The organism is Actinoplanes sp. NPDC021490, assembly GCF_055562135.1.
Map to the genome: position 1 here is coordinate 1 of NZ_JBVHFW010000028.1, position 57671 is coordinate 57671.

Annotated in this window: 28 protein-coding genes and 2 pseudogenes (1 of these 30 running past the window's edge); 12 read left to right on the plus strand and 18 right to left on the minus strand. The window is 71.8% G+C overall.

Annotation, left to right across the window (positions count from 1 at the left end; genetic code table 11):
* Positions 1 to 146 precede the first annotated feature (146 nt).
* The gene (locus tag ACZ3I4_RS46065) at positions 147 to 452 is read left to right on the plus strand and encodes a hypothetical protein (RefSeq protein WP_465388513.1); all 306 of its coding nucleotides are present in this window, start codon (positions 147 to 149) and stop codon (positions 450 to 452) included.
* 97 nt (positions 453 to 549) lie between these two features.
* On the opposite strand, the gene ACZ3I4_RS46070 is transcribed toward ACZ3I4_RS46065, so the two are convergent.
* Entirely contained in the window at positions 550 to 735 is a 186-nt protein-coding gene (locus ACZ3I4_RS46070; RefSeq protein ID WP_465388514.1) for a Flp family type IVb pilin, read from the minus strand.
* Between the two features lie 281 nt (positions 736 to 1016).
* Here ACZ3I4_RS46070 and ACZ3I4_RS46075 point away from each other — a divergent pair, with 281 nt between their 5' ends.
* The 7 genes from ACZ3I4_RS46075 (at position 1017) to ACZ3I4_RS46105 (ending at position 8263) form a co-directional block, all read left to right on the plus strand.
* The gene (locus ACZ3I4_RS46075; protein WP_465388515.1) at positions 1017 to 3620 is read left to right on the plus strand and encodes a putative bifunctional diguanylate cyclase/phosphodiesterase; all 2604 of its coding nucleotides are present in this window, start codon (positions 1017 to 1019) and stop codon (positions 3618 to 3620) included.
* Positions 3621 to 3738: 118 nt separating this feature from the next.
* A complete protein-coding gene (locus tag ACZ3I4_RS46080) occupies positions 3739 to 4107 on the plus strand; it encodes a YciI family protein (RefSeq protein ID WP_465388516.1) in 369 nt (122 codons plus the stop codon).
* Positions 4098 to 5276, plus strand: coding sequence for an RNA polymerase sigma factor (locus ACZ3I4_RS46085; RefSeq protein WP_465388517.1), 1179 nt, complete (start codon positions 4098 to 4100; stop codon positions 5274 to 5276). The genes ACZ3I4_RS46080 and ACZ3I4_RS46085 overlap by 10 nt, the downstream gene beginning before the upstream one ends.
* An 81-nt stretch (positions 5277 to 5357) precedes the next feature.
* Positions 5358 to 6269 carry an ABC transporter ATP-binding protein gene (locus ACZ3I4_RS46090; protein ID WP_465388518.1) on the plus strand — a complete coding sequence of 304 codons (912 nt, stop codon included), beginning with the start codon at positions 5358 to 5360 and terminating at the stop codon, positions 6267 to 6269.
* Positions 6270 to 6307: 38 nt separating this feature from the next.
* Positions 6308 to 7048, plus strand: a complete 741-nt coding sequence (locus tag ACZ3I4_RS46095; RefSeq protein WP_465384088.1) for an ABC transporter permease — start codon at positions 6308 to 6310, stop codon at positions 7046 to 7048.
* 145 nt (positions 7049 to 7193) lie between these two features.
* The gene (locus ACZ3I4_RS46100) at positions 7194 to 7397 is read left to right on the plus strand and encodes a DUF5988 family protein (protein ID WP_465388519.1); all 204 of its coding nucleotides are present in this window, start codon (positions 7194 to 7196) and stop codon (positions 7395 to 7397) included.
* 191 nt (positions 7398 to 7588) lie between these two features.
* On the plus strand, positions 7589 to 8263 hold the full coding sequence (locus ACZ3I4_RS46105) for a 4'-phosphopantetheinyl transferase family protein (RefSeq protein WP_465388520.1): 675 nt from the start codon (positions 7589 to 7591) through the stop codon (positions 8261 to 8263).
* Between the two features lie 68 nt (positions 8264 to 8331).
* Here the strand turns inward: ACZ3I4_RS46105 and ACZ3I4_RS46110 are convergent, their stop codons facing one another.
* The 3 genes from ACZ3I4_RS46110 to ACZ3I4_RS46120 all read right to left on the minus strand — a co-directional run bounded on the left by ACZ3I4_RS46110 (position 8332) and on the right by ACZ3I4_RS46120 (position 13281).
* On the minus strand, positions 8332 to 11094 hold the full coding sequence (locus ACZ3I4_RS46110; protein ID WP_465388521.1) for a helix-turn-helix transcriptional regulator: 2763 nt from the start codon (positions 11092 to 11094) through the stop codon (positions 8332 to 8334).
* A gap of 117 nt (positions 11095 to 11211) precedes the next feature.
* The gene (locus ACZ3I4_RS46115; RefSeq protein ID WP_465388522.1) at positions 11212 to 12918 is read right to left on the minus strand and encodes a 2-isopropylmalate synthase; all 1707 of its coding nucleotides are present in this window, start codon (positions 12916 to 12918) and stop codon (positions 11212 to 11214) included.
* A gap of 24 nt (positions 12919 to 12942) precedes the next feature.
* A complete protein-coding gene (locus ACZ3I4_RS46120) occupies positions 12943 to 13281 on the minus strand; it encodes a hydroxyisourate hydrolase (protein ID WP_465388523.1) in 339 nt (112 codons plus the stop codon).
* A gap of 232 nt (positions 13282 to 13513) precedes the next feature.
* Here ACZ3I4_RS46120 and ACZ3I4_RS46125 point away from each other — a divergent pair, with 232 nt between their 5' ends.
* Complete coding sequence (locus tag ACZ3I4_RS46125) at positions 13514 to 13666, plus strand: hypothetical protein (RefSeq protein ID WP_465388524.1); 153 nt, start codon at positions 13514 to 13516, stop codon at positions 13664 to 13666.
* 72 nt (positions 13667 to 13738) lie between these two features.
* On the opposite strand, the gene ACZ3I4_RS46130 is transcribed toward ACZ3I4_RS46125, so the two are convergent.
* The 3 genes from ACZ3I4_RS46130 to ACZ3I4_RS46140 form a co-directional block, all read right to left on the minus strand.
* The gene (locus tag ACZ3I4_RS46130; RefSeq protein WP_465388525.1) at positions 13739 to 16828 is read right to left on the minus strand and encodes an AfsR/SARP family transcriptional regulator; all 3090 of its coding nucleotides are present in this window, start codon (positions 16826 to 16828) and stop codon (positions 13739 to 13741) included.
* A 343-nt stretch (positions 16829 to 17171) separates the two neighbouring features.
* Positions 17172 to 17999, minus strand: coding sequence for a metallophosphoesterase family protein (locus tag ACZ3I4_RS46135; protein WP_465388526.1), 828 nt, complete (start codon positions 17997 to 17999; stop codon positions 17172 to 17174).
* A 5-nt stretch (positions 18000 to 18004) separates the two neighbouring features.
* Positions 18005 to 18340 carry a hypothetical protein gene (locus tag ACZ3I4_RS46140; RefSeq protein ID WP_465388527.1) on the minus strand — a complete coding sequence of 112 codons (336 nt, stop codon included), beginning with the start codon at positions 18338 to 18340 and terminating at the stop codon, positions 18005 to 18007.
* A 226-nt stretch (positions 18341 to 18566) separates the two neighbouring features.
* Between ACZ3I4_RS46140 and ACZ3I4_RS46145 the strand changes: the two genes are divergently transcribed.
* From ACZ3I4_RS46145 to ACZ3I4_RS46155, 3 genes are all read left to right on the plus strand, one after another.
* A complete protein-coding gene (locus tag ACZ3I4_RS46145; RefSeq protein ID WP_465388528.1) occupies positions 18567 to 19484 on the plus strand; it encodes an ABC transporter ATP-binding protein in 918 nt (305 codons plus the stop codon).
* A 109-nt stretch (positions 19485 to 19593) separates the two neighbouring features.
* On the plus strand, positions 19594 to 20877 hold the full coding sequence (locus ACZ3I4_RS46150) for a sensor histidine kinase (RefSeq protein WP_465388529.1): 1284 nt from the start codon (positions 19594 to 19596) through the stop codon (positions 20875 to 20877).
* Complete coding sequence (locus ACZ3I4_RS46155) at positions 20874 to 21497, plus strand: response regulator (protein WP_465388530.1); 624 nt, start codon at positions 20874 to 20876, stop codon at positions 21495 to 21497. The genes ACZ3I4_RS46150 and ACZ3I4_RS46155 overlap by 4 nt, the downstream gene beginning before the upstream one ends.
* Positions 21498 to 21675: 178 nt before the next feature.
* Here the strand turns inward: ACZ3I4_RS46155 and ACZ3I4_RS46160 are convergent, their stop codons facing one another.
* The 11 genes and pseudogenes from ACZ3I4_RS46160 to ACZ3I4_RS46210 all read right to left on the minus strand — a co-directional run.
* Positions 21676 to 21915 carry a DUF4265 domain-containing protein gene (locus tag ACZ3I4_RS46160; protein ID WP_465388531.1) on the minus strand — a complete coding sequence of 80 codons (240 nt, stop codon included), beginning with the start codon at positions 21913 to 21915 and terminating at the stop codon, positions 21676 to 21678.
* A gap of 1808 nt (positions 21916 to 23723) precedes the next feature.
* Positions 23724 to 26753 (minus strand): amino acid adenylation domain-containing protein, encoded by a 3030-nt coding sequence (locus ACZ3I4_RS46165; RefSeq protein WP_465388532.1) that lies wholly within the window; start codon positions 26751 to 26753, stop codon positions 23724 to 23726.
* 1 nt (position 26754) lies between these two features.
* Positions 26755 to 28611: an asparagine synthase (glutamine-hydrolyzing) gene (gene asnB / locus ACZ3I4_RS46170; protein WP_465388533.1), complete on the minus strand. Its 1857-nt coding sequence runs from the start codon at positions 28609 to 28611 to the stop codon at positions 26755 to 26757.
* A gap of 153 nt (positions 28612 to 28764) precedes the next feature.
* Positions 28765 to 29547, minus strand: coding sequence for a thioesterase II family protein (locus ACZ3I4_RS46175; protein ID WP_465388534.1), 783 nt, complete (start codon positions 29545 to 29547; stop codon positions 28765 to 28767).
* 11 nt (positions 29548 to 29558) lie between these two features.
* Positions 29559 to 33035, minus strand: a pseudogene (locus ACZ3I4_RS46180) (type I polyketide synthase); the annotation flags it as partial.
* Positions 33032 to 34096, minus strand: a complete 1065-nt coding sequence (locus tag ACZ3I4_RS46185) for an HAD-IIIC family phosphatase (RefSeq protein WP_465388535.1) — start codon at positions 34094 to 34096, stop codon at positions 33032 to 33034. The gene ACZ3I4_RS46185 and the pseudogene ACZ3I4_RS46180, both read right to left, overlap by 4 nt.
* Positions 34097 to 34113: 17 nt before the next feature.
* Positions 34114 to 35217 carry an acyl-CoA dehydrogenase family protein gene (locus ACZ3I4_RS46190; RefSeq protein WP_465388536.1) on the minus strand — a complete coding sequence of 368 codons (1104 nt, stop codon included), beginning with the start codon at positions 35215 to 35217 and terminating at the stop codon, positions 34114 to 34116.
* A gap of 2 nt (positions 35218 to 35219) precedes the next feature.
* Positions 35220 to 35474, minus strand: coding sequence for a phosphopantetheine-binding protein (locus tag ACZ3I4_RS46195; RefSeq protein WP_465388537.1), 255 nt, complete (start codon positions 35472 to 35474; stop codon positions 35220 to 35222).
* Positions 35475 to 35488: 14 nt separating this feature from the next.
* The gene (locus ACZ3I4_RS46200; protein ID WP_465388538.1) at positions 35489 to 36337 is read right to left on the minus strand and encodes a 3-hydroxyacyl-CoA dehydrogenase family protein; all 849 of its coding nucleotides are present in this window, start codon (positions 36335 to 36337) and stop codon (positions 35489 to 35491) included.
* Positions 36330 to 46136 (minus strand): annotated as a pseudogene (locus ACZ3I4_RS46205) (SDR family oxidoreductase); the annotation flags it as partial. The pseudogene ACZ3I4_RS46205 and the gene ACZ3I4_RS46200, both read right to left, overlap by 8 nt.
* A gap of 70 nt (positions 46137 to 46206) precedes the next feature.
* On the minus strand, positions 46207 to 57671 hold the 3' portion of the coding sequence (locus ACZ3I4_RS46210; protein WP_465388539.1) for a type I polyketide synthase. 2014 nt of this gene lie beyond the right edge of the window; 11465 of the gene's 13479 nt are visible here — the last part of the coding sequence; its start codon lies beyond the right edge, outside the window — the gene reads right to left on this strand; it ends in the stop codon at positions 46207 to 46209.

The following is a 57671-nucleotide window of genomic DNA, read 5'->3' on the forward strand; positions in this document are numbered from 1 at the left end:
CGCCGAAGATCCACCAAGTTCTATCGCGGATGCCATGTGGATAACGAGTCAGACTCGCCGCCAAGGGCCACCCAGCATCTCAACGTGGATAACTCTGGACTGTGGACAACCCAAATGATCACGCGGCTCGGTCGTAGGGTCGCCGCATGGATCTGCTGCGAGTCGAGGCCGTGCGATGGGTCGACACGGCGTGGCCCGGGTGGCTCGAGGTTCGGTTTCCGGAGGTGGACGGGTCGGTGGCGGTGATCGTCGACAAAGCGCCGGTGCTGTCGGCCGACAGCCGCCTCGGGCCGGCCACCGCATTTCCCGTGCCGCTGGCCATTGCCTGCGAGGTCCTCGGCCTCGACCAGAGCCCCGGGCGGGCAACGACTGTGCGGCTTGCCTTCGGCCTAGAGGATGCGGAGGGCAGGAACACGTTCCAGGTGTCGGAGGACGCCGTCATCAGGCTGTGAATGCCACAAAGCCGGCCGCCCACAGGGCGACCGGCGAGTGAGTGAGGAGGTGGAGCCGTTGCCGGCCGATGCGAGAGAGCAGGCGAGCGAGACGGGCCTAGGTGACGACCAGCTTGTTGCCGACGGTCTTGAACAGCTCGCTGAGCTTGTCACCGAAGATGGTGGCCCCGGCGATCAGCGCGATGGCGATGAGCGTGACGAGCAGGCCGTACTCGACTGCGGTCGCGCCCTCGTCGTCCTTGGGCGTCAACCGGGCCTGGATGTATGCGGCGATGTAAAGCATGGCGTCCCCCGGTGTTCACAAGCGTTCCTGTGCCCCTTTCATCGGGAGGCAGGCCCGGCATTTGAGCGGCGACGGGGTGCCGTTCGGGTGCTCCCGGCGGATCCTCTCGGGGGATGGGACCCGCGGGACCAAAGTGACAGGATGGCCGTAACCGCCGCGGCACTTCGTCGTTGGGCGGGTACGGACCCTCACCCTATGGAAGTACCTGGACGACATTGATGGCAGGCGGATCCCCTCTCCGCCCGGTCCGAGAGTTCGCCGCTCGGCCGGTTGTGCTCGCCGTGTTCGCCCTCGTGGCCACGGCCGTGCTGATCTCTGCGCTCATTCTGCTGGAACCGCGGGCCGTGGCCGGTTTCCTCACCGCGTTCTCGGCCGGGACGGCCGCGGTGATGGTGCGGGCCGCCGTCACCGGGCGGGCCGCCGGGCCGCGGCTCCGGGTGCTGGCGCTGGCCGCCGGCATCGGCCTGATCGCGGCGGCCGGCGCGGCCAGTGGCGTCGCCACGCTCGTGGCGCCCGAATTCCTCGTCGGGGATGTCCCGCTGCCGACCGAGATCCCGCTGGTCACGCTGTTCCTCGCGACCGGGGCCTTCCTGCCCGCGATCCTGCGCCCGCAGCAGCGCCGCGACTCGCTGGCCAAGTTGCGCATCGGGCTCGACGTGCTCGGCGTGACGGCCTGTCTGCTGTTCGCGTCGTGGATGCTGCTCTTCAACGACGACGGCGGAAGCCGCGGCGCCTCGATCACCGCGCTGATCTTCGGGGGCAGCGCCGCCGCCACGGTCGCGGTCAACGGCGTCCACGCGCTGCGGCAGCGCGCCGCCCTGCAGTGGTGCGGCCCGGCCGCGGCCCTGTCGCTGATCGGTGTGACCGCGCTGGTCATCGGCATGGACTTTCCGAACGAGGCGAACGCCGGGATCGCCGCCGTGGTCGCCGGGGCCGCCATCAACGTCGCCGCGGGCCTGCTCTGGTACGGGTCGGTGCGGCTGTCCCCCGACGAGAGCCCGATGCCGCCGCCCGGCAGCGAGCCCTCGGCCGGTTTCCCGCTGCTCGCGCTGCCGGTGCTCGGGTCGGCCCTGGTCACCGTCTATCACCTGCTCGGCGGGGGCGGGCTGGACGCGACGTCGATCGCGCTCGGCTCGGTGGCGATCACGGCCGTGGCCGCCCGGGAGTGGGTGTCGTCGGTCGCGCTGCGCCGTCAGGCCGGGCACCTCACCGACCAGGGCAACCGGCTGCGCAGCCTGATGTTCGGCTCGGCCGACGTGGCGATGGTGCTCGACTCGAACCTGGCCGTGCGCTGGCAGTCGACGGCCTCGGCCCGCCAGTTCGGCCTGTCCGACCAGGAGGTGCTGGGCCGGGCGGTGTCCGCACTCGTGCACCCCGAGCAGGTCGAGGCCGTGCACGCCTACCTGCTGGCCCGCATGTCCGGTCCGGATCACGACACCGAGCAGAGCTTTCCCGTACGCCTGCGTGACGGTTTCGGCCGCTGGCGCGAGACGGAGTGGACCACGAGCGGCGCCGACCCCGCCGAGGCCGGGCACACGCTGGTCGTGCACGTCCGCGACGTCACCAACATGCGCGACCTCGAGGAGACGCTGCAGCAGTCCACCCACCTGGACCGGCAGACCGGACTGGCCAACCGCGAGGGCCTGGTGCGGGCGGCCGAGCTGATCCCCGACGCCGGCGCGATGATCGTCGTCGAGCTGAGCGGGCTGACCGCGATCGGCGACGTGCGCGGCCGCGACCTGGCCGAGCTGGTGCTGGTCGAGGCGGCGCGGCGGCTGCGCACCCAGGTGGCCGGGGCCGACATCCCGGCCCGGATCGGCGAGACACGGTTCGCCGTGCTGACCCACAGCGGCGCCGTACGGGCTCACCTGCTGGCCGGGCAGCTCATCAACGCGCTGTCGGCGCCGTACGTGACCGCCGGCACCGTCTCGCACCTGTCCGCGTGGGGTGGCCTGGCCGACGTCAGCGAGGAAAACGACTCCGACGAGGTGATCCGCCGGGCGGCGCTCGCGCTGCGGTCCGTACGGGCGGGGCCGCCGGGCGCGGTCGAGTGGTACGAGCCCGAGATGGAAACCCGCCTGTTGCGCCGCTCGACGCTCGAGCAGGATCTGCCGGGCGCGGTCACCCGCCGCGAGATCGACGTGCGCTATCAGCCCGTCCTCGAGCTGGAGGGCCGGCGGCCGGTCGGGGTCGAGGCCCTGCCGACGTGGCGGCACCCCCAGCTCGGCGTGGTCCCGGCCGACGAGCTGCAGGCCGTGGCCGAGGATCTGGGCCTGCACAGCCACATCGAGCAGGCGGTGCTGCGGCGCTCCTGCCGGTTGCTGGCCCGGTGGCGGCGCAAGCACGAAACGCTGTGGCTGGCCGTCAACGTGCGGCCGCGCCAGCTCGTCGACCCGGCCTTCCAGGCGAGCCTGGACACCGCGCTGGAGGACAACGACCTGCCCCATGCGGCGCTGGTCATCGAGATCGCCGAGCAACACCTTTCCGACGTACGGGAGGACGGGCACCAGCCGCCGGTGGAGGACATCGCCGCCCAGCTCGGCCGGTTGCGCGCGGCCGGGGTGCGCACGGCGGTCGACAACTTCGGCACCGGGCCCACCTCGCTGAGCCGCCTGCGCGTCCTCCCGATCGACCTGCTGAAGATCGACCGCCAGGTGTTCGCCGACCCGGTCGAGACGTTCCGGCAGGCCGGCGCGGTGATGGACGTGGCCGTGACGCTCGGGCGGCGGCTCGGCATGGAGGTCATCGCGCACGGTCTCGAGGACGCGCTCGACCTGGACACCGCGCAGTCCGCGGGCTGCCGGCTCGGCCAGGGCGCCCTGCTGGCCCCTCCGATGCCGGCCGAGCACCTGGAAGCGCTGCTCGAACAGGCGCGCGTCCAGTAAGAATTTCCGGCATCTGTCGATCGGCGGGCGGCCGGCTCGTCATCACCCGGCCGCGGACGATGCCCGGTGATCACGACCCGCGTGATCACCGTCGTGGGCGGCCGAAGGAGGAGACGAGATGCGCTACACGCTGCTGTTTCACTATCAGGAGCCGACCGTGGAGGAGCTCGGGCCCGAGATGCTGGCCGAGGGGCAGCGGGCGATGTCGAGCTACGCGGCGACCCTGCACGCGGCCGGGGTGCTGCTCGGCGGCGAGGTGCTGCACACGTCCGAGCTTTCCACCACCGTACGGGTGCGGGACGGCGCGACGCAGGTGCAGGACGGGCCGTTCGCCGACACCAAGGAACAGCTCGGCGGCACGATCGTGATCGACGTGGCCGACCTGGACGCGGCGATCGAGTGGGCGCGGCAGGCCCCGCAGGCGCAGTGGGGCACGGTGGAGATCCGCCCGGGGGCCACTCACCTGGTGGACGGTAAGTGGAGTTGAGCCACGACGAGGCGCGCGCGGCGGCGGAACGGGCCGCGCGGGCCTCGTACGGGCGGCTCGTCGCTCTGCTCGCGGCGCCGGCCGGTGATCTGGCCCTGGCCGAGGACGCGCTGGCCGGGGCGTTCGAGGAGGCCCTGCGCCGGTGGCCCGCGACGGGTGTGCCCGCGAACCCGGAGGGATGGCTGCTCACCGTGGCCCGCAACCGCCGCCGTGACGTGTGGAAGTCCGCCGCCGCCCGCACCGCCGTCCCGCTCACCGAGGACAGCGCCCGCGTCGACCCGCTCGCCGAGCACGACCCGTACGCGATCGGCGACAAGCGGCTCGAGCTGCTGTTCGTCTGCGCGCACCCGGCGATCGACGAGGCCGCCCGTACGCCCCTGATGCTGCAGACCGTCCTCGGCTTCGAGGCCGCCGAGATCGCCCGCGCGTACGCCGTCCCGCCCGCCACGATGGCGCAACGGCTGGTCCGGGCCAAGAAGCGGATCAAGCAGGCGCGCATCCCGTTCGTGGTGCCGGACCGCCGGGCCATGCCGGAGCGGTTGCCGCCGGTGCTGGAGGCGGTCTACGGCTGCGCGGCGATCAACTGGCGCGGCGACACCGGCGAGGCGCAATATCTGGCCGTCACCCTCGCCGCCCTGCTCGGCGCCGAGGCCGAGGCCTGGGGTCTGGCCGCGCTCACCACGTTCACGCTGGCCCGGCGCCGCACCTCGTTCGTGCCGCTCGACCAGCAGGATCCGGCCGGGTGGGACGCGTCCCTGCTGGACGAGGGCGAGGCCTGCCTGCGGCGCGCGCGGCCCGCCGGTCCGCCCGGGCGCTTCCAGCTCGAGGCGGCAATCCAGGCCGTCCACTGTGACCGCCGCCGGACCGGCGTGACCGATTGGCCGGCGCTGCGCACCCTGTACGCGGCCCTGCTGGCGGTCGCGCCCAGCCTCGGCGCGCGGGTCGCGGCGGCCACGGTGGCCGGTCGGATCGACGGCCCGGAGGCGGGTCTGGCCGCGCTGCCGGCGGGCGCCGAGTCGTTCCAGCCGTACTGGGCGGCGCGCGCCGATCTGCTCGCCCGCGCGGGCCGGGACGCCTCGGAGTCGTACCGGAAGGCCGCCGAGCTCACGGCCGATCCGGACGTCGCGGCGTTCCTGCGCGGTCGAGCGGGCCATCAACCGATCGGTTGACCGCAGCGTCCGTCACGGTCGGTGAATCCCGTAACTACGCAGTCGATTCGGTGGTGGGGTGCCGGCGGTCAGACTTTGTACATGGCAATCATCGAGGTCAGCAACCTGGTCAAGCGTTACGGCGACCACACCGCGGTCAACGGAGTCAGCTTCAGCGTCGAGCCGGGCGAGATCTTCGGGATCCTGGGCCCGAACGGGGCCGGTAAGACCACCACCGTGGAGTGCATCGAGGGTCTGCGTAAGGCCGACGGCGGGTCGATCAGCGTGTGCGGCATCGACACGCAGCACGACAAGACCGGCGAGCTGCGGCAGGTCCTCGGCGCTCAGCTGCAAGAGTCGGAGCTGCCGGACAAGTTGAGGGTCGGCGAGGCGATGCAGCTGTACGCCTCCTTCTACCGCAACCCGGCCGACTGGCGTGAACTCCTCGACTCCCTCAACCTGACCGGGAAGATCAACGCCCAGTACCGCAAACTGTCCGGCGGGCAGAAACAGCGCCTGTCCATCGCGCTGGCCCTGATCGGCAACCCCAAAGTCGCCGTCCTGGACGAGGTCACCACCGGCCTGGACCCCCAAGCCCGCCGCGACGCCTGGGACCTCATCGAGTCGATCCGGGACCGGGGCGTGACGATCCTGCTGGTCACCCACTTCATGGAAGAAGCCGAACGGCTCTGCGACCGCCTCGCCGTCATCGACTCCGGCCGCGTCGTCGCCGTGGACACCCCCGCCGGGCTGGTGTCTCAGGTGGATGAGACGCAGCGGGTGCGGTTCCGGCCGTCCGCGCCGATCGACCACGCCGTGCTGCTGGCCCTGCCCGAGGTGTCCTCGGTCGAACGGGCCGGGCACCAGCTGGTCGTCACCGGCGCCGGGAACCTGCTGCTCGCCGTCACCACCGTGCTGGCCCGCCACCAGGTCACCGCCGGCGACCTGCGCGTCGAACAGACCACCCTCGACGACGCGTTCGTTGCTTTGACCGGCCGCCCCGTCCACGCCTGAACCTGCCTCCCCCCTTTCTTGAAGAATCGAGACTTGCCATGTCTGCTCTGACCAAGCTCACCGTCACCGAGACCAAACTGTTCCTGCGCGAGCCGATCGTGGTGTTCTTCGCCGTCGCGTTCGCCCCCCTCCTGCTGGTCATCCTCGGGTTGATCCCGACCATGCGGGAACCGGTCCCCGAGCTCGACGGGCTACGGATGATCGACGTGTACATCCCGATCGTGGTGTCCATGGGTATCGCCCTGTTCTCGCTGAGCGGCCTGTCGCAGCTGTTCGCCTCCTACCGGGAGAAAGGCATCCTGCGGCGGCTACGCACCACTCCGGTCAAGCCGGCCGTGATGATCGGCGCGCAGCTGCTGATGGCCACCATCATGAGCCTGATCACCATGCTGGTCATCCTCACCATCGGCAAACTGGCCTTCGACATTGATCTGCCCGGGGCGATCCCGGCCTACCTGATCACCTACCTGCTGGTGGCGCTGGCCATGTTCGCCATCGGCCTGCTCGTCGCCGCCCTCGCCCCGTCGTCGAAGAGCGCGTCGGCGGTCGGCTCGCTGGTGTTCTTCCCGCTGATCTTCTTCGCCGGACTGTGGCTGCCCCGGGAGAACATGAACGACACCCTGCGCACCATCAGCGACCTCACCCCCCTCGGCGCCGGCGTCCAGGCCCTGCAGGACGCCACCGCCGGATCCTGGCCCTCACTACTGCACCTGGCCGTCCTCGCCGGCTGGACCGTCATCGCCGGAGCCCTGGCCGCCCGCTACTTCCGGTGGAGCTGACCGATGACAACCGCGGCCGAGTCCGAGTTCATACCCCTATTGAATACGGGGACGACTGGAGGCGTAGGGGGTTCTGCCATGACAGCGAAGTCCGCATTCTGGAGTACGGAAAGCCAGAGTTCGATGGGGAGAAAGGATGGATCCGATGACCAGTCAGGACACCGTCGAGGTGAGTCTCGCAGGCGGACCGCTCGGCATTCCGCGCCGGCTTTTCGCCACGGCGGATCAGATCGCGTACGGCAAGATCAAGGTTCCCTACCTCGCCGGGTACGAGCACTTCGAGCGGGATCTGGCGGACAGCGGAACGGATCTGTTCTCCTGGACCACACGAACGAAGATCGCGGAGTAGCCCTCGAGCTTTCCCCCTACAGCCACCCCGGCCGTCCCGTAACCGCCTCCGGCAGAGCCCGTGTAATCACCGTCGCGCGTTCCTGCGCGCGGCGGTGGTTCATAGGATTCGGATATGCCTATAGTCGACGAGACCGCCCGGTCGCGATCGCTGGTGGGCTCCGGAAATCACATACCGGGGTGGGATAAGCGATGATCGAGCAGATTCTCCCGGCCGGCACGGTCGCGGTCGACACTTTCAGCGAACCGGCTGACGCGGTTCTTTTCCCGGAAGAAGAAGCGATCGTCCGTCAGGCGGTCGACAAGCGGCGGCGAGAGTTCACCACGGCCCGCTGGTGCGCCCGGCAGGCGATGGTCCGGCTCGGTCGTCCGGCCGCCCCGGTTCTGCCCGGCACCCGCGGCGAGCCGCAGTGGCCGACCGGCCTGGTCGGGAGCATCACCCACTGCGACGGCTACCGGGCCGCGGTCCTGGCCGAGTCCGAGGTGATCACGACGCTCGGGATCGACGCCGAGCCGAACCAGCCGCTCACCCCCGGTGTTCTGAAGGCGGTGTCCCTGCCCGAAGAGCGGGTGCGGCTCTCGACTCTGCGGCGCGAGCACCCCGAGGTCCACTGGGACCGGTTGTTGTTCAGCGCCAAGGAGTCCGTCTACAAGGCCTGGTTCCCGCTGACGTCGCGCTGGCTCGACTTCGAGGACGCCGACATCACGATCGACCCGCTGGCCGGCACGTTCGAGGCCCAGCTCCGGGTCACCGGGCCCCGGCTGCGGGGACGCAAGCTGACCGGTTTCTCCGGCCGGTGGCTGGCCCGCAACGGCCTGCTCGTCACGGCGATCGCGGTAGTGGCGCCGGTTCCGGCCACGGTCTGACGCGACAAAGCACCAGGCACAGGAAAAGGCCACGCCCTCGCAGGGCGTGGCCTTCCTTGTTCCACCGGTCAGGCGGTGCCCGAGAAATCCAGGCTCAGGTTGGCCGGCAGGTCGGCCCGCCGGGTCACGTTGAGCTTCTTGTAGGTCTTGGTCAGGTGCTGCTCGACCGTGCTGATCGTGATGAACAGCTTCTCGGAGATCTCCCGGTTCGTGTAGCCGGCCGCGGCCAGCGAGGCGACCCGCCGCTCGGCCTCGCTGAGGATGGCCAGGCCCTCGGCCGGGTTCATCGGCTGCGCCGCGGCCTCGCCCTCGTCCCAGCCGATCTCGCGGTTGAGCACCCGCAGCAACAGCAGGGCGCCGGCCTTCTCGGCGCTGGCCCGGGCCCGGCGGGCGATCATGCCGGCCCGGCGCGACTCGCCCAGCACCTGGAACGCCTCGGTCAGGTCGACCAGCGTACGGGCCAGCTCGTATTCGTCGCCGCCGTTGTGCAGGTCGGCCGCCTGGCGCAGGACCATCGGACGGTGCCGGGGCTGGCTGCACGCGGCGTACAGGCGAAGGCCCATCGCCCGCACCCGGGAGTCGCCCTTGCCGCATTTGGTCAGCTGCTCCTCGACGAGCTGCTGGGCCGGTTCGGGCGAGTTCATCCGCAGCAGGGTCTCGGCCGCGTCGATGCGCCACGGCACCAGGCCGGGCGCGTCCAGCCCCCACTGCGCGGCGAGCCGGCCGCAGAGCTGGAAGTCGCGCAGGGCCAGCGGCAGTTCGCCGATGGCCAGGCTGTAGCGGCCGCGGGCGTGCAGGTAGTGCAGCCCGTAGCGGGTCTCGAACATCTCCTCGGGCACCGGCTGGTCGAGGTGGTCGCGCACCTTGCCGAAGTCGCCGATCGCGGTGGCCGCCATGATCTGCACGGCCAGCGGACCGCCGACCGCCACACCCCAGCTACTCGGGGGCATGACCGCGAGCGCGTCGGCCGCGTGCCGCTGCGCCGCGGGCAGGTCGCCCAGGCGCATCGAGATCTCGGCGCGGATGGCGGCCAGGCGGGCCTGCCGGCTCGGGGCCTTGCGAACCCGAGCCTCCTCGATGAACGTGTCGCAATAGTGGGCGGCGCCGTCCGGCCGGTTCCCGTACGTGAGAGCCAGCAGGGCGCTCTCCACGGTGTCCAGGCTCATCTCGTCGAGCCGCGAGTTGTGCAGGATCCGCTCGGCCACCGCGATCGCCCGCTCCGACGGGCCGTGGGTCAGCACCCCGGCCAGCACGCTGGCCGCCTCCAGGCGCTGGCTGGCCGCCACCGTGGGCATGGCCGCCGGGGCCTGGGCGCCCGGCCGCAGCAGTGAGCGGAACGACGGGTAGGTGGCCAGCAGCAGCGGCCGGGTGATGACCAGCTCGGCCAGCGTCTCGGCGTCGGCGTCCCCGCTGTGCGCGCTGATGTGCTCGAACACCTCGCGGGCGTCGGCGAACTGGCCGTGCCAGAGCAGCGCCTTGGCCAGCACGAGGGCGTCGGCGCCGCGCAGGTGGCCGCCGCGCAGGGCGGCCGTCAGCTCGGGCAGGTATCCGGTCGGCGCGTTCGGGTTGATCCGCCACTCGGCCCGTACGAGGGTGGCGGTGATCCGGGACCGGCATGAGCTGTCGGTGCACGCGCCCAGGGCGAGCTTGAGATAGCGGACCGCGGCGGTGACCCGGCCCTCGCGCAGCGCCTGCCGGGCCGCGTCCTCCAGCACCGGCACCACCCAGGGGTCGCTGACCTCGCCCGCGCCGACCAGGTGCTCGGCGACCACGGTGCTGGGCGCGCCGCTGCGGTGAGCGAGCACGGCGGCCCGCTCGAACAGGTCGGCCCGGTCCAGGTCGTCGATGTCGGCCAGCACGGCCTCGCGGGCGGCCGGGTGCCGGAAGTCGCCGCCGGCGAGCAGACCGGCCGCGGTCAGCGTGCGTACGGCGTGGGCGACCTGGGCGCTGTCGGCCGGCGCCAGCTGCTCCAGCAGGGTCAGGTCGGTGCAGATGGCCAGGCCGCGGGCCACCTTGAGCAGGCGCGGGCCGGACCGGTGCAGGCACGAGACGATCGCGTGGGAGTAGTGCTCACCCGCGACCGGCTCGCTCGCCGTGGCGCCGTCGGCGCCCGACTCCCGGTAGTCCTCCAGGAGTCCGACCAGCAGCAACGGGTTGCCGCCGCTGAGGTGGTGCCAGGCCGGGCCGAGGCGGTCGGCCTCGCCGGTTCCCACGGCGGCCGCGGCCATCTCCCGTACGCCGTCGGCGCTGAGCGCGGACAGCGAGATCCGGGCGCCGTGCGGGGGCCGCCACAGCGACTCCATCTCGTACGTGCTGTCGTCGCTGCGCCCGCTCTCGGCCTGCGCGAACAGCGCCAGCATCGGCGCGAACCGCACCCGGCGGGCCAGGTAGGACAGGCAGACGATCGACGCCCGGTCGGCCCGGTCGATGTCGTCGACCGCGATGATCAGCGGATAGCGCTGGGACAGCTCGAGCAGGATGGTGCAGAGCGCGTGCACGATCTGCGGGTCGATCCGCTCCTCGCCGCTGTCGGCGCGCACGCCCTCGTAGAGCAGGTTCATCGCGCGCTGCCGCTCCTCGGCGACCAGCGGCGCGTCCAGCAGCAGCTGGCTTATCACGCCGAGCGGCAGGTCCCGCTCAGCGTCCGAGCCGACCGCGGTGATGGCCAGAGCGTCCCGCTCCACCGCCCGGTCGGCGTACGTGTTCAACAGTTCCGTCTTGCCCGAGGCGACCCCGCCGGTAATGACGGCGATCCGCCCCTTGCCGGCCACGGCCGCGGCGAGCAGGCCGTCCAGAGTGGCGACCGGTTCCTCACGTTCCACCAAACTCATGATCGTCCTCCCGTTACGATCGCGGACCCGGCCTGTCTGCAGATGACCGACCGTTACCAAGGACGCTACGGACGGACGCTGTCGTGCCCCTATTACCGCGCCATCCCCCGGGCTTCGTCAGACGACGCGAGCCAGGCGCGGGGCGATAGCGGGCGGTGCCGAGGGGCGGCCGGTGCGGCCCAGCGCCGAGCGCACGGCGGCCGAGGCGGCGGCGGTCAGGTCGTCCTCGACCCCCGCGCCCCACAGCGTCTCGCCGCCCACGCGCAGCTCGGCATAGACCGCCAGTCCACCGCTGTCGGCCAGGCCGGTGCCCGTACGGTGGACCACGCGCACGTCGATTCCCCAGCGGGCCAGCGCCTGCCCGATCCGGTCGAGCTCGTCGGTGCGCTGCCCGCCGACGGTGAACGCGGCCCCGTCGATGTGCAGATAGGCCGGCACCGGCTCGGCGAACGACAGCGGCACGGACATCAGCGGGCGGGAGACGTACTCCTCCTCGAACAGCGCGCACACCCGCTCGGGGCCGACCTCGCCGCCCTCACGGTCGGTGACCGACTGCACCAGGCCGGCGAACTCGGTCTGCAGGTCGCGCGGCGGGTGCAGACCGAGGCGGGTGCTCAGCACGTACGCGACCCCGCCCTTACCGGACTGGCTGTTGATCCGCACCACGCTCTCGTAGGTCCGGCCCACGTCCTGCGGATCGATCGGCAGGTACGGGATGTCCCAGGCGGCGTCGCCGACCGGGACCCCGGCCTCGGCCGCCAGCCGGGCCTGCTCGGCGAACCCCTTGTTGATGGCGTCCTGATGGGAACCCGAGAAGGCGGTGTAGACCAGGTCTCCCCCGTACGGGTGCCGGGGGTGCACGGGCAGGTCGGTGCAGTTCTCGACCGTACGGCGGACGCGGTTGAGATCGGAGAAGTCGATGCGCGGGTCGATGCCCTGGCTGAACAGGTTGAGTCCGAGGGTCACCAGGTCGACGTTGCCCGCGCGTTCGCCGTTGCCGAACAGGCAGCCCTCGATCCGCTCGGCGCCGGCCAGCACGGCCAGCTCGGCCGTGGCCACGCCGGTGCCCCGGTCGTCGTGCGGGTGCACCGACAGGCACAGATCCTCGCGGCGGCTCAGGTTGCGGTCCATCCACTCGATCCGGTCGGCGAAGACGTGCGGCATGGTCCGCTCGACCGTGGTCGGGAAGTTCAGGATGATCGGCCGGCCCGGTCCGGGCTGGTAGACGTCCATCACGGCCTCGCACACCTCGAGCGAGAAGTCCGGCTCGGTGTCGTTGAACAGCTCGGGCGAGTACTGATAGCCCAGGTCGCAGCCGGCCAGGCTCTCCTCGGCATACTTGAGGAACAGCTGGGTGCCGTGCACCGCGAGCTGCTTGCACCCGGCCCGGTCGACCCCGAGGACGACCCGCCGGAACTGCGGCGACGTCGCGTTGTAGAGGTGCACGTTCGCGCGCCGGGCCCCGATGAGGCTTTGCACCGTACGCCGGATCAGGTCGTCGCGCGCCTGCACGAGCACCGAGATGAGCACGTCGTCGGGGACGAGGTCCTTCTCGATCAGCAGCCGCAGGAAGTCGTGGTCGTCCCGGCTCGCGACCGGGAAACCCACCTCGATCTCCTTGTAGCCCATGTCGACGAGCAGCCGGAACATGGCCAGCTTGCGGGCCGGTCCCATGGGGTGGATCAGCGACTGGTTGCCGTCGCGCAGGTCGGTCGAGAGCCACCGGGGCGCGGCGGTGATGGTGCGGTCGGGCCATCGGCGGTCCCGCAACGGGACGTGGGCGGCCGGCCGGTATCGCGTCACAGCAGAGCTGAACGCATGCATGAGCGTCCTCCTTGAGGCGTGGCTTCAGCTGCGGGCCCCGAAGAACATCGAGTACGAGAAGGGCGCGAGCAGCACCTGAATCTGGCAGGCGTCGGTTTCGTCGTGCATGACGAAGGCGACGGTGATCTCGGGATAGGCCGAGCTCACCCCGAGGTTGGCGAAGTAGGAGCCGCTGTCGAAGACGATCCGGTACGCGCCCTGCTCCAGGTTGTCGTTGGACCAGTCGTGGATGTGGCCGTCCTCGTCGGTGGCCGCGCCCGCGATCGCCCGCCAGCCTTCGGCCGTCCGGCATTCCAGTCGCGCCGGGACTCCGGCCGCCGGACGGCCGTACACGACATCCAGCGCTTGCGCGGTCATGTTCATCGAAACTCGCTCACTGTTCGGCCCGCCAGCGCGAGCGCCTGCTTCCGGCGATCATGGGCCGCGGCGCTATCGCCGCGCATTCGATTGGTTATCGCCGCCGCCATCGCCGGCTATCCGCTGCGGGAAAGGGCTTCGATAGAGCATCAATGGGTCCCCTCCCTAACGTTGTCCCCAGAACCGCTGATGAAGCATTGACAAGCGGTCGATAAGCTGATCTAAACCGGGGGATACCATGCGCAGGACCGTAATCCAAATCGCCAAAGTCGCCGCCACCGCCGTGCTCACCGTGGTGCTCGCTCTGGGCGGCGCCACCGCAGCCCAGGCCGGCGGCGAGACGGCGCCGCCGCCGGACCTTCCCAACGGCCCGACCTGGCCCTGGGGCTGATCGGTAAACATAAGAAGGACGGCCGGGCAATGGCCCGGCCGTCCTTTTCTTTTTTCTTTTGGGACAGTTCTATTAGGGACAGGAGGTGTGATCGGCCGTGATCTTTTCGGCGATTCCCGCCACCACCGGATCTCCCGCCACCGCCGGATCAATGATCGGCTGGTCTGTGCCGCCGGCGGCCGCGTACGCCTCGCTGAGCGTGGCCAGCACCTTGGCCTCGAAAACCGGCGCCTGGATGGTGCGGAACAGGCCGAGCGCCCGGTGCAGGTGCACCACTGCCTGCGGCGCCTTGCCGGTGGCCAGCGCCAGCTCGCCGAGGCTGCGCTCGATCCTCGCCTCGATCATCGGCTCGCTGTTGCCGGCGGCCAGCACCCGGGCGTCGTTGAGGGCCACGGCCGCCTCGGCGTGATCCCCCGAACGGAGCCGGGTCACGCCGATCCCGTGCAGCGCGTACGCCTGCCCGATCGGATCGCCCAGCTCCTGCACCACCGCCAGCACCTCGCCGAACGACGACAGGGCGGCCGCCAGCTCCCCGGCCCCCAGATAGGTGTCGGCCAGCCGGTGCAGCACCTGGGCCTCGATCCGCCGGCTTCCGGCCTGCCGGCTCAGCTCGAGGGCCTGCGGCAACAGGCTTCTGGCGCTGTCCGGGTCGCCGCGTTCCAGCTCGATCTGGGCCATGTTGTGCAGGATGTAGGCCGCCGCGGCCAGGTCGCCGCTGGCCCGCAGCACGCCGAGGGCCCGGTCGTAGCGCCGGGCGGCCCCGTCCAGGTCACCGGCGATCCGGTCGAGATAGGCCAGATGCCGGCCGACCAGCGCGCCGCCCTGCTCCGAGCCGAGCTCCTGGAACAGTTGCTCGGACTGCTCGAGGCTGCGCCGCGCCTCGTCGAAGCGTTTCTCGACCAGGCCCAGCGAGCCGGTGGAGTAGAGCATGACCGCCTGGCCGCGCTTGTCCCCGCTGGACCGGCAGGCGGCCAGCGCGACGCGATGGGTGTCACGCCAGTCGTTGAGATAGATCCGCGACTCGAACAGGGTCACCGCGGTGAAGGCCAGATCCCAGCACATGTCGACCAGCCCGACCTTCGCGGCCTGGCGCACGGCGGCGACCAGGGTCTGCCGTTCGCGTTCGAGCCAGCTCATCGGGTCGCGGGTGATCCGCTCGGCCGCCTTGGGCGCGAGCTCCCATCGCTCGGCCTCGCTGTGCACCTGGGGGTTGTCCTCGCCGTGCAACCGGCTGTGCGCGTGCTCGGACAGAAAGAGCAGGGCGCCCAGCACGCGGGCCAGCGCGGCGTTGCGGTCGGTCGAGGTCTCCTCCACAGCCAGCCGTTCCCGGGCATAGACCCGGATCAGATCGTGGAACCGGTATTGCGTGGCGAAACCGGCCCCGGTGCCGGTGATCTCCACGAGCTGCGCGTCGACCAGTTCGTCCAGCAGGTCCTGGGCGTCGGTAAGCGGCTGGTCGAGCAGCGCGGCCCCGGCCCAGCCGGCGAAGACCGGGAAGTCGAGCAGGGCCAGACGGCGGAACAACTGACGGGCGTCGTCCTCCATGTTGTCGTACGTGTGGGAGATGCTGACCCGGATGCCGAGCGCCCCGTGCTTGAGCTCGTCGAGCCGGCGTGACTCGTTCTCCAGCCGGCTCGCGAGCTGCTCGACCGTCCAGTGCGGACGCGCCGACAACCGGGCCCCGGCGATGCGCAGCGCGAGCGGCAGCTGGCCGCACAGCTCGGCCAGCTCGGCCGCCGCGTCGGTCTCGGCCAGCACCCGGTCGTCGCCGGCGATGCGGGAGAGCAGCTCGAGCGACTGCTCGCGGCTGAAGACGTCGACCGCGACGTGCTCGACGCCGGGCAGGCCGGCCAGCCGTCGCCGGCTGGTGATCAGCACGGCCGCGCTGGGGTTGCCCGGCAGCAGCGGCAGCACCTGCGCCTCGCTGCCCGCGTTGTCCAGCACGATCAGGATGCGCCGGTCGGCCAGCAGCCCGCGATACATCTCGGCCCGCTCCTCCAGCCCTTCGGGCATGGCGTTGCCGGGCACACCCAGGGAGCGCAGGAAGCGCTCGAGGATCATGGCCGGGCCGGCCTGCCGCGACGCCCCGCCGTGCAGATCGGCGAAGAGCTGCCCGTCCGGATACCGCCACGAGTTGCGGTGCGAGACGTGCACGCTGAGCGTGGTCTTGCCGATGCCGGGCTTGCCCGCCAGCACGACCACCGGGACGGCCAGCCGGTTCGGATCGTCCGCGGCCGCGGCCAGCAGGGTCTCGACCTGGAGCACCTGCGCCGACCGGCCGGTGAAGTCGGCGATGTCGGTCGGCAGCATGCTCGGGCCGGTGCCGCCGCCGATCACCGGTTCCAGCGCGTGTTCGGCCGGGTCGGGCAGCGGCGATATCTCGGGCGCCGGCGCCGCCTCGACCTCGCGGGCCGCCGGGACGCTCAGGCCCGCGTCGGAGCTGAGGATCGAGCGTTCCAGGGCCTGCAGCCGTTCGCTCGGTTCCAGGCCCAGCTCGTCGATGAGCAGGCGCCGGGCCGAGCGGTAGCACTCCAGCGCCTCGGCCTGGCGGCCGGAGCGGTAGAGCGCGAGCATCAGCTGCCCGCGCAGGCGCTCGCGCAGCGGGTGGGTCGCGACCAGGCCGCTCAGCTCGGCAGTCAGGTCGCCGTGCCGGCCGAGGTCGAGCTCGTGGTCGATGCACTCCTCGGTGGCGGCCAGCCGGCGTTCGAGGAGCCGGTCGGCCGCCACCCGCAGGGGCTCGCTCTCCAGGCCCTCGAGCGGGGCGCCGCGCCACATGTTCAGCGCCTCGCGATAGAGGCGGACGGCCTCCTCCTTGCCGGGGGCCGCCCTCGCCCGGGTCAGCAACGACTCGTAGCGGTGCAGGTCGGTCTCGTCCTCGGGCACCTCGAGCGCGTAGCCCTGATGCCGCGTGGCGATGGTTTCGAGCCGGCCGTCGGCGGACAGCAGGCGGCGCAACGCCGACACGCAGATCTGCACCTGCGCGCGGGCGCTGCTGGGCAGGCGTTCGCCGTAGACGGCAGTCACCAGCCGGCCGACCGAGACGACCCGTCCCGGTTCCAGCGCGAGACAGGCCAGCACGATCTGCTGGCGATGGCCGCCCAGATCGAGACGACGCCCGTCCCCGGTGACCACCTCGAGCGGACCGAGTACGCGGAACTCCATCGTCCCGCCGCCTAGTTCGAGAAACCCGGGCGATGTCGCCCGAAAAGTGCAGCTACGTCCGCCATGTTTCGGCGACTTTTGGAATCACCATGAATCCCCCGATGCTGGTGATCAATCCACAATGCACTCGCCCCCATGTGTCCGTCATGAAGGTTACGAATGCATCCATGACCACCGCTACACAAGTGACGGACTAGCACCATTCGTCCAGTCGACAAATGTCCGTTCGACCGATTGCGCCAGACGCAATTAAGGTTCTATTCAGAATGGTGAAAACGGGCACGGCGAATCCGGGCTCATTCTCAGCATATCCACCCGTTTCACCTGGTTGGGCCGGTTCTGTTCACCAAACGAGGCGGGTCGGCAGGGACGGCGGCTCCGGCCGTTTGCCCCATTCCCGCGGATAGCCCAGCGAGACCTCTTCGAAACGGACACCGTCGTACTCGGTCGTACGCGGGATGTGCAGATGGCCGTAGACGGCGAGCCGCGCGTTGAAGCGGGTGTGCCAGTCGCCCGTGCGGACCGTGCCGCACCACTGCGCGAACTCGGGGAACCAGAGCACGTCGGTCGGCTGGCGGACCAGCGGCCAATGGCTGACCAGAATGGTCTCGGTGCCGGCGGGCAGGGCGCTCAGCCGCCGCTCGGACTCGGCGATCCGCGCCGCGCACCAGGCCTCACGATCCGGGTAAGGGTGCGGGAAGAGCATCCGTTCGTCGGCGCAGACCACCCCGGTGTCGTACGCGTACTCCAGGGAGTCCTTGGTGGAGTGGGTGCCCGGCGCCCGCCACGAGTAGTCGTAGAAGGTGAACAGCGGCGCGATCGTGACGTCCCCGTCCGCGCCGGGCCAGACCGGGAACGGGTCCTCCGGGGTGTGGATGCCGTTGTCCTGGCACATCCGCACCAGCGCCCGGTAGCGTTCCTCGCCGCGCAGCTGCACCGGGTCGTCCTTGTGCGTCCACAACTCGTGGTTGCCCGGCGCCCAGACGACCTCGGCGTAACGCCCGCGCAGCTGTTTGAGAACCTCCTCGATGTCCGAGAAGATCTCACCCACGTCCCCGGCGACGATCAGCCAGTCGTCGCCGGACTCCGGACGCAGCCGCTCGTCGATGAGCTGCCGGTTCTCGGCGTACGCGACGTGCAGGTCACTGACGGCGAACAGCGATCCGGCCACGGCGGTCAGAACGAGCTTGCGCCGGTACGCGCACGGCCGTTGACCGCGGCGACCAGGGCCACGACGGCCGACGCGGCCACGAAGACGATGCCGGCGGTCGCGTAGGAGCCGGCCGCCAGGACCGCCCCGAACGTGCCGATCGACAGGACCGACCCGAACGAGCCGACCGACAGCACCGACCCGAAGGACGTCACCGAGGCGATCGACAGGACCGAGCCATAGGACAGGACCGACAGGATCGAGCCCAGCGAACCCACCGAGAGGACCGAGTCCTTCGAGTAGATGCTGAGAATCGAACCGCTCGACTTGTACGACAGGATGTTCTTGTTCAAGCGAGGCATTCGCCCATGATTGCGCACTCCGGCCCCGCCGTACAGCGCCCGGCACCCCTATGCTGAACCCCTGACGAGCTGCTGAAACGTGAATGTCCACGTCGGAGGCCGATGGGCCCGGCGAGGTGGACGCTGGGATCAACCGATCGGTTGATCCCAGCGTCCATCTCGGCCGGTCGCAGCCGTAGCCACGCAGTCGATTCGCCCGGTCCGGCCCGGCGGCAGGCTGAGAGGCATGGCAATCATCGAGGTAGACAACCTCGTCAAGCGTTACGGCGACCACACCGCGGTCAACGGGGTCAGCTTCGCCGTGGAGCCCGGCGAGATCTTCGGCATCCTGGGCCCGAACGGGGCCGGTAAGACCACCACCGTCGAGTGCATCGAGGGCCTGCGCAAGGCCGACGGCGGAAAGATCACGGTGTGCGGCATCGACGCGCAGCACGACAAGACCGGCGAGCTGCGCCAGGTGCTCGGCGCCCAGCTGCAGGAGAGCGAGCTGCCCGACAAGCTCAAGGTCGGCGAGGCCATGGAGCTGTACGCCAGCTTCTACCGTGACCCGGCCGACTGGCGGGAGCTGATCGAGCAGCTCAACCTGACCGGCAAACTCAACGCCCAGTACCGCAAGCTGTCCGGCGGGCAGAAGCAGCGCCTGTCCATCGCGCTGGCCCTGATCGGCAACCCCAAGGTCGCCGTGCTGGACGAGGTCACCACCGGCCTGGACCCGCAAGCCCGCCGCGACGCCTGGGACCTGATCGAATCGATCCGCGACCGCGGCGTCACGATCCTGCTGGTCACCCACTTCATGGAAGAAGCCGAGCGGCTCTGCGACCGGCTCGCGGTGATCGACTCCGGCCGGCTCGTCGCCCTCGACACCCCGGCCGGCCTCGTCTCCCAGGTCGACGAGACCCAGCGCATCCGGTTCCGCCCGTCGGCCCCGATCGACCACGCCGTGCTGCTCGAACTGCCCGAGGTCACCGCGGTCGAACGGGCCGGCCACCAGCTCGTGGTCACCGGCACCGGCAACCTGCTGCTCGCCGTCACCACAGTGCTGGCCCGCCACCAGGTCACGGCCGGGGACCTGCGGGTCGAGCAGACCACCCTGGACGATGCCTTCGTCGCGCTGACCGGCCGCCGCATCGACGCCTCGGAGTGACCCCTGAAACCGGAGCGGCACCCCTATCATTTTCCGACGATTTGACCCCTCTCCGCCCCGGCGTGCAATCATGGCTGCACCCTGCTCCTGACGCTGGGAGTTGAGACCCGTGAGCATCGAAGCCGAACTGAGCAAGGAGTTCGACCGCTGGGAGAGCAAAGGTGACACCGCTCTCAAGGTCCTGCCGTACTTCCTCCTGGCCATCGGCGTCTTCGTCACCCTGCTGCAGCCGATGGGCGACGAACCGGTCCACCTCACCGCGGTGCTCGGGCTGTCGATCACCGCGGCACTGTGGATCCTGTGGTTCCACACGCTGCACCCGGAGTGGCACGACAACCGGCCGCTGATGGGTCTCTACTACACCGGCCTGATCCTGCAGGTCGCCGGTCTGGTGGCGATCGCGCCCTGGTACGGGTTCTTCGCCTTCCTCGGCTATCCGCAGGCCTTCCAGTACCTGTACGGCCGCTGGCGTTACGTCGGCGCGGCCGCCACGGCGATGATCTCGGCCGCGGCCTTCATGGGCGGCGTGAGCACGATCAACGCCGAGGACCTGTGGGTGGCCTGGCTGGCTGTCGGGGCGCTGTCCGGGGTGCTGGCCGCCGTCCTCTTCTACTTCACCGAACGGGCCACCCACCGCAACGACATGCAACGGCAGGCCCTGGTCGAACTGCACGAGGCCAATGTCAAGCTCGAGGCCGCGCTGGCCGAGAACGCCGGCCTGCAGGCCCAGCTGATGGTGCAGGCGCGTGAGGCGGGCGTGCTCGACGAGCGGCAGCGCCTGGCCCGCGAGATCCACGACACCCTCGCGCAGAGCCTGGCCGGCATCCTGGCCCAGTTGCAGGCGGCCGAGCAGACCATGGAGGAGCCGGCCACGCTGCGGCGGCACATGGCGAACGCGATGACGCTGACCCGCGACAGCCTGACCGAGGCCCGCGAGACCGTCTACGCGGTGCAGCCGACGGTGCTGGCCGAGGCCCGGCTGCCCGACGCGATCAGCGAGGTGACCCGGCAGTGGTCCGAGGTCAACGCGATCGAAGCGGCCCTGACGACCACCGGTGACGCGCGGCCGATGCACGCCGACGTCGAGGTGACCCTGCTGCGTACGGCGCAGGAGGCCCTGGCCAACATCGCCAAGCACGCGCAGGCCAAGCGGGTGAGCCTGACCCTGTCGTACATGGAAGATCTGGTGACCTTGGACGTGCTGGACGACGGGGTGGGCTTCGACCCGGAGGTCAAGCGGGCCAACGGGTCCCGCAACGGCGGCTTCGGGCTCGCGGGCATGCGGCAGCGCGTGCAACGCCTCGCGGGCCGGCTGGAAATCGAATCGGAACCGGGTGGCGGCACGGCGGTCTCGGCCACCGTGCCCGCCATCCCAGCTGGAGGTGGGGATTGATCTCGCTGTTGATCGTCGACGATCACCCGGTGGTGCGGGACGGACTGCGCGGCATGTTCAGCGCCGACCCGCGCTTCGAGGTGCTCGGCGAGGCCGGCGACGGCGCGGAGGCCGTGACCGCGGCCGAAACGCTCAAGCCGGACGTGATCCTGATGGACCTGCGCATGCCGAGGACCGACGGGGTCACCGCCATCCGCGAACTCACGGCGCGCAAAATCCCGTCGCGGGTGCTGGTGCTCACCACATACGACACCGACAGCGACGTCATCCCGGCCATCGAGGCGGGCGCCACCGGCTACCTTCTCAAGGACGCCCCCCGAGACGAACTGTTCCGGGCGGTCGAGGCGGCCGCGCAGGGCCAGGCGGTGCTCTCCCCCGTGGTCGCGACCCGCCTGATGGGCCAGATGCGCCAGCCCGCTTCCGAGCCGTTGTCGCAGCGGGAGCTCGAGGTGCTGGCCCTGATCGCCAAGGGAAAGACCAACCGCGAGGCGGCCAAGCAACTCCTGATCAGCGAGGCCACGGTCAAGACCCATCTGCTCCACGTGTACGCGAAACTGGAGGTCAGCGACCGGGCGTCGGCGGTGGCGACGGCGTTCTCCCGGGGGTATTTGACGTCTTAGGGACGTTGTGGGCGGCTCTTGGGGCCGCCTTTGACGGCATGGGCGAGCTGGCATCACGGGCGGGGCCTGGCCGGCTCATCGACATGCTCGCCCTCAGCCCTGTGAGGACCCCGCTGAGCCCCCTCGAAGTGCTACCAGCCCTGCGAATCGCCATCCGCGAGCACCGCTGGATCTCACCTCAATCAGCATCGGCAGGAACGTCCAAAGCGACGAACGGCACTCCGGCCCAACGGACCCGACGGCACCGGCAGGACCCGGCCCGTCGCAGCCCACCCCCGTCCGGCTGGAATCGGACCACGTCACCTTGCGCGATGCCGTCCTGCAGAAACGCCACGTTCTCCACCCGGGCCGTGTCCTCGCTCAGCCGGGTCGCCCACAGACCCTCGGTGTCATACGGCAACCAGCCCTCGCGCGGCACCCTTGATCAGGTAACCCGAGGGCCGTTCGTGCAGATCCGCAGCTGTCACGACAGGCATGATCCAAAACCACGAACGGTGGGCCTATGCAAGATGAGTCGGTACTCAGCTCTGCACTCCAGCGAGTACCCCGACAGTCGGAGCCTTGCCGTTTTTGCATGATGAAAGTGGCGCCATTTGCCGCTGATGGGAACGGCTCTATTGGCATGATCGAATACTGACATTGCGCGAGGCTTGTGCGGGATAATTGTGCATGGGTCAAATGTCGCTGTTCGGTCGAGCAGCAATCTCGGAGATGCGCGACCGGACCGCGAAGCGCAATTATTCGCCGGGCAATGAGGCATTTCGCCGTGAGCACGAACGGCAGCGCGAATGGGGTTTGCGGCGTCGCCATGCCGAAAAGCTGAAGCGGGTCCGGGGGTGCGACTCGGCGACGGTTTCCGCCAGCGCGGCGCCGGCGCCGACGCCGACGCGAAGGCTGGAGCCGGTGACTCGGGGGCCAAAGGCTCGGCCACAAGCGCCGGCTCAGGCGCCAGAGCTCAGGTCGCAACCGTCGGTGCAGGGACCGCAACTCAGGCCGCGACCGTCGGCTCAAGCGCCCGAGCTCACACCGCGGCCGTCGCCTCGACTGTCCCAGCTCACACCGCCGCCGTCGGCTCAACCGCCCAAGCCCACACCGCGGCCGTCGGCTCAGCCGCCCAAGCTCACACCGCCACCGTCGGCCCAAGCACCGCAGCCCACGCCGCCACCGTCGGCTCAGCCACCCAAGTTCACACCGCTACCATCGGCCCAAGCACCGCAGCCCACGCCGCCACCGTCGGCTCAGCCACCCAAGCTCACACCGCCACCATCGGCCCAAGCGCCGCAGCTCACGCCGCCACCGTCGGCTCAAGCCACAGCCAACTCCGCAATCGTCGGCGCAGCCACTACGAGCAAAGGCCCCGTCGACGGCCAAGGCACCGCGGGAGGCGGCCGCGGACCGGCACGGTGCAGACCCACGTCAGGGCTTGTCATGTTTGGTTCGGCCCGCGGCCGCTACGCACCCTTAGGTCACGGGCGGGCGAGAAACGGGACCGCCGGCACACCACGCCGTTGGCCAAGCACCTGTGCCTCTTGTCTCGCCGGGCCCCCGGCAGTCATGAAGCCGAGGGTGGCGACTCACCATGCAGCGGCACCACCCGCCGGTGCTGTCCGGCCGTCAGCGACCACGACCTCCGCGCGCCGCGACGCCGCACTTAACGGCAGCGCCTGCCGGCTTTGCCCAGGCGTCAGCGACCGCGACTCCGCAGGCTACGACCGGCGGGAACGCCAGCGCCCGCCAATCTCGGCGAGCCGTCGCCGACCATGGCTTTTGCGCACCGCGACGCCGCAGGCAACGCGCGCGAGCGCCGGCCCGGGTGCCGGCGACCGCACGCGACAGAACCGGGCCCGGGCGGGCAGCGCGGCCGACTCCGCAGGCCACAGCCGCGAGCAACGGCATCGGCCGCCGACCCGGCTGAGGCGGCGCCGACTACGACCTCCGCGCGCCGGGGTGCCGGGCGCAAGGCCGCCGCCGCCAACCTCGGCCTCGGCGCTGACACCACGCGCTCGCGAGCAGCGGTCCCCGGTTCTGCTGAGGTCGCGGGCTGCGTTGTGTCTGGGCGAGTGTTTGGCGGGTTGCGCTCTTGACGTTTTATGGAATGGGTGGTAATTGTCTGTGGGTGGTTGCGGTGACACTCGATGCCGTTGCTTTCCGGCGGGTTTGTGCAACTCATCATTCTGTGGTTACGGTGAGAAATTTAAGACCGATTCTTCGTCTTTTCTTCGCCTTTTATCTTAGGGCTGCCTCTACTGCGGTGGTTACCTGGCGCAACGTCGGGTTTCGGACTATGGCTGGCAGGGATTTGTCGAAGTGGGGGCGGGCTGGGTTTCCTACTATGCGGTCGGCGACTGTGGCCAGCATTGTCAGCAGCTTTAGAGAGTTGCCTCCCAACTGCTGGAAGTCTGTGTCCTCGTCGATTCGGTCTGGGTCTATGCCTAGGAGGTCTGACCAGATTTCGGCTACTGCGGTGGCTGTGGCGTCGCGGTCTGCGGCGGAAGCGGCCAGGGCCGGCACGGTGTCGAACGGGTTGGGGAGGTGGCGGGCGTCGACCTTGCCGTTCATCGTGTGGGGGATGGCGTCTACGAAGACTGTGGCTGCGGGCACCAGGTAGGCGGGGAGGAGTGCGGCGGCGTGGGCGATCAGGTCGGTTGTGGTCAGGTCGGCGTCGGGGGTTCGTACCACGTACGCGGCCAGGGCCTTGTGGTCGCCGGAAGGGCGGGGCAGCACCACTGCCTCGGCCACGGCGGGGTGGCTCCTCAAGACGTGGGCGGTTTCGGCCGGCTCGACGCGGTGGCCGAGGATTTTGACCTGGTCGTCGGCTCGGGAGACGAACTCGAGCACGTTGCCGGGATGGCGGCGGGCCAGGTCGCCGGAGCGGTAGACGCGGGTGCCGTCGGCCAGGCGGACGAAGGCTCGGCGGGTCAAATCCGGGCGGCCGCGGTAGCCGCGGGCCAGTTGCGGGCCGGCGATCCACACCTCGCCGGTCTGGCCGTCCTCGGTGAAGCGGCCGTGGTCGTCGACGACGAACACGCTGGTGCCGGTGGTGGGCAGGCCGAGCTGCACCAGGGCGGAGTCCGAGTCGGTGGCGGCGTCGAACGGGTGCCACGTCATGATGACCGTGGTCTCGGTGGGACCGTACGAGTTGATGACCTGGCAGTCGGGTCCGAAAACGCGCTGGGCCTCGCGTGCGACCGCCGGTGACAGCGGCTCGCCCATCGTCACCACCGTGCGGAAACCCTGCGGCCGCAGCCCCAGATGGTTGATCAGGGCCAGGTGCGAGGGGGTCATCAGCAGCGTGTTGGCGCCGGATTCGAGCAGCAGCTCGCGCAGCATCGAATGGCTGATCTCGGCCGGGCGCAGCACCGCGGTTCCACCGGCCAGCAGCGGCAGGAACAGCGCGTTGGCGGCGACGTCGAAGCCGAGCGAAGCCAGCATCGGGATGCGGGTGCCGGCGTCGAAACCGAAGTCGCGGATGTTCCAGTCGGCCCACACCCGCAGCGCGCCGTGCGGGATCTCGGCGCCCTTGGGACGGCCGGTCGAGCCGGACGTGTAGATGAGGAACGCGAGCTGGTCGTCGCGGATGTCAGGGGCGGGCAGCGGCGGGTCGTCACCGGAGAGCGGCGCGATGTCGTCGACCACGAGCTTCACGCAGCCGTCGGGCAGCCACCCGCGGGTGTCGTACGGGCGCTGCACCAGGCAGACCGGGGCGCCGGCGTCGGTCAGCAGCCCGGCGATCCGGCCGTCGGGGTTGCGGGCGTCGATCGGCAGATAGGCGGCGCCGGCGCGCAGCACACCCCACACGGCGATCGTGGAGGCGAGGGAACGGTCGCCGAGCACGCCGACCACGGTTTCCGCGCCCACTCCTTGTTTCCGCAGGGCCAGCGCGACCGCGGCGGTGCGACGTTCCATTTCCCCGTACGTCAACCGGCCGTCCTCACCGCCGTCGAGCGCGAGCGCGTCCGGCGTCTCGGCCACACGCTGCAGGAAACGGCTGACCACATCGGGCGCCTGATGCCCGTCGGCGGGCGGCTTCCCGGCGTACGGGAAGGAAGTGGTCCTGGTCTCGAGACGGTCGGCCACGCGAGCCAGCAGCGAATCGAGGCGGGTCTGCGTGACCTCGCCGTCCCACCAGGAGACCGTGACCTCGGTGTGCCAGTCGAGTTCGAGCAGGTTGATGACCGGCGCCTCGCCAGGCAGCGGACGCTCCAGAATGAAGGCCGTGCGCGGGAGGAAACCGGGGGCCACGAGATCGCCGAGGTCGACCCGGCCGGCGTGCGAAATGGTCGCGTGGGCCGGATAGCGTTCCTTGGCGCGGGCCTGCCGGTTGGTCTCGCGCAGCATCGACCCGATCGTCGGCAGCGGCGCCGAAAGCGTCAGGTCGGGAACGACGTGGTTGACCGGGACGCCGTCGTTGACCGCCTGCAACAGCCGCGCGTGGACGTCGGTCCAGTCCTCGCCGGCCGACACCCGCAGCGGCATGCCGAGCGAAAGATTGGCCGTGCTGCGCACCTCCGGCCGGTAGTGGCGCAAGTCGACCGGAACATAAAAGGTGGCCTCGCGACCGCCGCCCTGCTCGGCCACGACCTCGGCCAGCATCGTGGCCAGCCGGGCGGTCACCCCGGGATAGCGGCCCTGCAACGCGCGGCGCGCCGTGACGACTCGCGGCTGCACGGTCGGCTCGCACGCACCCATGATCGGGGACTTGCCGGGCTGCGGTGACGGGCTGTCGGTGCGGCCGGGAAACTGCTCGTAGACGTCCCGGTCGGCGATCGCGTCCGGCGCACCGGCCACCGGCTCGTCGCGCAGCGCCCGGAACACGTCCCGCACCCAGGTGAGCAGGCCGTTCGCGTCCATCACGGCATGGTTGGCCCGGAACGCCAGGGCCGGCCGGTCGCTGTCGCCGCGCCGGACCAGCACGACCCGGACCAGCGGCACACCCGGTCCGATCAGGCATTCCTGCAGTTCGGGGATGGTCGTGAGGTCAACGTCGGGGCCGGCCGCGACGACCTCGACGGGCGGGGGCTTCTCGCTGTCGACCCACTCCTGGCCACGGCGAATGACCCGTACGCCCGGGCACGCCTCGGACGCCATGGCGATGGCCTCGGTCAGCCGGTCGGGGTCGAGCGTGCCCTCGCCCTCGACGACCACGCCGAAGGTCGGGCTCAACCCGCGCGGATGCCCGAGGAACCACCACTCCAGGGGCGTGATCCGCCGGCGGAAGGTGCGCGCGCCGGCGGATCGCAGCTCGGTTGTGGTCACGTCACGAAACCTTGACGGTGGGGTGGTAGATGTCCATCCAGACGGCGATGTCGAGGGCGCGTTCCATGCCGCGCCGCGACGCCTCGCTGACCTGCGGGGTGTCGATTGCCACGGCGCCGCGCAGGACATCGGCGTCGATCAGGTCGAACACCTGGTGCGACGGGTTGGCCAGCAGCTCCCGGCAGTGCTTCTGCAGCGCCGCCGCGTATTGCGGGTCCTGAGTGGACGGATACGGCGACTTGGTGCGCTCGACGACCGAGGCGGGCAGCAGGTCACGGGTGGCGCCGCGCAGCAGCGACTTCTCGCGGCCGTCGTACGTCTTCATCGCCCACGGCGTGTTGTAGACGTAGTCGACCAGGCGGTGGTCGGCGAACGGCACCCGCACCTCGAGGCCGACCGCCATCGACAGCCGGTCCTTGCGGTCGAGCAGGATCTGCAGGTACTGCGTCAGGTGCAGGTAGCTGACCTTCCGCATCAGGAAGTCTTCGTCGCTGTCGGTGTCGAGCCGTTCGACGCCACCGATCGCGCTGGCGTAGCGGTCGCCGAGGTAGTTGGGCAGGTCCATCGCCTCGGTCACCGACTGCTGCAGGATCGGCATCGGCTTGTCGGCGTCGCTCTTCGGGATGAACTGCAGCAGCCACGGGAACGTCGGGATGTACGGCAGCATCGGGTCGAAGAACCATTTGTAGCCGCCGAACACCTCGTCGGCCGACTCGCCCGACAGGGCCACTGTGGAGTGCTGCCGGATCGCCTTGAACAGCAAGTAGAGCGAGGTGTCGACGTCGCCGAAGCCGGCCGGGGTGTCACGGGCCCGCACGACGGCGGCCCGGATGTCGGGGTCGGCCAGATCGGCCGAGGAGAGCACGATGTCCTGGTGGTCGGTTCTGGACAGCTTGGCCACGTCGTGCACGAACGGGGCGTCGGCGGCGTCGCGCTGGTCGTCCGGCACGAACGTCTCGGTGCGACCGACGAAGTCGACGGCGAAGCTGCGTACGGTCTCATCGTTCGCGGCCAGCTGCTCGGCGGCCAGCGCAGTCATCGCCGAAGAGTCGAGACCACCGGAGAGCAGGACACAACGCGGCACATCGGCCACAAGCTGACGGCGTACGGTGTCATCGAGAATTTCCCGTACGGTGGAGATCGTCGATTCCTGCGAGTCGTCGTGCGCGCGGGTCTGCAGGCTCCAATAGACCTTCTCGCGCACGCCGTTGGTGCCGACCGTCACGACCGTGCCCGGCTTGACCTCGTGCATGCCGTCCCACAGGGCCTGACCGGGGGTCTTGACGAACCCGAACAGGTCGCGCAGCCCGTCCAGCGTGACGGTGCGCTCGGCCAGCGGGTTGGCCAGGATCGCCTTGGGCTCCGAACCGAACAGCACACCGTCCGGCGTTGGGTAGTAGAAGAACGGCTTGATGCCCATCCGGTCGCGGATCATCACGAGTTTGCGCTCGCGGGCGTCCCAGATGGCGAAGGCGTACATGCCGTTGAGCCGATCGGCCACCGCCTCGCCCCACTCGACGTAGCCGCGCAGCACGACCTCGGTGTCGGACTCGGTCTCGAAGCGGTGACCCCGGCCGTACAGCTCCTTGCGCAGCTCGGTGAAGTTGTATGCCTCACCCGAGTAGACCATCGCGACCTCGCCGTCGGGCGCGCCGCTCGGGTTGACGCTCATCGGCTGGCGTCCGCCCTCGAGGTCGATGATGGACAGACGGCGGTGGCCGAGGGCGGCATGCTGGCCGAGCCAGGTGCCGTGGTCGTCCGGGCCGCGGCAGGCCATGGTCTCGGTCATGGCGTCCAGCGTGGCCCGCTCGCCGCGGAGGTCACGCTGATAGGACACCCATCCGACGATTCCGCACATATTCGTCTCCTGCTCAATTCGGTTCGCTGGTGAGCCCGGTCCGCTCTTGAGCTCGTTCCGATGCCGGAATCACCGTCGGCATTCGGGCGCTGACCAGGCGAAACTATCGCCGGTCGGCCGGGCTGAGTAACCCCAGAACCCGGCGGCGGACCACTATTCGCCGACCGGTTCCAGGCAGACCGCGGCCAGGTGGCGGTCCAGAATGCTGATCACGCCGGGCATCTGCTCGACCAGGAAGAAGTGACCGCCGGGGAAGACGTGCAGGTCGAAGGGGCCGGCCGTGTGGGCCTGCCAGTCCCCCGCCTCGGCCACGGTCGTCTTGGGGTCGTTGTCGCCGGTGAGCGAGGTGACCGGGCACGCGACGACGGCCTCGGCGCCGACCCGGTAGGTCTCGATCGCCCGGTAGTCGGCCCGCAGCGACGGCATGGCCGCCGCCATCAGGTCGGGGTCGCTGAGCACGACCGAGGCCGAGCCGTCCAGGTTGCGGATCTCGTCCATGATCTTCTGGTCGGTCATGCCGTGCAGGTTGCGGGCCTCGTCCTGACCGATCGCGGGACCACGCCGGCCCGAGACGATGAGCCGCGCGGCGGGCTGCCCGGCCCGCTCGAGGCGGCGGGCCACCTCGAAGGCCACCACGGCGCCCATGCTGTGCCCGAACAGCACCAGCGGCGGGCCCGGGCGGCGGGACAGAACCTGGAAGATGTGCTCGGCCAGCACGTTGAGGTCGGCGATGGGCTGCTCCTTGCGGCGGTCCTGGCGGCCGGGATATTGCACGGCGAGAACTTCGACGCGGTCGCGGTCGGTCAGGGCGTACGGGACCGGGCGGTAGAACGGCGCTGTTCCGCCCGCGTGGGGGAAGCAGACCAGCCGTACGAGGGGCGCTTCGACCTTGCGGTAGCAGCGCAGCCACAGGTCGGGGTCGGTCGAGACAGTCATGGCTCTCCGTTTCAGCGATCGCGTTCGAGGCCGAGCTCGGCGTCGATGAGGGCGAACAGTTCTTCGTCGGTGGTGGCTTCTTCGGCCGGTTCCTTGCCCGGCCCGGTCAGCTCTTTGAGCAGCGACTCCAGGCGGGCGGTGGTGCGGGCCCGGGTGGCCGGGTCGGTGGTCTGCTTGCAGAGCAGCTCAAGCTGGTCGAGAGACGCGGGCAGCGGGTCGGGGTGCAGGGCGGTGTGAAGGTAGGACGCCAACTCTTTGGGCGACGGGTAGTCGTAGACCGCGCCGGACGGCAGGTCGAATCCCGTGGCCACGGTGAGGCGGTTGCGCAGCTCTACGGCCAGCACCGAGCCGAAGCCCTGCACCTTGAACGTGCGGGTGGGGTGGATGCCGGCGGCGTCGCTGTGACCGAGAACGGCCGCGGCGTGAGCCCGGATGAGGTCGAGGACGCCCCGCTCGGTAGCCGGGACCGCAGCGTGTTGCTGCTGCGCGTTGGCTGGCCGCAGCGCGTTGACCGGCTGCTGTGGGCTGACGCGCTCGGGCTGCGGGCTGGCGGGTTGCTGCCGCTGCTGCGCGTCGCCGGGCTCTTGGTGCGTGTTGGCGCGCTGGCGTGGGACAGCCGGTGTGCGCGGGGAACGGGTAGCGTCGCTATCGATCAGCCAGTGGTGGGTTCGCTGGAAAGCGTAGGTAGGCAGATCGACGGTGCGGGCGGGCGGCAGGACCCTTGTCCAGTCGACGGAAGCCCCTCGGACGTAGGCCTCGGCGAAAGCGTTCAGCAGACGACCGATGTCACCGTTGTCACGCCTCAGGGTGCCGACCGAGGCCGCGGCGATCACGGGCGTCAGGATCGGGTGCGGCGAAACCTCGATGAACAGGGCGTCACCGGTGACACGGACCGCCCGATCGAACTCCACGGTCTCGCGCAGACTGGCGAACCAGTAGTCCGCGCTCAGCTCCGGCCCGGTCAGCCACTCCCCTGACATCGATGACACCATCGGGATCCGGGCTTGCCGCGGCCGAACCCCGTCCAGAACGGTCCGAATCTCGTCGCGCAACTCGTCGACGTGGGCGCTGTGCGAGGCATAGTCCACCGGGATCATCCGATGGCGAACCGCTTCGCCGAGAGAGTCAGCCAGCGCCCGCAAGGCGTCCATGTCACCGGAGACAACGGTCGAGTCCGGACCGTTGATCGCGGCGATTGAGAGCTTTGCGTTGAGGCGTACTCCCCCGCCGTCAGATTCGACGGCCGAACGCTCGGAGTTCAGGCGCTGTGACTCGACGTCGGCATCGGCGGGCGAAAGCTCGAGGTTCAGGCGCGCTCCCCCGCCGTCGGGGTCCGTGATCGACAGCTTGGCGTTGAGGCGTGCTCTCACCGTGTCGGCGGGCTCGGCTATCGAGAGCATCCCGCCACGGCCGGCCAACGCGCGCAGGGCCTTGCTGCGTAGCGCGATCACCTTCGCGGCGTCTTGCAGCGTGAGGATGCCGGCGACTGTGGCGGCGGCGATCTCGCCCTGCGAGTGGCCTACGACCGCGTCCGGGATGACACCGGCCGCCTCCCACACCGCGGCCAACGACACCATGACGGCCCAGAGGGCGGGCTGCACGACATCGGCCGCCTCGAAACCGTGCCGGCCGGCCAGGACGTCGTCGAGCTCCCAATCCACGTAGGGCCCCAACGCTTCGGCGCACTCGGCCAGCCGAGCTTGGAACACCGGTGACATGAGATCGCGGCCCATGCCGATCCACTGGCTGCCCTGGCCCGGGAAGACAAACACCGTGCGGCCATCTGAGTGCACGTCACCGGTGACAACGGCAGCGGACGGGCGTGCGGCGGCCAGATCGGCCAGGCCGTCCCGTCCGAACACGACGGCTCGGTGTTCGAGGGCCGCCCGCGTCGTCGTCAACGACCAAGCGATCTCGTGGTCGGTGAATTGCGGGCGAGACTCAAGGTGGTCCCGCAGACGGACGGCCTGCGCGACGAGGGCCGACGGTGTACGTGCGGAAGAAGGAAGGGGCATTGGGCCGTACGTGAGGGTGTTGCCGTCTGTCGACGCTGCGCCGGCCATGTCACCGGTGTCGACCGGATCAGGACAATGCGCGTCGAAGTATCCAGGGGGAATCACGGCGGTGACATCGGTGTCGGCGGTCGATGGCTCGCGGGCATCGGCGTGGCCGGGAACAACCGCCGGGATGACACCGGTGTCGGTGGTAGCGGGGTCGACGACGGGGGCGGCTTCGAGGATCAGGTGGGCGTTGGTGCCGCCTATGCCGAAACCGGAGACGGCCGCGCGGGGCGGATGGGTGGTGTCGGGCCAAGGGGCCGGCTCGGTCAGTAAGTGCACCGCGCCTTCGGGCCAGTCGACGGCGGGAGTTGGCGTGGTGATGTGCAGGGAAGCGGGCAGCCGGCGGTGGGTGAGGGCCAGGACGGTCTTAATGACACCGGCGACGCCGGCGGCGGCCAGGGTGTGGCCCAGGTTCGACTTGACCGAGCCGACCAGCAGGGGGCGGCCGGCGGGGCGGGAACGGCCGTAGGTGGCCAGCAGAGCGCCCGCCTCGATGCGATCGCCCAGGCGGGTGCCGGTGCCGTGGGCCTCGACCGCGTCGATGTCGGCGGGGCGGAGGGCGGCGTCGGTGAGGGCGGCCCGGATGACGTCGCGCTGGGCGTCCTCGCTGGGGGCGGTCAGGCTGTGGCTGGCGCCGTCCGAGTTGACGGCGGAGCCGCGGATCACGGCCAGCACCCGGTGGCCCAGGCGCCGGGCGCGGTCGAGGCGTTCGACGACGAGCACGCCGGCCCCTTCGGACCAGGCCACCCCATCGGCGTCGGCGGAGAAGGGCTTGCAGCGGGCGTCGGGGGCCAGGCCGCCGAGGGCGCTGAAGGCGACGTGGTAGGCGGGTGTGGTCATCACGGTGACGCCGCCGGCCAGGGCCAGGTCGCATTGACCGGCGCGCAGCGACTCGACGGCCAGGTGCAGCGCGACGAGGGAGCTGGAGGCCGAGGTGTCGACGGTCAGCACGGGGCCGCGCAGGCCGAGGGTGTAGGCCAGGCGGCCGCTGATGACGCTGGGGGCGGTGCCGGTGAACAGCAGGCCGGCCAGGTCGGCGGAGGCCTCGTGCAGCGGCGGGCCGTACGGGCGGGCCTCGGCCCCCAGGAAGACACCGGTGCGCGAGCCCTGCAGCGAGTGCGGGTCGAGGCGGGCGTGTTCGAGGGCCTGCCAGCCGACTTCCAGGGCGAGGCGCTGTTGCGGGTCCATGGCGTCGGCCTCGCGCGGCGGGATGCCGAAGAAGGCGGCGTCGAATTGTGTTGCCGTGCCGAGGAACCCGCCGCGGTCGGTGGCGCAGCGCAGGGCGTCGAGGTTCCAGCCGCGGTCGGCCGGGAACGGGCCGGCTACCGTACGGCGGTCGGTGAGGGCCTGCCACAGGTCGTCGGGTGAGTCGATCCCGCCCGGGTAGCGGCAGGCCATGCCCACGATGGCCAGAGGTTCCGTGGTCACCCGGCACGACCCAGCGCGGGGGCCGTGACGGTCATCGTGGTCGGCCCGGGGCGCTGGTCGGCGTTCAGGTGCCGGAACTCGATGCCGCCGGCCGTGGGCAGCTCGCCCAGGCAGTCGCAGTCGTCGTCGGTGAAGCCGGCGAACCGGTACGCGATCTCCATCATGCGGTTGCGGTCGGTGCGCCGGAAGTCGGCCGCCAGGTGCACGCCGGCCGTGGCGGCCTCGCTGATCAGCCAGTTGAGCAGGACCGAGCCCGCGCCGAAGGAGACCACGCGGCACGAGGTGGCCAGCAGCTTGAGGTGCCAGACCTTGTCGTGATAGCCGAGCAGCAGCACGCCGACGGCGCCGTGCGGGCCGAACCGGTCGGTGAGCGTGACCGTGAGGACCTCGTGCTCGGGGTCGGCGATCAGGGCCCGCAGTTCGTCGTCGGAGTAGTGCACGCCGGTGGCGTTCATCTGGCTCGTCCGCAGGGTCAGTTCCTCGACGCGGGACAGGTCGGCCTGATTTGCGCGCTTGATGGCCATGACGAGGTCGAGCGAGCGCAGGAACTCCTCGTCGGCGCCGGTGAAACCCTCGCGTTCGGCCGTACGCCGGAAGCCCGCCTGGTACATGCTGCGGCGGTTCGCCGCGTCCACCGTGACGACCTCGGGGCTGAACTCGGCCCGGCCGATCAGCGCGGCCGCCTCGGTGGCGTCGTAGCAGCGCACCTCGGGGTGGTGGTAGGCGACCTCGGCCCGTTCGGCCGGCTGATCGTCGATGAACGCGACGGCGGTGAGGGCGAAGCTGAGCTCGTCGGCGATCGCCTTTACCGACTGGGACTTGGCGTGCCAGCCGATCTGCGGGAGCACGAAGTATTCGGCGATGCCGAGCGCCTCGAGCCGCTGCCAGGCGTGGTCGTGGTCGTTCTTGCTGGCCACCGCCTGCAGGATGCCGCGGGCGTCGAGCTCGACGATGGTGCGGCGGATCTCGTCGGACAGCGCGACCTCGGGGTCCTCCAGGAGGGTGCCCTGCCACAGGGTGTTGTCGAGGTCCCAGATCAGGCATTTGACGAGGGTGGACACGGGTGTCTCCTTGGGTCTCAGAGGGTGTCGAGGGCGTGCTGGGCCAGGATCAGCTGGGAGATCTCGGTGCTGCCCTCGATGAGTTCCATGGCCTTGGCGTCGCGGTAGGCGCGGGCGACCACATGGCCATCGGTGAAGCCGCGCGAGGCCAGCACCTGCACGGCGGTGGAGGCGCCGCGGGTCGCGTGGGTGGCGGCGACCTGCTTGGCCAGCACCGCGGTGACGGCCGCGTCGGAGGCGCCGCGGTCCCATTGCTCGGCGGCGTGCCGGCAGACCTGGGTGGCGATGCGCTCGGAGGTGTAGAGCTCGGCGAGGTGCCGGGCCACGAGCTGGTGCCCGGCGATGGGGCCGCCGCCCTGTTCGCGGGTGCGGGCGTCGGCCGTGGCGGCGGTCAGGCAGGCGCGCAGGATGCCGAGGCTGCCCCAGGCCACCGAGAGCCGCCCGTACGAGAGAGCGACGGTGAACAACAGCGACAGCGCCTGGCGTCCGCCGCCGAGCAGGGCGTCGGCCGGGATGCGTACGTTGTCGAACACGACCCGGCAGTGGGTGGCCGCGCGGCATCCGAGCGGGGCCGCGACGGGCTCGATCGTGACACCGGGGGCATCGGCGGGCACCATCGCGGCCCCGCCGTCCTCCCCGTCGCCGTAGCGGCCGAGGGTCAGCACGACGTCGGCGTACGCCGCCCCGGTGATCCACATCTTTTCGCCGGTGACCAGGAAGTCACCGGTGCCATCGCCGGCCGGGCGGATGCGGGTGGCCATGCCGTTGAGGTCGGAACCGGCGCCGGGCTCGCTGAATGCCACGCAGGCGAGCCGGCCGCTGGTCAGCTCGGCCAGGTAGCGGCGGCGCTGCTCGCGGTCGCCGAACCGCTGGACGGCGGCCGCGGCGATGCCCTGCACCGTCATGATGCTGCGTAGCGAGCTGCAGAGCGAACCCACGTACGCGGTCAGCTCGCCGTTGACCAGGGCGGGCAGGCCGGGCCCGCCGAACCGGACCGGCGCCTCGGCGCACAGCACCCCCGCCGAGCCGAGCTTGCGCAGCAGCTCGACGGGGATGCGGCCGGTCAGGTCCCACTCGGCCGGGCCGTCGCCGACCAGCGCGCCGATCGCGACGGTGTCCATGCTCATTCGTCCGCCGCGTCACGAAGCCGCAGCACGAGCGCGGTCATGGCGTGGATGCTGCGGAAGTTGTTCCGGTTCAGCTCGGAGCCGATGATCTCGATGTCGTACTCGTCCTCGAGGTGCACCACGAGTTCCATGGCGAACATCGACGAGATCATGCCGGAGGCGAACAGGTCGGCCTCGGGGTCGGGTTCGGCGCCGGTGCGCTGCAGGAGGAAAGCGGTCAGGTCCTTCTCGACGGAGTCCAGAGTGGTCATTGGTCCATGCCCTTTCAGCGGTAGTCGAAGAAGCCGCGGCCGGTCTTGCGGCCGTGCTCGCCGTCGCGGACCTTCTGCAGCATCAGCTCGCAGGGGTCGCATTCGGGGTCGCCCGTACGGTCGTGGAGCACGACGAGCGAGTCGACGAGGTTGTCGATGCCGATCAGGTCGGCCGTGCGCAGCGGTCCGGTGCGGTGGCCGAGGCAGCCCTCGAGCAGTCCGTCCACGGTCTCGGCGGAGGCGACACCCTCCTGGACGAGCCGGGCCGCGCGGTTGATCAGCGGGTGCAGCAGCCGGTTGATGACGAAGCCCGGCGCGTCGTTGACCACCAGCGCGTCGCGGCCCAGCTCGGTCAGCAGCGAGGTGACCGCGGCCATCGTGGCGTCGCTGGTGCCGGTGCCGCGGATGACCTCGACCATCTTGATCATGTACGCCGGGTTCATGAAGTGGACGCCGACAAGCTCGTCGCCGCGGGTGACCCAGCCCGCCATCTCGTCGACCGGGATGCAGGAGGTGTTGGAGATGAGCAGGGTGCCCGGGGCGACCAGGCCCGAGACCTCGGTCAGCACCTTCTGCTTGACCTCGGTGACCTCCACGACGGCCTCGATGACCGTGGTGGCGCCGGACGCGTCGGCCAGGGACGTGGTGGTGGTCAGCGCGCCGCGCGGCCGGCCGGCCGGGAGCACGTCCATGAGCTGGGCGTGCTTGACCTTCTGGCGGATCGTACGGGCCGCCGTGGTCAAGATCCTCTCGTCGATGTCGACGAGGGTGACGTCCACGCCGTGCCCGAGGGCCAGCGCGGTGATGTTGGTGCCCATGACTCCGGCGCCGATCACGGCGATCGTTCTCTGACGGTCAGTCATCGTTTGCGTCCTCCATGAGGGTGTCGAGCCAGGATTCGACGGCCTGCGCGGTGGTGGCGGCGTGCGAGGCGATCATCGTGAAGTGGTCGCCCGGCACGACCACATTGGTGATGTCGCCCGAGAAGCCCCAGGGGGCGTCGATCGCGCCGTCCTCGCCGGGTGTGGTGCCGGGTTCGCCGGCGTGCCGGATCATCAGCGTCGGCACGCCGTCGATGAACGGCAGGTGGCTGCGCCAGTCGTAGTCGTAGTAGTGGGCGAGCGCGGTCAGCCAGTCGTCGCCGCCGATGCCGCCCGCGTCGATGCCTTCGGCGTTGTTGGTCAGCACGGCGGCCGGGAGCACGCCGATGATCTCGTCGGGGACGCCGGCCATCTGCGGGGCGAAGCTGTCGATCAGCACCATCGCCGCGGGCGGCCGGCCCCGCTCGGTCAGGCGGGCCGCCAGAACCTGCGCGATCAGCCCGCCGGACGAGTAGCCGACCAGCACGTACGGGCCCAGGTCCTCGGTGGCCAGGAAGCTCTCGGTGCACAGGTCGAGCAGCGCCGTCGGATCGGCCGCGACCGGCTCGCCCGGGGTGTAGCCGGGGATCACCGCGGCCACGACGTGCCGTGGGGTGCCGAAGCCCTGCACCAGCCGGGCGAACTCCTGGGCGTGGGCGCTGGCCCCGAACGACGGCAGGCAGACCAGCGTGGGCCCGTCCGAGCCCGCCGGGCGCCGGGTCAGCCCGACCAGCGGCGGGATCGTGGCCAGCTCGGCCGCGCTCGTGAACGACGGCCGGAAGTGGGCCAGACTGGTGATCATGCGCATGGCGTCGACGCCCTTGCCCTCGCGCAACGCCCGCATGTAGAGGGTGGCCAGCTCGTTCTTCTCCTCCTCGGCGGTGTCCAGGGAGAAGCGGGGAGTGGCCCGCTTGTCCTCGTCCGACCGGCCCGGGTCGCCGGTGACCCGCTCGTGCAGATAGGCGGCGGCCTCGGCCGGTGTGGGGTGGTCGAAGATGAGCGGGCCGGTCAGGCGCAGGCCGGTGGCCTGGGCCAGCCGGTTGCGCAGCTCGACCGCGGACAGGGAGTTGAAGCCCTGCTCGAGGAAGGTGGCGTCGGGCTGGATCGCCTCGGCGTCGTCGTAGCCGAGGACGTCGGCCGCGTGTTCGCGCACGATGCCGAGCAGGACCGCCTGCTGTTCGGGCACCGACGACAGGGTGGCGAGCCGGGCGGCCAGCCGGCCCGCGGCCGAGGAGGCCAGGGCCGTGTCCTCGACGTCGTCCTCGGGGTTGAGGACACGCTGGGCGTCGGGCAGCACGGCCAGCAGCGGGCTGGGCCGGTGCAGCGTGTAGAGGGTGGCGAACTGCGGCCAGTCGACGTCGGCCACGACCAGCCGGGTCTCGTCGTCGTCCAGGGCCTGGGCCAGTCCTTCGAGACCGCGCTCGGGGTCCATCAGCGGCAGGCCGGTGCCGGTGAGCAGGCTCTCGGCCTGTCCCACGGCCATGCCGCCGCCGCCCCAGAGGCCCCAGGCCACCGAGGTGGCGGCCAGACCGCCGGCCCGGCGCCGTTCGGCCAGGGCGTCCATGGCCGCGTTGGCCGCGCCGTAGCCGCCGAGGTACGCGCTGCCCCAGATGGCCGCCCCGGACGAGAACATGACGAACGCGTCCAGGTCGAGGTCGCGTTCCACGGAGAGCTCGTGCAGGGTGAGCGCGCCGCCGACCTTCACGGCGGCCGCCTCCTCCAGGCCCTCGGCGGTCAGGTCGGCGATCCGGGCGCCGTGGCCGATGCCGGCCGAGTGAACCACGGTCGACACCGCGGGCCCGGTCGCGGTCAGCTGGTCGAGCAGCGCGCCGACCGCGGGCCGGTCGCCGACGTCGCAGGTGACGACGTCGACCGCGCTGCCCAGCGCGGCCAGTCCGGCGGCGACCGAGGCGACGTCCGGGGCGGACGGCCCCGAGCGGCTGGTCAGCACCACCCGCGGGGCGCCGCGCTCGGCCAGCAGCCGGGCGGTGCAGGAGCCGATCCAGCCGGTGCCGCCGGAGATCAGGGCGGTTCCCTTCGGCCGGTACGAGCCCTGAGCCGTACGGGGAGCACGAACCAGACGCCGCCCGTACGCACCAGAGGTTCGCAGCGCGACCTGGTCCTCGGTGCCGGCCGCGAGGATGCCGGCCAGCCGGGCGCCCGTGGTGGCGTCGAAGTTCTCGGGCAGGTCGACCAGACCACCCCACTGCTTGGCGTTCTCCAGGCCCGCGGTCTGACCCAGGGCCCACGCCTGAGCCTGGGCCAGGCTCGGCACCTCGCCCGGCGTGGCGGCGACCGCGCCCCGGGTGAGGACCCAGACCGGGATCACCAGGCCGCTGTCGACCACGGCCTGGATGACGGCGGTGGTGGCGGCCAGCCCGGCGGGCACGCGGCCCGCGCCGGGCAGCGGAGTCTCGTCCAGGGCCTGCAGCGAGAGCACGCCGGCGATGTCACCGGCGCCCCGCAGGACGTCGGCCAGCGTGGCCCGGTCGGCGGTCTCGATGTCGAGCACGCGGATGTCCATGCCGCTGTCCCGCAGGGCGCCGGCCACTTCGGAACCCGAGCCGACGACCAGCCAGGTGCCGGTGGGTACCGGACCGGACGGCGAGTCGAGTTGTTCCCAGGTGATGCGGTAGCGCCAGTCGGCGACCACGTCGGTGACGGCGGGGGCGGCGAACTTGGGCCAGTAGCGGCGGTGCTGGAAGGCGTACGTGGGAAGGTCGGCCCGGGGCGCGGCGGGCAGCACGGCGGTCCAGTCCAGCGGCAGGCCGTTGACGAACGCGGTGCCGAACGAGCGCAGCAGCCGCTCCGCTCCCCCGTCGTCCTGGCGCAGGGTGTCGACCAGCACGGGTGCGGGCACGTCGGTGCGCTCGGCCAGGCCTTCCTCGATGGCGGTGAGCAGCACCGGGTGGGCCGAGACCTCGACCCAGCTGCGGTGCCCGGACGCGGTCAGGGCCTGGACGGCGTCGGCGAAGCGGACCGTGCTGCGAACGTTGGCGTACCAGTAGGCCGGGCCCAGTTCGGTGCCGTCGACGACCCGTCCGTGCACTGTGGAGAAAAACGGGACCTCACCCGGCCGGGGTTCGATGCCGGCGAGCAGTCCGGGCAGGGTGGCCTCGAGGGGTTCGCAGAGGCGGGAGTGCGCGACGAAGTCGGTCACCGGCACCCGCCAGCGCATCGCCTTGCGCTTGCGCAGCACCCGCTCGAATTCGGCCAGGGCGGCCGGGTCGCCGGAGACGACCGTGGCCGCGGGCGAGTTGACGGCGGCGATGGAGAGCCGGTCGGCGAACGGTTCGAGCAGTTCCCGTACGCGGGCCACCGGCAGGACGACCGAGAGCATGCCGCCTTGCAGGCCCAGGCCGGTCAGTGCGTGGGCCCGGACGGCGACGACCCGGGCCGCGTCGGGCAGGGAGAGCGCGCCGGCGACGGTGGCCGCGGCGATCTCGCCCTGGGAGTGGCCGACGACCACGTCGGGACGTACGCCGGCCTCGGCCCAGACGGCGGCCAGCGACACCATGACCGCCCACAGCATCGGCTGCAGGACCGCGGCGCCGTCGAGGTCGTCGCCGGCCAGCACCTCGTACGGGTCCCAGGACACGTGCGGGCGCAGCGCGGCGGCGCATTCGGCGAAGCGGGCCGCGAACACCGGCGACTCGGTCAGCAGCTGACGGCCCATGCCGGCCCACTGGCTGCCCTGGCCGGGGAAGACGAACGCGGTCCGGCCGCGGCCGCCGGTGGGGATCGCGCCGACGGCGACCAGCGCGTCGGGGCGGTCCTCGGCGACCGCGCCGAGCCGGTCGGTGAACGACGCGTGGTCGGTGCCGATGACGACGGCCCGGTTGGCGAACGTGCTGCGGCGGGTGGCCAGGCTGTAGGCCACCTCGGCCGGGGTCGCGTCGAAGACGTGCGAGCGCAGCCGCTCGGCCTGTCCGCTCAGGGCCGCCGGGCCACGACCGGACAGCGGCCAGGCCGTGACGCCGACGCCCGGGCTGAGCAGGGATGCCTTCGCGGGCTGCTCGACCGGCGCGGCCGGGGGCGCCTGCTCGATGACGACGTGCGCGTTGGTGCCGCTGATGCCGAAGCCGCTGATGCCGGCCCGGCGCGGGGCGCCGTCGAGGGTCGTCCACGGCCGGGCCTCGGTGAGCAGCCGGACCGCGCCCGACTCCCAGTCGATCTCGGAGGACGGCTCGGTGACGTGCAGGGTCTGCGGCAAGACCCCGTGCTGCATGCCGAGCACCATCTTCATGATGCCCGCGACACCGGCGGCGCCCTGGGCGTGGCCGATGTTCGACTTGATCGAGCCGAGCCAGACCGGGCGGTCGTCGGGGCGGTTCTGCCCGTACGTGGCCAGGACCGCACCGGCTTCGATCGGGTCACCCAGGACGGTGCCCGTGCCGTGCGCCTCGACCACGTCGACCTGGTCCGGGGTGAGGCCCGCGGAGTCGAGGGCGGCCCGGATCACGCGCTGCTGGGACGGGCCGTTGGGGGCGGTGAAGCCGTTGGACGTGCCGTCGGAGTTGACGGCGGATCCGCGGACGACGGCCAGCACGGGATGCCCGAGGCGGCGCGCGTCGGACAGCCGCTCGACGGCCAGGATTCCGGCGCCCTCGCCCATGCCCATGCCGTCGGCGGTGGTCGAGAACGCCTTGCAGCGGCCGTTCTCGGAGAGCCCGAGGGCCGCGCCGAAGCCGAACGCGCCCGAGTCCGACATCACGGTGACGCCGCCGGCCAGGGCCAGATCGCACTCGCCGGTCCGCAGCGACTGGGCGGCCAGGTGCAGGGCGACCAGCGAGGCCGAGCAGGCGGTGTCGATGGTGAGCGACGGTCCTTCCAGGCCCAGCACGTACGAGACGCGGCCGGAGAGCACCGCGCCGCCGTCGCTGACCGGGGTGCTGTCGAGCACGCTGTCCTCGCTGGCCACGACGGCCGACGTGTAGAGCTGCATCCAGCCGCCGACGAACACGCCCGTACGGGAGCCCTTGAGGGTGCCGGGGTCGATGCCTGCACGTTCCAGGGCTTCCCAGCAGGTCTCGAGCAGCAGCCGTTGCTGCGGGTCCATGGCCAGCGCCTCGCGGGGGCCGATGCCGAAGAACGACGGGTCGAAGTCGCCGGCCTCGTGGACGAAGCCACCCTCCTGCCCGTACACAGTCCGCATGTCCCAGCCTCGATAGGCGGGGAAACCGCTGATCGCGTCGGTGCCGTCGTGGAGCAGTTTCCACAGCAGCTCGGGGGTGACCGCGCCGCCGGGCAGCCGGCAGCCCATGCCGACGATGACGATCGGGTCGTCGTCCGCGGGCGCGGGGCGGCGCACGGCGACCGGCGCGGCGGCCGCAGTGGGTGCGCCGAACAGCTGGCCGGCCAGGTGGACCGAGAGGCCGGTGACCGACGGGTAGTCGAAGACCACAGTGGAGGGCAGCCGCAGGCCGGTCAGCTCGCGCAGCCGGTCGCGCAGGGCGACCGCCATCACCGAGTCGAAGCCCATGTCGCGGAACGCCTCGTCGGGGTCGATGTCCTCGGCGTCGGTGTAGCCCAGGGCGACGGCCGCCTCGGAGCGCACGGCGTCGACGAGGGCGGACTCGCGGTCGGCGGGCGGCAGGGTGGCCAGCCGGCGCGGCAGCTCGGCGCCGTCGGTGCTGTCGAGGGAGGCCGCGTCCTCGTTCAGGATGCGCAGCGCGTCGGGCAGAGCCGCGAGCAGCGGGCTCGGCCGGTGCAGTGTGTAGACCGGCACGAAACGGTCCCAGTCGATGTCGGCGATGGCGATCAGGCCGTCGCCGTCGTCGAGCGCCTGGGCCAGGCCGGTGATGCCACGCTCGGGGGCCATCGTGCGCATGCCGTTGCCGTTGAGCTGGTCGCCCGCGTCGCCGGCGCCCATGCCGCCGCCGCCCCACAGGCCCCAGGCCACCGAGGTGGCGGCCAGCCCGGCCGCGCGGCGGCGCTCGGCCAGCGCGTCCAGGGCGCCGTTGGCGGCGGCGTATCCGGCCAGCAGGCCGCTGCCCCACGTGGCCGCACCCGACGAGAACAGCACGAAGGCGTCCAGGTCGAGGTCGCGCTCCAGGCAGAGCTCGTGCAGGTGGACGGCGCCGCCGACCTTCACCGCGGACGCCTCCCGCAGGCCGCCCGCGGTCAGCACGACGACCGGGGCGCCGTGGCCGACGCCCGCCGAGTGGACGACGGTGGACAGTTGCGGTCCGGTCGCGGCGATCCGGTCGAGCAGCTCGCCGAGGGCCCGGCGCTCGCCGACGTCGCAGGAGACGACCTCGGCCGTGCTGCCGGCGCCGGCCAGCTCGGCCGTGAGTGTCGCGACTCCGGCCGCGGCCGGGCCGGAGCGGCTGGCCAGCACCACCCGGGGCGCGCCCCGCCCGGCCAGCAGCCGGGCCGTGCGTCCGCCGATCAGGCCGGTGCCGCCGGTGATCAGGGCGGTGCCGCGGGGTGCGAACGTGCCGTCCGTGGCCGCCGCGGGTCGCGGGGCCCGGACGAGCCGCCGGGCCAGGGTGTCCGGGCCGCGCAGCGCGACCTGGTCCTCGACCGCCGGGCCGCCGGCCAGCAGCGCGGCCAGCCGGTCACCGGTGGTCGCGTCGAGCTCGGCCGGCAGGTCGATCAGGCCGCCCCACTGCTGGGCGTGCTCGAGGCCGGCCGTCTGGCCGAGCGCCCACGCCTCGGCCTGGGCCACGCTCGGCGTCTCGCCGGGCCGGGCGGCGACCGCGCCGCGGGTCAGCACCCACAGCGGGGCGTCGACACCGGCGTCGATCAGGGCCTGCAGGAGGGCCGTGGTGCCGGCCAGCCCGCTCGGCACGGTCTCGTGGCCCGGTAGCGGCGTCTCGTCCAGGGCCAGCAGCGAGACCACACCGGTGACGTCGCCGTTGGCCCGCACGATGTCGGTCAGGGTGGCGCGGTCGGCGGTCTCGATGTCGAGCACGCGAACGTCGACTCCGCTGTCCCGCAGCGCGCGGGGCACGTCGGGGCGGGCTCCGCGGTCGACGACCAGCCAGGTGCCCGCGGGCACGGCGGGCGGCAACCCGGTGACGGGCTCCCACGCGATGCGGTACCGCCAGTCGGCCACGCCGTCGCGGATGGTCCGGAGCACCGCGTCGGGGAACGTGGGCCAGTAGTGACGATGCTGGAAGGCGTAGGTCGGCAGCTCGATCCCGCGGCTTTCCGTCCCGTACGGGAGCAGGGTCGTCCAGTCGACCGGGACACCGCGCACGTAGGCCTCGGCGAACGAGGTCAGCAGCCGGTTGGCGCCGCCGTCGTCGCGCCGCAGCGTGCCGACCACGACCGCGTCGACGGTGTCGGTGATGGCGGGCGTGAGCACGGGGTGCGGGGAGATCTCGAGGAAGACGCCGTGCCCGCTCGCGGCCAGGGTGCGGATGGCCCGGTCGAATTCGACGGTCTCGCGCAGGGACGCGTACCAGTAGTCGGGGGTCAGCTCGGGGCCGGCCAGCATGGCGCCGCTCATCGCCGAGATCATCGGGATCCGGGCCTCGCGGGGCTCGATCCCTTGCAGGACAGTGAGGATCTCGTCGCGCAGCTCGTCGACGTGGGCGCTGTGCGAGGCGTAGTCGACCGGGATCATGCGGTGGCGGACCTCGTCGCCGAGCCAGCCCGCGAGTTCGTGCAGCAGGTGCGTGTCACCGGAGACAACTGTCGCGTTCGGGCCGTTGACCGCGGCGATCGACAGCTCGGGGGTGAGCCGGGCCCGCACGGTGTCGGCCGGTTCGGCGATCGACAGCATGCCGCCCCGGCCGGCCAGCGCGGTCAGCGTCCGGCTGCGCAGGGCCACGACCTTGGCCGCGTCCTCCAGCGACAGGATCCCGGCCACGGCCGCGGCGGCGATCTCGCCCTGCGAGTGGCCGACGACCGCGTCCGGCTTGACCCCGGCCGCCTCCCACACGGCGGCCAGCGAGACCATGACGGCCCACAGCGCGGGCTGCACCACGTCGGCCGAGGCGAAACCGTGCCGGCGCTGCAGGACGTCGTCGATCTGCCAGTCGACGTACGGGGAAAGCGCCTCGGCACACTCGTCGAGACGGGCCCGGAAGACCGGGGACACCTCGGCCAGCTCGCGGCCCATGCCGATCCACTGACCGCCCTGGCCCGGGAAGACGAAGACCGTGCGGCCCAGGCCGGTCGAGGGCACCTCGCCGGTGACGACGCCGATGCCGGGCTGGCCGGTGGCCACCGCGGCCAGACCGGCGGCCAGGTGCGAGTGGTCGCTGCCGAGCACGACCGCGCGCCGCTCGAAGGTGCTGCGGGTCGTGACGAGTGCGTGGGCCAGACCGGGCAGCGACCGGCCGGGACGGGCCAGCACGTGCTCGCGGAGCCGGCCCGCCTGCTCGGCCAGGGCCGGGCCGGAGCGGCCGGAGACCGGGAACGGGAGCGTGGCGACGCTGTTCAGCACCGGGGTGTCCACCGGTGTCACGACCGGGGGCTCCTCGGCGGGCGCCTCTTCGAGGATGACGTGCGCGTTGGTGCCGCTGATGCCGAACGCGGAGACACCGGCGCGGCGGGGCTGCTCGCCCGCGGGCCAGTCGGCCGCCTCCTGCAGCAGGCTCACGTTTCCGGCCGACCAGTCCACATGCGGGGTCGGCTCGGCGGCGTGCAGCGTGGGTGGCACGACGCCGTGCCGCATGGCCAGCACCATCTTGATGACACCGGCGACACCGGCGGCCTGCTGGGCGTGCCCGATGTTCGACTTGATCGAGCCGAGCAGCAGCGGACGGTCGGCCGGGTGGCCCTGCCCGTACGTGGCCAGCAGCGCCTGCGCCTCGATCGGGTCGCCCAGCGTGGTGCCGGTGCCGTGCGCCTCGACCACGTCGACGTCGCCGGTGGTGAGGCGGGCGTTGGTCAGCGCGGCCCGGATGACCCGCTGCTGCGAGGGACCGTTGGGGGCGGACAGCCCGTTGGAGGCGCCGTCCTGGTTGACCGCGGTGCCCCGGATGACGGCGAGCACCTGGCGGCCGTGGCGGCGGGCGTCGGAAAGCCGTTCGAGGACGAGCATGCCGGCGCCCTCGGCCAGGCCCATGCCGTCGGCGTCGGCGCTGAACGCCTTGCAGCGGCCGTCGGAGGCGAGCGCGTTCTGCTGCGAGAAGCCGACGAACTCGCCCGGGTTGACGATGACGGTCACGCCGCCGGCCAGCGCGAGCGAGCTTTCGCCGGTGCGCAGCGATTGGATGGCCAGGTGCAGCGCGACCAGCGACGACGAGCAGGCGGTGTCGACCGAGACGGCCGGGCCGATCAGTCCGAGGGCGTACGAGACCCGGCCGGACAGCACGCTCATCGCCGTGCCGGTGATGAGGTGCGCCTCGGAGCCGGAGATGTCGCCGCCCGAGGTGGCGTAGCCGGACGGCGCGGCCCCGGCGAACACCCCGGTCGCGCTGTCACGCAGGTCGGCCGGGTCGATCCCGGCCCGCTCGATCGCCTCCCACGACGTCTCCAGCAGCAGCCGCTGCTGGGGGTCCATGGCCAGCGCCTCGCGCGGGCTGATCCCGAAGAACGCGGCGTCGAAGTCGCCCGCCCCCGAGATGAACCCGGCCTGGCCCACGGTGCTGGTGTTGGTCGCGTCCGGATCGGCGTCGAGCAGGGACTCCAGGTCCCAGCCGCGGTCGGCCGGGAAGCCACCGACCGCGTCACCGCCCGCGGCCAGCAGCTTCCACAGGTCCTCGGGGTTGCGGACCCCGCCCGGGTAGCGGCAGGCCATCCCCACGATCGCGATCGGTTCGCGTTCCCGCTCCGTCACCTCACGCAGGCGGGCTCGCGTGGTGCGGAGCTTCGCCGTGGTCTGCTTGAGGTAGTCGAGGAGTTTGTCCTCGTTCTGCATGGCGCTATCACCCTTCGACCTGGTGCGGGAATGGGTTTCGGGACCGACGGAGAGGTCAGTCGAAATCGGGGTCGTCGAGCTCGTCGGCGAGAAGATCGAACATCTCGTCGGCGGTGGCGTCGTCGAGCGCGCGCTCGTCGGCGCCCTCGTCGTCTCGGAGACCCCGGAAACGCTGTGTGAGCGCCTCCAGACGGGCGACGATCTCGGCCCGGGCCGTGTCGTCCGGTGCGGTGAGGCCGGCCGCCAGGCGCTCGAACTCGTCGAGAACCGCGGTGTGGCCCACCAGCTCGGTGCCGGACACCTGGGTCAGCAGGAAGTCGGCCATCGCCTCGGGGCTCGGGTGGTCGAAGACCAGGGTCGCCGGCAGCCGTACGCCGGTGACGCCGATCAGCCGGTTGCGCAGCTCGACCGCGGTCAGCGAGTCGAAGCCGAGCTCGCGGAAGGCCCGGGTGGCCACGATCTCGTCGACGGTGTCGTGGCCGAGGACGGCCGCCGAATGGGTGCGGACCAGCTCGACCAGCGTGTGCCTGCGCTCGCCGGCCGGCATGGCGGCCAGCTGCGCGGCGAACTCGCTGCGCTGGTCGCCGGCCGCGGGCGGCGCCACCTCGTCCCGCGCCTCGGGGATCGTGTCGATCAGCGGGCGCGGCCGCGAGGCACAGAAGACCGGCGCGAACTTGTCCCACTCGACGTCGGCCAGGACGATGAACGTCTCGTCGTCCGACAGGACCTCGCCGAGGGCGTTGAGGGCCTTCTGGGTGTCGAGGAAGTTCATGCCCTGACGCAGCAGGCGGTTCGGTGTCACGCGGCCCGGCGCCTGGTCCATCGCCGCGTCCACCGCGTTCCAGTCGCGGGTGTTCCAGACGCCCCAGGCGATCGACGTGCCGGGCAGGCCCCGGGCGCGGCGGTCCTCGGCCAGGCCGTCCAGGAACGAGTTGCCGGCCGCGTAGGCGCCGTGGTCGTTGCTGCCCCAGGTGGCCGAGATCGACGAGAACATCACGAACTCGTCCACGTCGAGGGCGGCAGTGGCCTGGTCGAGGTGGACGGCGCCGGCCGCCTTGGCCCCGAGCGCGGCGGCCAGTCCCTCGACATCGGTGTCCTCGAGCCGGGCCAGGAACGGGGTGTTGGCCGAATGCAGGACCGTGGACAGGCCGGGGCCGGACTCCTCGATCCAGGCGACCATGCCGTCGACCTGCTCGCGTTCGGCCAGGTCGCAGGAGACGACCTCGACGGCGGTGCCGGCCCCGGCCACGGTGGCGGCCAGACCGGCCAGACCCGGCGCGGACGGGCCGGATCGCGAGGTCAGCACGACACGGGCGGTGGCGTGGTCGGCCAGCCACGGTCCGATGCAGACGCCGATCGATCCGGTGCCGCCGGTCAGCAGCACGGTGCCGCGCGGCGACCAGGTCTCCGGCTCGGCCGGGCGGGTCTCGGCCCGGACCAGACGGCGCAGGAAGACACCGGAGTCACGGACGGCGACCTGGTCCTCGTGACCCCCGGAGAGGATCTTGGCGAGGCGGGCGCCGGCGGTGGCGTCGATCCGGGCCGGGAGGTCGATGAGGCCGCCCCAGCGGTCGGGGTGTTCCAGGCCGACCGCGCGGCCCAGGCCCCAGAGCTGGGTCTGCTCCGGGCTCGTGGTGACCTCGTCGTCGCAGGTCTGGACGGCGCCGCGGGTGAGCACCCACAGCGGGGCCGGGATCGCCGCCTGCACCAGCGTCAGCGTGTCGGCGGTGCCGCGCGGCACCCACGGGTAGTCGGGGTCGGGCGAGCTGTCGAAGCCCAGCAGCGACACGACACCGGTGACGCCGGCCGGTGCGTTCGCGATGTCGTCCAGCGACGTCCGGACCACCGTGGCGCCGTGGGCGGTGAGCGCGTCGGCGATCTCGGGGGCGTCGGGGCTGTCGCCGACCAGCAGCCAGGTGCCGGTCAGGGCGGACGGGCCGGTCTGGGCGCCGAGCTGCCAGGTGATGCGGTAGCGCCAGTCGTCGACCGACAGGGAACGCTCGACGGCGGGGGTCTCGGGCCAGAAGCGGCGGCGCTGGAAGGCGTAGGTGGGCAGGTCGACTGTGGCGCCGCCACCGATCAGCGCGGCCCAGTCGACGGTGACACCGCGGACGTAGGCCTCGGCGAACGAGGTCAGCAGGCGGCCGGAACCGCCGTCGTCGCGGCGCAGCGTGCCCACGGCCGGGGCGTCGAGGGCCGGGAGCAGCACCGGGTGCGGCGAGACCTCGACGAAGACGCCGTGTCCGAGGGTGGTGACGGCGCGGTCGAACTCGACGGTCTCGCGCAGCGACGAGTACCAGTACTCCGGTGTCATCTCGGGGCCGCTGAGCCATTCCCCGGTGAGCGAGGAGATCATCGGGATCCGGTTGTCGCGGGGCTGGATGCCTTGCAGGACGGTCAGGATCTCGTCGCGCAGCTCGTCCACGTGGGCGCTGTGCGAGGCGTAGTCGACCGGGATCATCCGGTGGCGCACCTGCTCGCCCAGCGAGTCCGCGAATGCCTGCAGGGCTTCGATGTCACCGGAGACAACGGTGGCGTTCGGGCCGTTGATCGCGGCAATCGAAAGCTTCCCCGCGTACGAATCCGCGGGCGTGGCGTTGAAGCGCGCTCGCACGGCGTCGGCGGGCTCGGCGATCGACAGCATGCCGCCCCGACCGGCCAGCGCGCGAAGCGTCTTGCTGCGCAGGGCGACCACCTTGGCGGCGTCGTTCAGGGACAGGATCCCGGCTACGGCCGCCGCGGCGATCTCGCCCTGCGAGTGGCCGACCACGGCGTCCGGCGTGACACCGGCGTCCTCCCACACCGCCGCGAGCGACACCATCACAGCCCACAGCGCGGGCTGCACCACGTCGGCGGCCTCGAACCCGTGCCGGCCCTGGAGAACATCGTCGAGCTGCCAGTCCACGTACGGGGAAAGGGCCTCGGCACACTCCTTGAGGCGCGCCTGGAACACCGGTGACATGAGATCGCGGCCCATGCCGATCCACTGACTGCCCTGACCCGGGAAGACGAACACAGTCTTGCCCACGCCGTCGGGAGCGACCGAACCGGTGACGACCCCGGGGGCGGGCTGGCCGGTGGCCACCGCGGCCAGTCCGGCCGCGTCGGCGTGGAGCACCACGGCGCGGTGCTCGAGGGCGGCGCGGGTGGTCGCGAGCGACCAGGCGATGTCACCAGGATCAGCCGCGGGGTGGGCCAGCACGTGTTCCCGGAGCCGGCCGGCCTGCCCGGCGAGCGCCGCCGCGCTGTGCCCTGAGAGGACCCACGGCGTCGCGGACTCGATCCGCGGCTGCGGCGGCGGTCCGTCGATGGCCGGAGCGGCCGGGGCCTCCTCCACGATGATGTGGACGTTGGTGCCGCTGACCCCGAAGGCCGAGACACCGGCGCGGCGCGGCTGGCCGGTGGCCGGCCAGGACACCTGGTCCTGCAGGAGCCGGACGTTGCCCGAGTCCCAGTCGATGTGCGAGGACGGGGTCTCGGCGTACAGGGTCCTGGGCAGGGATTCGTGTTGCAGAGCCAGGACCATCTTGATGACACCGGCGACACCGGCGGCGCACTGGGTGTGGCCGAAGTTGGACTTGACCGAGCCGAGCCACAGCGGCTGGTCGTCGGGGCGGCCCTGACCGTAGGTGGCGAGCAGGGCGTGGGCCTCGATCGGGTCGCCCAGGGTGGTGCCGGTGCCGTGCGCCTCCACGGCGTCGACGTCGGTCGCGGTGAGCTTGGCGTTGGCCAGCGCGGCCCGGATGACCCGCCGCTGGGCCGGGCCGTTGGGGGCGGCGAGGCCGTTGGAGGCGCCGTCCTGGTTCATCGCGCTGCCGCGGATGACCGCGAGCACTTCATGGCCGTTGCGCTCGGCGTCGGACAGGCGCTCGAGCAGCAGCATGCCGGAGCCCTCGCCCCAGCCGATCCCGTCGGCCTCGTCGGAGAACGCCTTGGATCGGCCGCTGGAGGCCATGCCGCCCTGCTGGGCGAACTCCATGAAGGCCCCGGGCGAGATCATCACGGCGACCCCGCCGGCCAGGGCCATCGAGCACTCCCCCGCACGCAGGGCCTGCGCGGCCTGGTGCAGCGCGACCAGCGACGACGAGCAGGCCGTGTCCACGGTGACCGCCGGTCCGGTCAGGCCCAGGCAGTACGAGATGCGGCCGGAGGCCACGGCCGAGACCGTGCCGATCAGGCGGTAGCCGTCCAGAGTCTCGTCGTCGACCGGGAGCACGTTGCTGTAGCCGGAGAAGTTGGCCCCGACGAACACGCCGGTCGGCGAGCCGTGCAGCGAGCGCGGGTCGATGCCGGCGCGCTCGATCGCCTCCCACGAGGTCTCCAGCAACAGGCGCTGCTGGGGGTCCATGGCCAGGGCCTCGCGCGGGCTGATCCCGAAGAAGCTCGCGTCGAACTCGGCCGCGTCGTAGACGAAACCACCCTGACGGCGGTACGCGTCGCGCCGGCCGGACGGGTCGTCGTAGATCTCCCAGCCGCGGTCGGCCGGGAAGCCGCTCACCGCGTCGGTGCCGTTGCTGACCAAATCCCAGAACTGGTCGGGTCCGGTGACCCCGCCGGGGTAGCGGCAGCCGATGCCGACGATCGCGATGGGTTCACCCAGCGCGGCCGCGACGACCTGGACCGTCTCCTGGGCCGGCGCCGTGCCGGCGAGTTCGCCCCGCAGGTGCTCGGCCAGCGCGGCGGCGTTGGGGTAGTCGAAGACCAGCGTCGAGGGCAGCCGCACGCCGACCGCCTCGGCCAGGCGGTTGCGCAGCTGCACCGCGCCCGCCGAGTCGAAGCCGAGGTCCTTGAAGGCGCGCTGCGGCAGGACGTCGTCGGCCGAGTCGTAGCCGAGGACGGCGGCGGCGTGACCGCGTACGAGGTCGGTCAGGGTCTGCTGTTGCTCGGGAACCGGCATGCCGGCCAGGCGGGTGGACCATTCGCTGCCACCGGCGGGTGCGGGGTCGGCCGGCTCCCCGGCGTCGCGCGCCTCGGGCAGGTCGGCCAGCAGCCGGCTCGGGCGGTGCATGGTGTAGGTGGGCACGAAGTCGGGCCAGTCGAAGCCGGCCACCACCATGGCGCCCTCGTCGGCGTCGAGCACCTGGCCGAGGGCCAGCATGCCGCGTTCGGCGTCGATGCCCTCCATGCCGAAGGTGCGCAACCGCTCGCCGCCCTCACCAGCGGCCATGCCGACACCGGCCCAGAGACCCCAGGCGATCGAGGTCGCCGGGAGGCCGCGGCTGCGGCGGTCGTCGCAGAGCGCGTCCAGGTGGGCGTTGGCCGCGGCGTAACCGGCCAGGCCGCCGCTGCCCCAGACACCGGCGCCCGACGAGAACAGCACAAAGGCGTCCAGGTCGAGGCCGGCGGTCAGCTCGTCGAGAACCGTGGCGCCGCCCGCCTTGGCGGCGAGGATGGTGGTCAGGTCGGTCTGGGTCAGCTCGGCCACCGGCTTGCGGCCGCCCACCCCGGCCGCGTGCATCACCGAGGACAGGTCGTCGATCCGGTCGAGCAGGGAGCCGGCCGCGGCGCGGTCGGCGATGTCGCAGGCGACCACGTCCACGGTGGCGCCGAGACCGGCGATCGACGCCGCAAGTTCCGGCACCCCAGCCGCGGCGGGACCGGAGCGGCTGGTCAGCACCACGTTCGGGGCGCCACGCCGGGCGACCCAGCGAGCGGTGATGGCACCCACGCCTCCGGTGCCACCGGTGATCAGAACCGAGCCTCGCGGCGACCATGTCTGCCGGGTCATCGGGCGGCCGGCCCGGACGAGCCGCCGCGCCAGCACGCCGCTCGGGCGCACGGCGACCTGGTCCTCGCCCGTAACACCGGCGAGCACGGAGGCAAGGCGGGAAGCAGTACGGCTGTCGAGCTCGGGCGGCAGGTCGATCAGGCCACCCCAGCGGTCCGGGTGTTCGAGCACGGCGACCGCGCCCAGACCCCATACCTGCGCCTGCACCGGGTCGGACGTGTCACCGGTGGCAGCGCGGACGGCACCGCGAGTCAGCACCCATAGCGGGGCCGTGACATCGAGACGGCCGAGCATCTGCACCACGGCGACCGTCCGGGCCAGACCCGACGGCAGCAGCACCACACCGCTGAGTGCGGTCGCGCCGGCCAGGGCCTGACCGACCTTCTCGACGGCGGCCCGGACGACGGTGGCGCCGTGCGATTCGAGCACGGTGGTGATCTCGGCGGCCGGGAGTTCCTGGCCGATGACGAGCCAGGTTCCGGCCAGAACGGCGGCGGACTCGGTCACCGGGGCCCACGAGATGCGGTAGCGCCAGTCGGCGACCGCGGAGTCGGCGCGCTCGCGGCGGCGCCAGTCGGTGAGGGCGCCCAGGGTGGTGTCGTCCCGGTCCACGCCGAGCAGCTCGCTCAGGGCGGTGGAGTCGCCGGCCTCGACGGCGCTCCAGAAGCCCGCCTCGGCTCCGGTGGCCCCGGCCTCGTCCGTACGGGAGGTGTCGAGCTCGGGCCAGTAGTGGCGGTGCTCGAACGCGTAGGTGGGCAGATCGACGACCGTCGCGCGGTCCAGGACGGCGGCCCAGTTCACTTCGGCGCCGCGCACGAAGGCCTCGGCGAACGAGGTGAGCAGGCGGTCGGCGCCGCCCTCGTCGCGGCGCAGCGTGCCGACCACGATGGCGTCGGCGCTGTCGCTGATGGCCGGGGTGAGAACCGGGTGCGGTGAGACCTCGATGAAGAGGCCGGCGCCGAGGGTCTGCACGGCGCGGTCGAACTCGACGGTCTCGCGCAGGCTGGCGAACCAGTACTCCGGTGTCATCTCCGGGCCCGACAGCCACTCCCCCGTGAGCGCGGAGATCATCGGAATCCGGGTGTCGTGCGGCTGGATGCCTTGCAGGACGGTGAGAATCTCGTCGCGCAGCTCGTCCACGTGGGCGCTGTGCGAGGCGTAGTCGACCGGGATCATCCGGTGGCGGACCTGCTCGCCCAGCGAGTTCGCGAACGCCTGCAGGGCATCGATGTCACCGGAGACAACGGTGGCGTTCGGGCCGTTGACCGCGGCGATCGAAAGCTCCGGGGTACGACGTGCGGGCTCGGCGTCGGCGGGATCGGAGTCCGGGCGCCTCACCGGCGCCGTGTTGGCGAGCCAAGCGTCAAGACGCGCTCGTACGGCGTCGGCGGGCTCGGCGATCGACAGCATCCCGCCCCGGCCGGCCAGGGCGCCCAGGGTCTTGCTGCGCAGCGCGATCACCTTGGCCGCGTCGTCCAGCGACAGGATCCCGGCCACCGTCGCCGCGGCGATCTCCCCCTGCGAGTGGCCGACGACGGCGTCCGGCGTGACACCGGTGGCCTCCCACACGGCGGCCAGCGACACCATCACGGCCCACAGCGCGGGCTGCACCACATCGGCGGCCTCGAACCCGTGACGGCCTTCCAGGACATCGTCGAGCTGCCAGTCCACGTACGGGGAAAGGGCCTCGGCGCACTCGGACAGCCGCGCCCGGAACACCGGTGACATCTCGGCCAGCTCGCGACCCATGCCGATCCACTGACTGCCCTGGCCCGGGAAGACGAAGACCGTGCGGCCGGCGCCGCCCGGGGCGACGCTGCCGGTGATGACGCCGGGGGCGGGCTGGCCGGTGGCCACCGCGGCCAGACCGGCGGCGCCGGTGCCGAGCACGACGGCGCGATGCTCGAAGACCGAGCGGGTGGTGGCCAGGGACCAGGCCACGTCACCGGTGTCCAGGGCGGGGTGGGCGAGCACGTGCTCGCGCAGGCGGCCCGCCTGACCGGCCAGGGCGGCGGCGCTGCGGGCGGAGACGGGCCACGCGGTCACCGGTGTCCCGGCGGCGAGGACGGGCAGCCCCGGCTCGGTCACCGGTGACTCGGGGGCCGGGACGGGCGGCGCTTCCTCGACGATCAGGTGGGCGTTGGTGCCGCTGATGCCGAACGCGGAGACACCGGCGCGGCGCGGGCGGGCGCCCGGTGTCCAGTCCACCGTCTCCTGCAGCAGCCGCACGTTGCCGGTGTCCCAGTTGACGTGGGTCGACGGGGTGCCGGCGTGCAGCGTCCGGGGAAGGGTGCCGTGCCGGAGGGCGAGGATCATCTTGATGACACCGGCGACACCGGCCGCCTGTTGCGAGTGGCCGATGTTCGACTTGACCGAGCCCAGCCAGAGCGGCCGGTCGTCGTGGCGTTCCTGCCCGTAGGTGGCCAGCAGCGCGCCGGCCTCGATCGGGTCACCCAGTTCGGTGCCGGTGCCGTGCGCCTCGACCACGTCGACGTCGGCCGCGGAGAGCTGGGCACTGGCCAGGGCGGCCCGGATGACGCGGCGTTGCGCGGGACCGTTGGGCGCGGAGAGCCCGTTGGAGGCGCCGTCCTGGTTGATCGCGCTGCCGCGCACGATGCCGAGGACGGTGTGGCCGTTGCGGTGGGCGTCGGACAGTCGCTCGAGCATCAGCATGCCCGCACCCTCGGCCATGCCCATGCCGTCGGCCGTGTCACCGAAGGCCTTGCACCGGCCGTCGGAGGCGAGCGCCCGCAGCCGGGAGAAGCCGACGAACTCGGCCGGGTCGGCGATGACGGTGACCCCGCCGGCCAGCGCCATCGTGCACTCGCCGGAACGCAGCGCCTGGGCGGCCTGGTGCAGGGCGACCAGCGATGACGAGCAGGCGGTGTCCACGGTGACGGCCGGGCCGGTGAGGCCGAGCGTGTACGACACCCGGCCGGACAGCACGCTCAGCGCGTTGCCGGTGATCAGGTGGGCCTCGCCGCCGGGAACCGTGGCCCCGGTGGCGATGTAGCCCGACGAGGCGGCGCCGACGAAGACACCGGTGGCACTGCCGGACAGCGAGCGCGGGTCGATGCCGGCCCGTTCGATCGCCTCCCACGAGGTTTCCAGCAGCAGACGCTGCTGCGGGTCCATCACCAGGGCCTCGCGCGGGCTGATGCCGAAGAAGCCGGCGTCGAAGTCCGCGGCCCCGGTGAGGAAGCCGCCCTCGACGACGTAGGTGGAGCCCTCGGCGTCCGGGTCGGGGTCGAACAGCTCCTCGGCGTTCCAGCCGCGGTCGGCCGGGAAGTCACCGATGGCATCGCCGCCGTCGACCAGCAGCTGCCACAGCTCGTCGGGGGTGCGCACGCCGCCCGGGTAGCGGCAGGCCATGCCCACGATCGCGATGGGTTCGGCCGTGCCCGCCGCGACCGGGACGATCTCGTCGGGGGTGCTGCCGAACAACTCGGCCAGGATCTCGTCGGCCAGGGCGGAGGCGCTGGGGTGGTCGAAGATGGCGGTGGCGGGCAGGCGGACTCCCGCGGCCGTGTTGAGGCGGCTGCGCAGCTCGACGGCGGTGAGCGAGTCGAAGCCGAGCTCGCGGAAGGCCCGGGTGGCCACGATCTCGTCCACGGTGTCATGGCCGAGGACGGCCGCCGCGTGGGTGCGGACGAGCTCGACTACCGTGCGGCGACGCTCGGTGGCCGACATCCCGGCGAGCCGGGTGGCGTACTCGCCGCGGGTGTCCTCCCGGGACGGGGCCGGAGCGACTTCCTCCTGCGCCTCGGGGATGGTCTCGATCAGCGGGCGTGGGCGGGAGGCGCAGAAGACCGGCGCGAACTTGTCCCACTCGACGTCGGCCAGAGCGATGAACGTCTCGTCGTCGGCCAGGATCTCGCCGAGCGCGTTGAGGGCCTTCTGGGTGTCGAGGAAGTTCATGCCCTGGCGCTTCAACCGGTTCGGCGTCACGCGGCCGGGCTCCTGGGACATCGCCGCGTCGACGGCGTCCCAGTCGCGGGTGTTCCACACGCCCCAGGCGATCGACGTGCCGGGCAGACCCCGGGCGCGGCGGTCCTCGGCCAGACCGTCCAGGAAGGAGTTCCCGGCGGCGTACGCGGCGTGGTCGTTGCTGCCCCAGGTGGCCGAGATCGACGAGAACATGACGAACTCGTCCAGGCTCAGCCCGGCGGTCGCCTCGTCGAGGTGGACGGCGCCGGTGGCCTTGGCGCCGAGGGCGGCGGCCAGTCCGTCGCGGTCCGTGTCGTCGAGCCGGGCCAGGAACGGGGTGTTGGCCGAGTGCAGGACCGTGGACAGGCCGGGGCCGGAGCCCTCGATCCAGTCGACCATGCCGGTGACCTGGTCACGGACGGCGAGGTCGCAGGAGAGGACGTCGACTCCGGTGCCGGCTGCGGCGACCGTGGCGGACAGGCCGGCGACGCCCGGAGCGGACGGGCCCGACCGGGAGGTCAGGACCACGCGACCGGTGTCATGCTCGGCCAGCCACGGTCCGACGCACACGCCGATCGAGCCGGTGCCGCCGGTCAACAGCACGGTGCCGCGCGGACTCCACGGCGCGGGCTCGGAGCGGCGGCCCTCGGCGCGGACGAGCCGGCGCAGGTAGGTGCCGGACGGGCGTACGGCAACCTGGTCCTCCACGCCGTCGGCCAGAGCGGCGGCCAGCCGGGCGCCGGCCCGGGGGTTCCAGGCCGGGGGCAGGTCGATCAGGCCGCCCCAGCGCTCGGGGTGTTCGAGGCCCACCGTGCGGCCGAGGCCCCACACCTGGGTCTGCACCGGGCTGGTCGTCACCTCGTCACCGGTGACTTGCACGGCGCCGCGGGTCAGCACCCACAGCGGGGCGGTGGCGCCGAGCCGGCCCAGGGTCTGCACCAGCTCGACCGTGCCGGCCAGGCCGCGGGGCACCAGCGGGTGTCCGGTCAGCGGCGTCTCGTCCAGGGCGAGCAGCGACACGACACCGGTCAGCTCGGCAGCCAGGGCGGCGTCGAGCCGGTCGGCGCTCGTGGTCATGATGACCTCGGCGCCGTGGTAGGTCAGGGTCTGGGCGAGCAGGTCGGCATCGGGTCCCCGGCCGACGATGAGCCAGGTGCCGGTCAGGCCGGTCGGGCCGCCGTCGGCCGCGAGCTTCCAGGTGATGCGGTAGCGCCAGTCGTCCACGGACAGGGTGCGTTCGGCCGCGGGCGCGTCCGGCCAGTAGCGGCGGCGCTGAAACGCGTACGTGGGAAGGTCGATGGTGTTGCCGCCGCCGATCAGCGCCGCCCAGTCGACGGCGACGCCGCGCACGTACGCCTCCGCGAACGAGGTCAGCAGGCGGTCGAGGCCGCCGTCGTCGCGGCGCAGCGTGCCGACCGCCTCGGCGTCGATGACCGGGGTGAGCACCGGGTGCGGCGACACCTCGACGAAGACGCCGTGGCCGAGGGCCTGCACGGCCCGGTCGAACTCGACGGTCTCGCGCAGCGACGAGTACCAGTACTCCGGTGTCATCTCGGGGCCGGTCAGCCATTCGCCGGTCAGCGAGGAGATCATCGGGATGCGGGTCTCGCCGGGCTGGATGCCGTGCAACACGGTCAGGATCTCGTCGCGCAGCTCGTCGACGTGGGCGCTGTGCGAGGCGTAGTCGACCGGGATCGTGCGGTGGCGGACCTGCTCGCCCAGCGAACCGGCCAGCTGTTGCAGGGCGGCCGTGTCACCGGAGACAACCGTGGCATGGGGGCCGTTGACCGCGGCGATCGACAGGCCCGGGGTGAGGCGGGCCCGCACGGTGCCGGCAGGCTCGGCGATCGAGAGCATGCCGCCCC

Bases quoted from the DNA above. Each gene is read 5' to 3' on its own strand.
- ACZ3I4_RS46065 (WP_465388513.1), top strand. From the start codon at position 147: ATGGATCTGCTGCGAGTCGAGGCCGTGCGATGGGTCGACACGGCGTGG.
- ACZ3I4_RS46070 (WP_465388514.1), bottom strand. From the start codon at position 735: ATGCTTTACATCGCCGCATACATCCAGGCCCGGTTGACGCCCAAGGAC.
- ACZ3I4_RS46080 (WP_465388516.1), top strand. From the start codon at position 3,739: ATGCGCTACACGCTGCTGTTTCACTATCAGGAGCCGACCGTGGAGGAG.
- ACZ3I4_RS46090 (WP_465388518.1), top strand. From the start codon at position 5,358: ATGGCAATCATCGAGGTCAGCAACCTGGTCAAGCGTTACGGCGACCAC.
- ACZ3I4_RS46095 (WP_465384088.1), top strand. From the start codon at position 6,308: ATGTCTGCTCTGACCAAGCTCACCGTCACCGAGACCAAACTGTTCCTG.
- ACZ3I4_RS46100 (WP_465388519.1), top strand. From the start codon at position 7,194: ATGACCAGTCAGGACACCGTCGAGGTGAGTCTCGCAGGCGGACCGCTC.
- ACZ3I4_RS46105 (WP_465388520.1), top strand. From the start codon at position 7,589: ATGATCGAGCAGATTCTCCCGGCCGGCACGGTCGCGGTCGACACTTTC.
- ACZ3I4_RS46110 (WP_465388521.1), bottom strand. From the start codon at position 11,094: ATGAGTTTGGTGGAACGTGAGGAACCGGTCGCCACTCTGGACGGCCTG.
- ACZ3I4_RS46115 (WP_465388522.1), bottom strand. From the start codon at position 12,918: ATGCATGCGTTCAGCTCTGCTGTGACGCGATACCGGCCGGCCGCCCAC.
- ACZ3I4_RS46120 (WP_465388523.1), bottom strand. From the start codon at position 13,281: ATGAACATGACCGCGCAAGCGCTGGATGTCGTGTACGGCCGTCCGGCG.
- ACZ3I4_RS46125 (WP_465388524.1), top strand. From the start codon at position 13,514: ATGCGCAGGACCGTAATCCAAATCGCCAAAGTCGCCGCCACCGCCGTG.
- ACZ3I4_RS46130 (WP_465388525.1), bottom strand. From the start codon at position 16,828: ATGGAGTTCCGCGTACTCGGTCCGCTCGAGGTGGTCACCGGGGACGGG.
- ACZ3I4_RS46140 (WP_465388527.1), bottom strand. From the start codon at position 18,340: ATGCCTCGCTTGAACAAGAACATCCTGTCGTACAAGTCGAGCGGTTCG.
- ACZ3I4_RS46145 (WP_465388528.1), top strand. From the start codon at position 18,567: ATGGCAATCATCGAGGTAGACAACCTCGTCAAGCGTTACGGCGACCAC.
- asnB (WP_465388533.1), bottom strand. From the start codon at position 28,611: ATGTGCGGAATCGTCGGATGGGTGTCCTATCAGCGTGACCTCCGCGGC.
- ACZ3I4_RS46175 (WP_465388534.1), bottom strand. From the start codon at position 29,547: ATGACTGTCTCGACCGACCCCGACCTGTGGCTGCGCTGCTACCGCAAG.
- ACZ3I4_RS46190 (WP_465388536.1), bottom strand. From the start codon at position 35,217: ATGGACACCGTCGCGATCGGCGCGCTGGTCGGCGACGGCCCGGCCGAG.
- ACZ3I4_RS46195 (WP_465388537.1), bottom strand. From the start codon at position 35,474: ATGACCACTCTGGACTCCGTCGAGAAGGACCTGACCGCTTTCCTCCTG.
- ACZ3I4_RS46200 (WP_465388538.1), bottom strand. From the start codon at position 36,337: ATGACTGACCGTCAGAGAACGATCGCCGTGATCGGCGCCGGAGTCATG.